Consider the following 57671-nt stretch of genomic DNA (forward strand, 5'->3'; position numbering starts at 1 on the left):
TTTGCTATTGCCGCACTTGCTGGTGGCAAGTCACGTTTCTTAATCACGTATCGCAAGCGAATTAACATGAGCGTCGCTGAAACGCTCAAGCCCGTTTGGATACCAATCCAAAAGCCTTCTTCACCCATTGCAGGAACAATGTGGTCTGTTAAGCCCAACACCATACCTAATGGTAGTGCCAAGCCCCAATATGAAGCGATGGCTAAGATCATTGGGATCTTAGTGTCTTTATAGCCACGTAATGCACCGTTAGCCGATGTTTGTAATGCATCGCTGAATTGGTACATCGCCGTAAAGGTCAACAATACCGCTGCTGTAGCGCTTATTGTAGGGTCGGTGGTGTAAAGCCTAATGATCCACTCAGGGAACAGTAAGAACATCGCTACTGAAAGAAGCGAGATTAATGCTGCAACTAAGATACCGACTTTGCTGCGTTCAATTGCGCCTAGTTCATCTTTCTCGCCTAGTGCATGCCCAACACGAATTGTAATGCCAAATGAGATACTCATTGGAATCACGTAAGTCAGGCTCGATATATTCAGAGCAATTTGCGCCGCTGCCACGTTCTCTGCACCAATACGACCAATCATCAGAGCGATTACCGCAAAGATACTGCCACATACCGCGATGTTCATCCCGATAGGTAAACCTAATCTTAGAAGGTGAAGCATCTCTTTAGCTTTTGGTTTTGCATCTGAAAAGTTGATGATGGTTTTGTAGTGGTGGTGACCTTTAATGTAGGAATACAGCATTCCCGACATTAACCAATACACCAAACTTGTTGCCCAACCACAACCTACAGCGCCCATTTCAGGGAAGCCGAACTTTCCGTAGATAAGCACGTAGTTAACAGGAATATTCACCAACAAACCAACCACAGAAATGATCATCGGCACTTTGGTGTTGTTCATACCCTCACAGAAGCCGTTCAAGGTGTAGAACAGAGCAATACCCGGCACACCAAAGGCTAGGGCAAACGCATAATCGCTGCCGATAGGGATGATCTCAGCGGCAACCCCAATCCATTCTAAGATCGGTTTAGCACTCACCAAATAAGCGATGAGTAATACACTGGCAATTAATGCCAACCAAACCATCTGGAAGAATTCAACAGAGATACTTTGAAAGTCACGTGAACCGCGGTGGTAAGCGACAACAGGCGTTAATGCCATAATCACACCACGCAGTAACAGCAACACAGGAATCCAAAGGCTAGTGCCCAGTGCAATAGCGGCGAGGTCAGCAGGGCTTACTTGGCCAGCCATTGTCGTGTCGACAAATCCCATCGCTTGGGTAGCAATTTGAGTCAAAATGATTGGAATCGAAAGATGCATAAGCGCACCCGATTCACGAGTAAAAGGACGAAATTTCGTTAGCATGGAAGTTCACAACACCAATATAAATACACGAATGATGGCAGGATGGCCGGTGTGCATTTTAGGATGTGCCCCGTTGGGCGGGCGACAATATAAACACCTTACCGTATAGGGTTAAGCTTTGGGTTTATAGAGTTTCACTTGCTTCGAGGTACGGATAGGTTCTGATGGCTACAATACGGGTTTAACGCGCGTAAGTTCATGATTTTGTGGGAATCATGCGAGTCAGTTAAATTCTATATTTGCCACGCTAATCACTAACGTTGCGGTATAAGTGATTGTTATGGAAAGACAAAGACTAGTACAATTGATGGCATAGAGAATAGATAGAAAGATTCTGGATTTAAATGCAGAATTTTTTCGGTCTAAGAACTGTTAGCCATCTCATGGAACGAGGTACTCATGATAAAATTGGTTTGGCTTTTAGTGAGATTCGCAATAGTGTGTTTACTACTAGGAGTAATTATCGGTGTTTTAATATTGACCAATAGTTCGACTCCGAGATTCTTCTCCTTAGAAGTAGATGTCATTGTTTGTATTAGCATATTCTGGTGTGTTGTTGCGTATATATTGGTTCGGTTTGAAACCACGAAAGAAGCCGGAAAGTTTTTGTTCGTAAGCATACTAGGTGCGCTGGTTCTCTTAATGTACATCAAAGAACATTTCTGGTTTCAAGATATGAGAATCCATTCTTGGACAGCATTTTTAACGGTCATATTTGCGATCTCATTATTGTTCTTCGTCTTACCTCATCGGCATTTAAAACCATTATTATTCCTTTTACCTGTATCGGCATGTTCTTGGTTTTTAGTATGGGTGGGCTATAGACCTGCTAGCTTGGTTATTGCGATACTGGGAGCTAAAGGGAAACTACCAGAAGAGAACATAAACAAAGTCATTGAGCTTATGCCAGAGATTTTTCTAAGTTGTTTAACTTCGGGTGTTTTTATGGTTTTTTTAATTATGCCTTTTTATATTTTTGCAAGGTGGGGGCATGACCCGAAAGGCACCTACCAAAGCCATACAAAGCGTTTGAGAGGAATTCGCAACGCTCGGCATTTTTAGTTTAAATCAAGTTTAGTGTTTACGGCGCAATGGGTTTAGTTCTGTAGCCTGTGTTGCTCACTACTTAACACGGCTACATGGGTTCCCCTGGTTGTCAAACAACCGCTAAACTTATGTTGATGGGTTTGACTGCTGCTCTACATTCTGCATACTTATCGACGATTCGCATACGTCGTGGCTCTGATGACTTTGCGCGACTGCGGTGTCTATTCGTTAGATGACATCTAGTGTGTCCGCCGCATTAACAGGTTTTCTGTGAGTGGCCTTAACCTATTGCCATAATTAAAATCTTTAATGACCCGGTGGGTTTAACTCTTTATGATACTTAGGTCTGTACTTAAACAGTATAGTTTTCCTATTCTGTTTGATTGTGTAAAAGCGACCCTACGGGAATGATTGGAGGATGTGTCTATGACTTGTCTTAAGTGCCGAGAAAAAAGTGTTACTGATTTTTGTGTCAAAGTGCCTAAAAAATTTCTGTGGTTTTCATGGTATGGATATCAAAGACAGGCCTTATGTCGAGAACATTTATTATTGGAATATCGAAAGTCATTCACTACGTCACAAGCGCGATTGGTTGTCTTCTACCCCGACTTTGAATACAAAAGAAAAGGTCTCTATCAATACCTTCCAACTCCATTGCGTGAATTTGAAGAGTTTGCCCTTCACGATAATAAACAAGGGGAAAGAAAAGAAGATTTAATTGCTCTGAAAGAGACCTTTCGAAAATTACGTGGGTTTTGCGAGAAATGCGGCAAACCGGCACAGGTTGCTTTTTTTTGCACTGGTTCTTTTGCATGGGAACAAAAACCTTTTTCATCATGCACGACAAGTGATCAGGTAATCATTTCTTCTATCTGTGCGCAGCCTGAAATTCTGTGTATGCAGTGCTGTTATTCGCAGGTTGAACCCTCATTATCCGCATGCGACTTAAAGCGAATTGGTGGAATTCACTCTCTTCCTCAACATGGAGAGCATTGTTTAATTGGGGTTGAAGAATGAAACATGATTATATTTTGCAGACCCGGTTAAAGATAAGGCACACAAATATTACATACTAGTTCTGTTTTTGGTTGTCTCTAAGGCACTGTCGAAAGCATCCCTTAAGGGCTCAGCTCAAATTTATTGCCACAAAGCCAGCAGAAACACCAAAAGCCCAATCCCAAGCGTGACCTTCAGAAGCAAACCCAAAGGGGCACCACCTTTTGGCGCTTTGTTGCAACATCCCATAATCGTTTCCTAATTCATCGTTGGCTTCATTTCACCTTAAACCTTTCCCTTACGGTAAGGTCAATGCTTTATTAGTCATATAATCTGGAACCCGAAAAACAAAAAAGCGAACCAAGTGGTTCGCTTTTGTTTATCTAAAATCTACAAAAATTAGTCTTCGTAGTTATCGATGCTTGGGCAAGAACAGATTAGGTTACGGTCGCCGTATACGTTGTCTACACGGTTAACTGTTGGCCAGTACTTCGAGTTCTTCGTTGCTTTCGATGGGAAGCAAGCCAGTTCGCGAGAGTAAGGGCGATCCCATTCTGCGCCTGAAAGGTCAACTTGTGTGTGCGGTGCGTTCACTAGAGGGTTGTTGTCTAGTGGCCATTCACCCGCTTTCACTGCTGCCATTTCGTGACGGATTGCGATCATCGCTTCACAGAAACGGTCTAGCTCTTCTAAATCTTCTGATTCAGTTGGCTCTACCATTAATGTGCCCGCTACTGGGAAAGACATAGTCGGCGCGTGGAAACCGAAGTCCATTAGACGCTTAGCAATATCTTCTTCGCTGATACCTGTGTCTTCTTTAAGCGGACGAATATCGATAATACATTCGTGCGCTACGCGGCCGTTAGTGCCACGGTAAAGAACAGGGTAGTGAGGACGTAGTTTTTCCATCACGTAGTTCGCGTTCAGAATCGCTACTTTCGTTGCGTCTGTTAGGCCAGGTTCGCCCATCATTGCGATGTAAGCCCAAGAGATAGGTAGGATTGAAGCACTACCTAGATCTGCTGCTGATACCGCGTAGTCTGAACCTTGTACACCGTTTTCGATGTGACCTGGTAGGAAAGGTGCTAGGTGCGATTTAACACCGATAGGACCCATACCCGGACCGCCACCACCGTGTGGGATACAGAATGTTTTGTGTAGGTTCAAGTGAGATACGTCTGAACCGATGAAGCCAGGTGAAGTTAGGCCTACTTGAGCGTTCATGTTCGCGCCGTCTAGGTAAACCTGACCGCCCGCTGCGTGTACTTGTTCACACACTTCTTTCACTTGCTCTTCGTATACGCCGTGCGTAGAAGGATAAGTGATCATGATGCTTGATAGGTTTTCTTTGTGCTTCTCGATTTTCGCTGCTAGGTCTGTCATGTCGATGTTGCCATCTTCATCACACTTAACAACCACTACCTTCATTGAAACCATTGATGCTGTTGCAGGGTTAGTACCGTGCGCAGAGCTTGGAATCAGACAAACGTTACGGTGAGCTTCACCGCGGCTTGCGTGGTAACGTTGAATTGCGATTAGACCCGCGTATTCGCCAGATGCACCAGAGTTAGGCTGTAGTGAGAAATCGTCATAACCAGTGATTTCACATAGCTTCTCTTTAAGATCTTTCGCTAGCGCTGTGTAACCCGCTGCTTGATCAAGAGGTGCGAATGGGTGAATTGAACCAAACTCAGGCCATGTTACTGGAATCATCTCAGCAGCAGCGTTCAGCTTCATCGTACAGCTGCCCAGTGGGATCATGCCGTGCGTTAGTGAGAAGTCTTTGTTCTCAAGCTGTTTTAGGTAACGCATCATTTGCGTTTCGCTGTGGTGCGTGTTGAATACTGGGTGAGTTAGGAACTCTGATTCACGACGGCAGTTTTCTGGAATTGCTGCAAACTCGTTTGATGCAATGTCAGAAGATAGTGCTTGAATGTCTTCTTTCACGTCGAAGATTGCGAACAGTGCGTTCACGTCGTCGATCGTTGTTGTTTCATCTAAGCTGATACCGATTTTACCAACAAGTCGACGAAGGTTGATGTCTGCTGCTTGCGCTTTCGCGTACAGTGCATCTGTCTTGTCTTCTGTGTTCAGCGTAATAGTATCAAAGAAGCTGTTGTTCGTTAGCTCGTAACCCGCTTTAGTCAGGCCAGCCGCTAGGATAGCTGTCATGTGGTGTGTACGACGAGCAATAGTACGTAGGCCTTCTGCACCGTGGTAAACCGCGTAGAAAGACGCCATGTTTGCTAGAAGTGCTTGAGCTGTACAGATGTTCGATGTCGCTTTCTCGCGGCGGATGTGTTGCTCACGAGTTTGCATTGCCATACGTAGCGCTTGGTTACCGTGAGTATCGATAGATACACCGATTACACGACCTGGCATTGTACGCTTATGCTTTTCACGAGTACCCATGAATGCAGCGTGTGGACCACCGTAACCCATAGGAACGCCGAAACGTTGCGCTGAACCGATTACTACGTCTGCGCCCATTTCGCCCGCAGGCTTAAGTAGAGCAGAAGCAAGTAGGTCAGTTGCAACTGTAACCAGTGTTTTGTTAGCTTGAGCTTTCGCAATGATGTCTGTTAGGTCACGAACTTCACCCGTAGTACTAGGGTATTGAAGAAGCGCACCAAATACGTCTTGCTCTGGCAGTGTTTCAAGAGCGCCAACCATTACTTCAAAACCGATGTACTCAGCACGAGTTTTAACAACTTCTAGTGTTTGAGGGTGAACATCGTCAGCAACGAAGAATACTTTGCTCTTGCTTTTACCAGCACGTTTACACAGTGTCATCGCTTCGCCAGCCGCTGTCGCTTCATCAAGAAGGGATGCGTTCGCGATTTCCATACCTGTTAGATCCATTACCATTTGTTGGTAATTGAGTAGAGCTTCAAGACGACCTTGAGAAATCTCTGGTTGGTATGGTGTGTAAGCTGTGTACCAGCCTGGGTTCTCTAAAACGTTACGTAGAATAACGTTTGGAGTGAATGTGTTGTAGTAGCCTTGGCCAATGAAAGTACGTTTCACTTGGTTTAGGTTAGCGATCTCTTTAAGAGAGGTCAGCATGTCCATTTCGCTCAGTGGCGCGGCAAGTGTCATTGGTTTTTCAAGACGGATTTGTGCAGGAACCGTTTCGTCGATCAGTGCGTCTAAGCTAGTCGCGTTGATCGCTTCAAGCATTTTTTGCTGGTCTGCTTTATTAGGGCCGTTATGACGAGCAACAAACTCGTTTTGAGTACCCAAGTCTTTCAGTAATTGGCTTTGAAGTAATTCAGTCATGATATGTTCTACTTTCTCTCTGGAGCCGTGAGCTAGCCCCTAAAATTAAGCTGCTCACAAGAGCAGCTTTATCGTAATGAGGTTACCTATTAGTCTTCTTCTACAGAGCTTAGGTATTCTTCCGCATCTTTAAGGTTGTTTAGTTCAGACGCATCAGACATCTTCACTTTAACAATCCAACCACCTTCATAAGATTCTTCGTTAATTAACTCTGGGCTATCTTCTAATTCTTCGTTGATTTCTACGATTTCGCCAGAGATTGGTGCGTAGATATCAGAAGCTGCTTTCACTGACTCAACGAGAGAGAAGCTTTCGCCAGCTTCAATTTCGTCTCCAGTGTCAGGCAGGTCAACAAACACAACGTCACCTAGTAGCTCTTGAGCGTGCTCAGAAATACCGATAGTTACAGTACCGTCACCGTTGTCTTTTACCCACTCGTGGCTGTCTGCAAACTTTAGTGTATTGTCCATTGCTTATTCTCCAAAAATTTATGAGGTTTTAATTTAAATCTTAAAAACGGTTTAACGGTAAAGAGGGAAGCGCTTGCAAAGCTCTTTAACTTGCTTGCGAACACGTTGCTCAACTTCAGCATTGCCTTCAGGGCTTTCAACTAAGCCATCAAGTACATCGCCGATCCATTCACCGATAAGTTTGAATTCTTCAGTGCCAAAACCACGAGTGGTTCCAGCTGGCGTGCCTAAACGGATACCAGAAGTAATCATAGGCTTCTCTGTATCGAATGGTATGCCATTTTTGTTACATGTGATCCCTGCACGCTCTAACGCTTCTTCTGTTACGTTACCTTTCAAGCCTTTAGGGCGAAGGTCAACCAGCATTAGGTGCGTGTCTGTTCCGCCTGTCACAATGTCACAACCGCGAGTTTGCAACACTTCAGCGAGAACTTTTGCGTTATCGATCACTGAATCAATATAAGTATTAAATTCTGGGCCAAGAGCTTCGCCAAACGCGACTGCTTTCGCTGCGATAACGTGCATTAGTGGGCCGCCTTGTAGGCCTGGGAACACTGCAGAGTTAATCTTTTTGTTGATGTCTTCGTGGTTAGTCAGAATCATGCCGCCGCGTGGGCCACGAAGTGTTTTGTGCGTTGTTGTGGTTACAACGTGTGCGTGTGGTAGTGGGCTCGGGTGAGCACCTGTCGCGATAAGACCCGCGATGTGTGCCATATCGACCATTAGGATAGCGCCAACTTCGTCAGCAATTTCGCGGAACTTAGCGAAATCAATAACGCGTGGGATAGCACTACCACCAGCAATAATCATTTTAGGTTGGCTTTCGATAGCTAAAGTACGAACTGCTTCGTAATCGATTTCTAGAGTATCGCGGTCTACGCCATATTGAACGGCATTGAACCATTTACCAGACATTGCAGGGCGTGCACCGTGTGTAAGGTGACCACCAGCGTCAAGAGACATACCCAAAATAGTGTCGCCAGGTTGAAGCAGAGCAAGTTTAACTGCACCGTTTGCTTGAGCGCCTGAGTGAGGTTGAACGTTAACGTAGCCACATTTGAATAGTTGCTTTGCGCGTTCTATAGCGATAGCTTCAACGGTATCTACGTGCTCACAGCCACCGTAGTAACGACGACCAGGGTAACCTTCTGCGTATTTGTTGGTTAGGCAAGTGCCTTGAGCTTGCATTACTGCTTTAGAAACAATGTTCTCAGAAGCAATAAGTTCGATTTGTTCGTTTTGACGAGTGTTCTCTGCTTGGATTCCAGCAAATACTGCGTCGTCAGTCGCAGATAGGTTCGTAGAGAAAAAGCTGTCTAAGCTATGGTTTTGGTAAGCGTTCATTATCGAGACCTTTCATTAAGCTAATGGTGATTGTTTTTATAGTCCATTAGGTCTTACGTTGATTTCTGCATTGGTATCGTTTGCGCTATATAGGTATAGATAAACGTGAATTGCGTTATAAATATACTCTTACAGCGTCTAAGCGATCGTTGTAGGGTCAATGCAGCACGAATTGTTTCCCAAAAGTTCGGGTAAAAAACAGCTCTTACAAATGTTAAATCTATCATTTGCTGCAAGCTGAAGTAGCATCTCTTCATCTAACAAGTCGATAACATAGCTCCGATAAAATCAATTTTCAACAAAAATTTCCAATAGGAAACAACTTTTCTTGTTTTGCTACGGGGAGCACGCTTTATTTCTGTGTGTGCTCTTTAATCAACAAAGCGCTTCATGCAACAATGAAATGAATAGACAGGATGTAAAAATATAATGAGGGACCTATGTCAGAAGACATTTATGATGAGTACCCATCTTTAACGTTAGCGAAAGAAACGTTAGACCAGAATATTGAACCTCTGAGGCTTGGCCAGCGCATTAAAGATATACGCAGCAAGCTTGGGATTACGTTAGAAGAAGCTAGCCAAAGAACAGGTTTGGCTCGCTCTACGCTCAGCAAAATTGAGAATGAGCAAATCTCGCCAACCTTTCAGGCTATGCAAAAACTAGCGATGGGCTTACAAATAAATATGCCCCAACTGTTTGAGCCACCAAGGAAAAAGGTCGCAACAGGGCGTCGTGACTTAACTAAGGCTGGCCAAGGTAAACCTCACCCAACCCCAACGTACGAGCATGAACTGCTTGCAACAGAGCTTTCTAATAAGAAGATGATGCCGTTTAAGAGCCGCGTGAGAGCGCGTACTTTTGAAGAGTATAACGATTGGGTACGTCACGACGGTGAAGAGTTTTTGATGATCATCTCTGGTGATGTGATGTTCTACTCAGAATTCTATGAACCTGTGCCAATGAGTGAAGGTGATAGCATGTATTACGATGCCAATATGGGTCACATGCTTATCTCGACCAGCGCAGAAGACGCGCTCATTTTGTGGGTGACAGCAAAATAAATTAACAAAGTTGGAATTTCTTATAGTGAATGCAACCGTTTGCTTTTGTTTCTAACGTTGTTCAAAAGACGCGATATTGATGTGATAATCATCAATATCGCGTTTTTGTATGCATCGAAAAATTGTTTTTAAATTGTTAAATGTCACATTTTGAACTGTTTTACTATTGTTAAGGGTGTAAAACTGACTCATGCTTGTTTATTATAGTGAACACGGTTTACTCATGTTGATTGAAGTTTACTGAAGTGAATTCTTAGAAAGTGACTTGTAGAGCTTTTGTACAGCTAACCTGATTTATCAAGCTAACGATATAAGCCTATATAAAAGACATCACTTTTTACTATCTACTGTTTCTAAAGTTAAGACGTCAAGGTGACTAACGCGAATACGCTGAGGTGACTAATGATGAGACTTATCGTTAGAAGCGACTCTAAATAGAGATATAAGCGGCAGACTCGATTTGAAAAGCCTGCAACGCTTCATGGAGAAGAAAATGACTCAAGAACACGCTAATCAAGACCTACTTACAACACCACTGCATGCACTTCACGTTGAAGAGGGTGCGAAAATGGTTCCTTTCGCTGGCTACGATATGCCAGTTCAGTATCCACTAGGTGTAAAGAAAGAGCACTTACACACTCGTGATGCTGCCGGTCTTTTTGATGTTTCTCACATGGGGCAACTTCGTCTTCATGGCGCAAACGCAGCAGCTGTCTTAGAATCTTTGGTTCCTGTAGATATTATTGACCTTCCTTCTGGTAAGCAGCGCTATGCGTTCTTTACTAACGAGCAGGGCGGCATTATGGATGACCTAATGGTTGCAAACCTAGGCGATCACCTGTTTGTTGTTGTAAACGCGGCTTGTAAAACACAAGATATCGACCACCTAACTGCGCACCTTCCAGCTGACGTAGAAATGGAAGTGATTGATGATCGCGCTCTATTAGCACTTCAAGGCCCTAAAGCGTCTGAAGTTTTAGCTCGTTTCCAACCAAGTGTTGCAGACATGCTGTTCATGGATGTTCAAAAAGTGGATATCGATGGTGTTGAATGCATCGTGAGCCGCAGTGGCTACACAGGTGAAGATGGCTACGAGATTTCAGTACCTAACGATCACGCTGAAGCACTTGCTCGTAAACTAACATCAGAAGCAGAAGTAGAGTGGATCGGCCTTGGTGCTCGTGACTCACTTCGTCTTGAATGTGGTCTATGTCTATACGGTCATGACCTAGACACAACGACAACACCAGTAGAAGCTAGCCTTCTATGGGGAATTCAAAAAGTTCGTCGTACTGACGGCGAACGTGCAGGTGGTTTCCCTGGCGCTGATATTATTCTTGAGCAACTTGTGACTAAAGATGTTCAACGCAAGCGTGTTGGCCTAATTGGTCAAACTAAAGCGCCAGTACGCGAAGGCGCTGAATTGTTTGATGCTGAAGATAACAAGATTGGCGTAGTAACAAGCGGTACTGCGGGTCCTAACGCTGGTAAGCCCGTTTCTATGGCTTATGTTCGTACTGACTTAGCGGTAATTGGCACTGAATTATTCGCTGAAGTTCGTGGTAAGAAATTACCTATGACAGTAGAAAAAATGCCATTCGTACCTCAACGTTACTACCGTGGCTAATCTCTCCTAAGAGAAAATACCAAACCTAACGAAAGCCTATTGTTTTTTCTCTGGATTGAGAAATTAGACAATGGGCTTTTTTGTTACCTGAGTCGTATCGATATCGTTCAACTTGGTTTCACATTCAGCTTAAATAGTGAAATCTGTGACCATTTCGTTATAAATACTTACTATACTGATGGTTATGGCATGCTATGGTGGCGAAATATCAATTTTGTGTATAAGTGGTAAGGGTTACAAGGAGTTATCTATGAATGTGAACCACACAATCAGTCCGGTTCGTAAAGCCGTTTTGGGGCTTTTAGCGCCATTAATTTATACATCAAGTGTTATGGCGACGGAAAATGCGGCCGAAAGTACTCCTGACACGGGTGTCACACCTTATATCGTGAATGGTAGTAACGCTTCAGTAACGGAATTCCCTTCAATGGCTAGCTTGTTCATCGATCGAATTGATTATGATGGCGTGTACTCGACGGGCCCATACTGCGGAGCGACAATTTTAGATCCAACGCATATTTTAACGGCTGCACACTGTATTTATGGTGATGAAAACGCTCAGCTATTTACTGTCGTAGTCCCTCAACTACAAGACACTTCTCAATTCCCAAAAGGAAGCATTGAAAAAATCCGAGTCTCAGAGGTGTTCTATCCTAGCGATTATTCTAATAGCTTGAACGATTTGTTGCGTAATGACGTAGCAATTTTAAAACTTGAAAGCGCGCTCAATATAGATTCAGTTAATGATGTTGTGAAACGCCCCGACGACGAAACTTATCGAAGTTCTTTACAGGCTTTTACGGCTGTGGGACATGGAGATACTGAATCTGGTGTCGATGCTACTACTTTATTACAAAAAGCATCGCTAAACTATGTCGATAACACGACATGTGCAGCTGCATTTTTTTCAGGTTCGAACCTAACTGATAATCAAATATGCTTTATTGGTGACTATAGCGTTTTCTCTAGCTTATATGGCGGTACTTGTCAGGGTGACTCTGGTGGGCCTGTTTACTGGAAAGATGGTACTGATTATAAACAAGTAGGTATTACAAGTTTTGGTCCTGAAACGTGTGGTGGTGGCAACATTACTGAGGGCGTTACCGTCACATCAGTATTCACTGAAATCTATAATTATGAGAGTTGGATTGATAGTGTGGTTGCTGGAAATGAAACCGCTAAGTTTGTTTCTACTGATGCCAAACGCACGGCTTACGCCGGTACTAGTTCATCAGGTTCAAGCAGCGGTGGCAGTGTGTCATTTGGTTTGCTAGGTATGCTGATGTTGTTCGCGGGTCTTAGAAAAGCCGTGTTACGTTAGAACTTCAATGTTTTGAACAAGTCGACGCTGTATCGAACGATAGCGTCGACTTTTTTATGTCTGCAGGTTTAGTTGTTTAGTCATTTACTCGCTTAGTTCTACAATTACTTTACGGCTGTACCTTTCTAGAATCTCATCCATCTCTTTTATCGCATCATTGATGCTTTTGATGCCACCTTGCGCTACCTCTTTTTCGCTTTGATTCAACGCCGAAAAAGCTTGCTTAAGTTCTTTATCTTCTAGCATGTTTCCGTGTAACAACACTTCTTTATAGGTTAGTAGCCTATGTTGTACTGCTGCTATTTCATTGCGAGTACTCTCTGATTTCAAAGCTTGTTTTATGCAAGGAAATGCCAATTTAAAATGACTCGCAATTTCCAACTTGACGTGTTTCTTATTCGCAATTTGCAATTTTTCTTATTCCTAACACTTGATGTTCAAGTTTATTAGCCTGTACGTTCATGACTGATTTATGTGTGAAGGTTTATGAAACGTAACGTTTTTTATAGGCCGGATAATATGCCGTTGGTGGCGTATGTAAAGTGTGGCGAGTCAATATGGTCTGCTTCTTGCTGAATTTAGGACATAACTGTCTAATGAGGAGAAGCTTATGTCCCAAGAACCCATCGTGATGGCGTTAATTGAGCGCAGGAAGCAAGGCAATTTATCGCAAGAAAAATTAGCTTCGAGTGCAGGAATGAGTTTGAAAACGTATCAACGTATCGAACGCGGTGAAGCCGATATCAAAATGTCGCAGTACCGCTCAATCACGAGAACGTTAAAAGTGACTGATTTGGACGTTGTTCTTGATATTGTTGGTGCATCTCAAGCGACAGCCGAAGATGTGGCTGCGGTCAGTCGATTATTAAGCAGCGAAGAAAGGATGCTCTTAATAAAGCTGATCTTGTCGGTCAAAAAGCAGCATTAGTTAGGTTTCGTCGACAATAGCAACATTAAGCAGGCTTTCGGACTCAATCTGTTTTGCGCATCACACCGACTATAAAGGGTGGGTCGTGCTTGTAGAGTTAAAGTTACAGTTGATGTTTCACGGGAGATACGTTCAAGGATCGCATGAAAGGATTAGCTGACTCTTCCACGAAGTTGTTTGGTTGTGCTTCTTTGCTTCTTGCCTTCTAAACGCCTTTTTTGAGAACCGCGTGTCGGCTTAGTTGCTCGACGCGCTTTTTGTACCTTTGTCGCTTCCAAGATCAATTCTTTCAAACGCACTAATGCATCGTCTCGGTTTTGTTCCTGATTCCTATACTGTTGAGCTTTAATGATAATTACGCCATCTTTGGTGATGCGGCTATCTTTGTGCGCTAACAGTTTTTCTTTATAGAAATCAGGTAGTGTGGAGTGGTTAATATCAAAACGTAAGTGTATCGCGCTCGATACTTTATTGACGTTTTGACCGCCAGCTCCTTGTGCTCTGATCGCAGTTAATTGGATTTCCCAGTCTTGAATTGAAACAGAGTTAGATATTTGTAACATAAACATCCATTTTGAACGGTAATATGGGGTCATGATACTGAATATTGGTTATGGTATCAGTAACTTTCTCAAAGAGTGGTAGTAGTGATGAAAATAGATTTAACGGCGTATGAAGGGTTAATCTTTGATATGGATGGTACGTTGATCGATACAATGCCAGCACATGTAAAAGCGTGGCAGCAAACGGCTGATGAATTCGGTTTTTATTTCGAGGCGTCTTGGCTGCATAGTTTAGGTGGTATGCCGAGCTATAAGATTGCCGGTGAGGTGAACAGTAAATACGGTTTATCGCTCGATCCGCAAGCTGTCTCTACGTTTAAGATGGCGTCGTTTGCGGCTATTGAAGATAAAGGGGACATTATCCCTTGTACTCATTCTCTGTTGTTAGAGCATTTAGGCAGCAAAAAGATTGCGGTTGGAACGGGCAGCCAACGTAAAAGTGCCGAACAGTTGTTAGAGAAAACCGATATCCTGAACAAGCTTGATATTTTAGTGACAGCAACGGATGTCAAAAATCACAAACCAAACCCAGATACGTTTCTTGATGCGTGTTTTGGAATGGGCTTACAGCCAAAGCAGTGCGTTGTGTTTGAAGATACCAACCTTGGCAAGCAAGCCGCGCATGCAGCGAACATGGATTGTATTCTTGTGGTCGAAGGGAACAAGTTAGAGTTTTACCCATACCCATCCCCATCTCCATCTCCAAGTTGATCGAGTGCCCAATAAAAGTGGCAGTACTATCTATTGCTAGGCAATTTCGCTCATTTCGCTGTCGAGGAATAAACACACACTGTTTCGACCTATTGCTTTTGCTTCGTATAGTGCTAAATCCGCGCATTTGTAATTGAGGGTAGGGTCGTTCGTCAGGTTGGTGATTCCACCGCTTATGGTAACTACGTTATCGAGCTCGATACTGACCGCGATTCTCAGCCTATTGAGTACGTATTCCGCTTCTTCGGTTGTGGTATGAGGCAGAATTACACCAAATTCTTCACCTCCGATGCGAGCGACAAAATCGGTTTCACGACACTCACGTTGTAATACTTGAGCCACCGTTTGAATGACACGGTCACCGTAATCGTGACCAAACCTGTCATTAATGCGTTTGAAATGATCAATATCTAAGATAGCTAAGCAAGATTGTTCTCGAGTTGGGTAACGATTGACACGAGAACACTCATCGCGAAGTTCAAGATCGAATTTACGTCGGTTCCAACACTCTGCTAACGCATCTTTCTCACTCAAGTTTCTCAGTTTTTTCTCAAGTTCTTTGTGTTTGCTGATATCAACAAATGACGCGACATAGAACTGAATAATGCCTTTCGAGTCTTTGATGGTTTGAATTCTAAGTATTTCGGTAATCAATGAACCGTCTTTGCGACGATTTATCACTTCGCCTTCCCACATGCCTTTCTTCTGGATTACGCTCCACATCTTGATGTAGAACTCCTGATTATAGCGCCCAGAGGCAAACATCGATGGTTGGCGACCTTTTACTTCTTCCAGTTCATAGCCACTGACTCGAGTAAATTCTTGGTTAACTTTAATGATTCGGTTATTTCTGTCGGTAATGACCAGTGCAGACATACCGTTCATTGCTGCTTTGGCCAGTTGGCTATCTATGCTGTTCTTTTTATGGTTACTGTTCCACAAAACAAAACCAGCAGAGATCATAGAAATTAGGAAAGATAAGGTGATGACCTGCACGAATATAGCTTGTTTTTCTTGTAGGTACTGGCTGCTGAACAGTTGGTTTTCAACATGAAGAACCAAATAAATTGGTCCTTCAAATTGCTTTATTTTAGGGCTGATATCTGAGTGGAAATACCAGTTTTTACCATCAAAGTAGCTAGAAGAGGTATTTTCTTGAATGGCTTTCCAAAGTTCCGGGTAAAGCTTCGCGTAGGTTTTATCTGAACGAGATTCAATAAGATGCCCAAACGATTCATCGATATCCGGACCCATGATGACATGTCCGGTCCTGTTAAGAATAACAGGGACGGCTGATGACGTACCGATTTGATAAAGAAGACGGTCGTAGACCTCGAGCATATTCAGGTTAGCGATAAAGTAGCCAATAATACGATCTTCTGATGCGACGGGTGTCATTATCCTTAGGGCTGGCATCAAAGGATGGACAACCTCACCATTTTCAATCTCTAAATCGATACCGTTGGAGCTTACGTCTCCAATTTTTAATTGTTGAAGCGTTTTAAAGTAACTACGAGCCGACTTATCTTGAAGCTTATTAACTGGAACTATCGTCGCGTTATTGTTGTTGTAGTTAATGCGGTAAACCTCATTACCTTCTAAGTCGAGGTAGCGAAGTTGAGAATAATATTGCTGTCCGCGCGCTAACATCACCCATAGATCTTCTAGCGCTTCTTTATGAACAATCGAAGGTTCTTCGATCGCACGCAGTAGTGTTTGAGAATTTGCAATAGAAGGCACGGAGTTGGAGATTTGCTCAACAATTATTGCGAGCTCATGAAAGCTGTATTCAATTTGATTTTGGCTGGATTGCTTAATATTTAACGTGTGTTGGGCTTCGACCCGGTCAAATTCAGAGTTGATGTAGAGGGCAGGGACTAATCCTAGGGCAAATATGGTGCATAGAAATTGGCTGATTAGTTTTTTTATACTCGTATTCATCACTGTCCTCAAAGAATCAGCGCAATACTATATATTTTATAGGGTTTTTAATGTGATCTTTACCCAGAACTTAAAACAAGATCTGCATATTATTACGGTTTTAGTGCAACTTTTTGCAATTGGAGTTGCGAAACGAGCAGTAATATCGTTATGGAATCATTGCTCGTTTAAGTACACTTAGTTCAGTTGTGGTTAATAATTTCGTTGAACAAAAGGTATTACGTTAACTTTACCTAGCTTAATCCGATAATATTGCCATTATTATCAATATCTAACGACATGAACGCCGGTTTATCGGGTAGGCCGGGCATTGTCATTACGTTGCCACACAAAGCATAAATAAAGCCCGCACCTGCACAAAGCTTTAGTTCTCTAACTGGTACATCAAATTGAGTCGGTGCGCCTTTTATATGAGCTTCGGTAGAGATAGATAATGGTGTTTTGGCCAAACATACGGATAGGCCACCGTAACCATGCTTGTTGAACTCTTTGAGTTGTTGTTTCGCAAGAGGTGATAACGAAATGCTCGACGCTCCATACCCAACTTCAGCCACCGCCATCAACTTTTCTTCCAAGCTCTGTTCCGAATGGTACAAAGGCTTAAATTCACAGGCGTGTTGACAAGCATTAACCACTGCGTGGGCGAGCTTAATCGCACCTTCACCACCTTTGCCAAACGCTTCACTTACTTCAACGCGAACGCTTGGGTCGAATTCGATGACCATCTGTTTCAATGCGTCGAGCTCTTGAGCAGAATCTTGTGGGAATTGATTAATCGCTACTACCGTTGGCACTTGGTATTGCTTAACGTTGTTGATATGCCATTTAAGGTTTTCGAAGCCAGCAGTCAGGGCGTCTTGGTCATCATTAAAAATCGAATCCGGTAACGGAGTGCCTGGTCTTAAATCGTACAATCCAGAGTTAGCCTTTAATCCGCGTAATGTAGCTACAACGACTGCGCAGTCAGGTTTTTTGTTTGATGCTTTCACTTTGATGTTACAAGCTTTCTCAAACCCCATGTCAGAGCCGAAGCCACCTTCAGTCACTACAAAGTCACTCAACTTCAACGCTATCTTGTCGGCAATAATCGAAGAGTTTCCGTGGGCTATATTCGCGAATGGTCCCGCGTGAATGAGTGTCGGCACGCCTTCAAGGGTTTGCATCAATGTTGGCTCAATCGAGTCTTTCATTGTTACTGTCATCGCGCCTGCAACGTTGAAGTCATCTGCGGTTAATGGCAAACCTTGGTGGTTATACGCGAGTACGACACGACCAATACGTTTGCGTAAATCTTGAAGGTCATCAGCAAGTGCAAGAATTGCCATCAACTCTGAGGCTGCAGCGATATCAAACCCGTCTTCGCGCTCAAAGCCATTTATTGTTTTACCAGCTTCGTTTTTGCCAACGGTGATCATGCGCAGCGCGCGGTCATTGTGGTCAAGTACACGGCGCCACACGATTCTGCTTGGATCGATGTCTAATGATTTTAAGCCAGAGCGTGTTTCAAAGGCTTGCAATCCTTCACGCTGCTCGTGATACAAACGAGCGTCGATAGCGGCAGAGGCAAGGTTGTGAGCGGCTGTTACAGCATGAATATCACCGGTGAGGTGCAAGTTCAATTGTTCCATAGGGGCGACTTGAGAGTAACCACCACCGGCTGCGCCACCTTTAATACCAAAAACTGGCCCCATCGAAGGCTGACGAATACAGGCCATTACTGATTGGTTGATCTCAGCGAGCCCTTGTGCCAAACCTATGGTGGTGACGGTTTTTCCTTCACCTAGGGGAGTTGGGGTAATCGCGGTCACGACAACTAATTTACCATCTTGCAAGCTAGCTAGGCGATCCAGTGATGTTAGGGACACTTTAGACTTGTATTGCCCTAATGGTTGGTGTTCATCATGTTGTAGGCCTGCTTGTTCAGCAACCTCACTGATGTTTTTAAGGGGAGTTGAGCGACAAATATCGATATCAGACAGCATATTTGATCCTTATATCAGAACCTAAAGGTGGTACGTAAACGTTTGCGTGGCGATAGTACTGTATAAATTTACCAAGTAAAGGCAAACCACACGAATTATGTGCTGGAAGATAACAGATCTAAAGAGTCATTGCGCGAGATCAAATCTTCAATGAGCAAGATATTCGATTTGATTACCTTCAATGGTGATTACATTGACCCTTAATACAAAAAGGGCTGCATATAGCAGCCCTTTCGAGGAATCGTTAATCTTGCTCAGGTTATTCAATCTAACTTGTTAACCGCTAATTTGTTAGCCAGCTAATTAATTCGGGTTAGATTAACGATCCCAGTATGTTTCTTCTAAGCTATCTTCGCGTTCTGGTAGTGCACGAGAAAGGCGAGGAGAGTGCTGAGTCAATACTTCGTAGCTTACGCGGTTTGCGTACTTACAAATTTGAGACAGTGACGAGTACGTTAAGCACGCGTGCTCGTGTTTCTCTGAATTCGGTACGTTCACGTGATGGTAACTGTTCGCTGCCATGTCATGTAGAAGTGCCGAAAGCGCGCCATCACCAGCGCCGTTTGTGTTTTTAATCTCAAGTGGGCCACCCAAGTAAGGGCCGATGTGAGAGTACACTTTTACTGGGTCTTTACAGTCTTGCTTACGCATCGCACGGCTGAATTCGTATTTGTTAAATTCAGGAATGTTACCCGGTAATAACGGTAGTGTTGTTTCGCGTTTCGCTGGCTCGTCTGTGTAGCCTGCCATGTATAAGCCGACAGGACCTGCAGTGCAGAGAACTAGGTCAACCCACTCAAGCGCTTTGTTCGCCGCTAGCAAAGGATCTTTTTCACCGGTTAAGGCTTCACCTTCGTCTTCGTTCATTGCAACGATAGTGACGTTTTCTTTAAGGTATTCTTGCCACCATTCTGCGTTACCTTCGATCACGTACTTAGTACCAAGCGTCAGTACAACAGGGACATTGTGCGCTTTCGCGTATTCAATCGCTTTTTGTACGGCTTTTGGCATTGGATCTTCAGGCTTACCACGCATTAGGTATGAAGACACGACCAATGCAGACGCTTTTTCGAAAATCTGTTCAGGAATGCTTTCAGGAAGCAGCTGGTTCATGTGTCCTTCGTTGATTGCAAACGTACGTTCGCCATCTTCGGTAATGAGCGTGTAACAACGACCAATAGGACCATCAACAGTTTGTAGGTGGTTTAAGTTCATACGAGAAGAGGTGCGGCATAGGTAACGGTAACCAAATGAGCCAACTTCAATTTTCTTAGACATAACGCCAAGCAGGACAGATTTACTGTCTGCGAGTACGGAATAGTTGTGCAGCGTATTGCCGATAGTATCGCCAGGGTACTGATGCGTGATCAAACCACGCTCAACTAACTCTTCATACAGCGCATCTGCTTTACTTTCTTCCAATACTAGTGAGTGACCTTTACTCAGCTCGTATTTTTCAAGGAACGCGTTGTCAACACGGGCTTCGATATCAACAATAGTTTGACCCACACCGACAATTGTTGCGCGGTGAAGCTTGGGTGTTTGTTGAATTTGGTTGACCAACGGATCACGGGCGTGAGTTGGAAAGTAGTGCTTAGATTTACGCTGTCCAGGAAATTTCATATGACAAATACAGTGAAAAAATTTTGCCGCATGATATCACATTTTGTTTCTGTTTCTTTCATTTTTATTACATTTTGAATCACCTGCGCAATGTCTGTACAGGTGATTCTGTTCGACTATTTACTGAAACTATTCTGTTGGAACTACCGTTGCGGGATCAACGTAAGCCTTTGTACCCCAAAGCGGAACGGTTGAAAGGCTGTGTTTGAAGCTGCCTTCAGTTTCTTTGGTGGTGTAAGACAAGTAGAGCAGCGATTGATTCTCAGCATCGTATATACGACGAACCTTCATTGTTTTGAAGAAGATACTTTTTGACTGCTTGAATACCACTTCGCCTGATTTACTTTTGTCTATTTTAGCAATCATTTCTGGAGTAATTTCGCCCGTTTGACGACAAGAGATAGAGCTATCGCTTGGATCAGAAAGGCTAAGATTTGCTTCGATTGATGCAATGTGACAAGTAACACCCGCGATTTTGTCATCATCTAAAGATGACATTTTAATATCTTTCATTGTGAAGAAACCCAATGAGACGTCGCCAACCTCGTTGTCCGAACAGCCAGCTAACATCGTGATGATACCTGCTGCTATTAAGGCTTTTTTCATAAGAAGTCCTTTTTATTTATATAGTTCTGTTTACTATAAGGATATTGAAAGCTTGAATACGAGTGTAGAGCTTTTCTCTGAGTTCTTAAAGGATGTTGTTAGATAATGAAAAATATGAAGCATTTAAAGTACTTGTTGGCCTTAGTTATGCTCTGTATGCTCTCTGCTTGTAGCTCGACACCTCAGTCGATCATATGTCTTCCAAATAACTGTGATATTTGGGGATACTAACCGTGGGTACTAAAAGAATGAATAACGAAATACCTGAAATTGCAAACAAGAAAAACCAATGGCTATTTAGCCAACTCGATATTGCATACCCCGCAAAAGAGAGCCTTCTCGGTCGAGACATCTATAAAAGCCAACTTCCTCAAAAGACTTACCAACTTCTCCCGCAAGACCAAACTCCTACTCAAATTGACGAACTGCACAAAGTTGATTTCCATAAGTTAACCGTTCTATTTTCATTAAACCAAGCCAGTGCGTACCCAAATGAGACAGAAAGCGCACACATGCTGGAGTTCTTAAGCCAGATAATGCTATCAGATGACCATGCTTTGTATGTCGGTACCTTAAATGGTGATGTTGTGGCCAGCGCTATCGTCACTGAGTGCGACGGTTCTCTGTTGATCTCGGATGTTGTTAACAAAAATGATCAAGATATCAATGGTTTTGCTAAACAGTTACATGATTTTTGGACACAAGATCATGCTTCTGGTGATAAAGTATGGGTCGAGAACTAAAGATTCTTTGAGAAAGCGTTAATCTGAGTACAATACCCCATCTTTTAAAAAGGGTTTTGTATGTACAAGCTATTGATATCAATCGCTGTATTGTGTGTTAGCGCTTTTTCTCCTGCTGTTTATGCTAATAACGACTGGAATATTAAACAAATTCTAGTTTTACACTCCTACGAACCTTCCTATCAATGGACCACGGATTTCCAAAAGGGAATAGAAAGTGCGTTCAAACTTTCTCAAGCTGAAATAAAACTCTCTGTAGAATACTTAGATACCAAACGTATCCACAGCTCTGAATATTACGACTCTTTAGCGAACTACTTCGAAGCCAAATATTCGGGATATGAGTTTGATGGCGTGATTGTTACCGACGATAACGCAGCGAATTTTCTCAAATCACTCGGTTCTTTGATTGATCGCTCTACACCCGTTGTTGCAGCTGGCATCAATGATATTAGTACAGATATGTATGCCGTTACGGATAGAGCGACCGTGCTTTATGAGAATGATCATATTGATATTAATATTGCGCTTATTTCTCAATTAAGACCAAACCTCAAAAACCTATATTTCGTGAATGATTACAGTGTCACGTCTGAACTGATTAGAAAAGAAGTATACGAGGTGATGGCCGATTTCCCTGATATTAATCTCGTTGAAATCAACAACCAAACGCTTGAACAAGCGAGCCAATATCTACAGACAATTTCTGCTGACGATGCTGTGTTACTCACTCACTACAACACAGAGTTAAATCAAGGTGTTTATCACTCTTATAAACAGATAGCAGAAACTCTATCAACATCGAGCGCCGCACCCGTGTTTGCACTATGGCAATTTAATATTTTAGGTGACGTACTCGGTGGGTATGTAAACCATTCTCAAAGTATGGGAGAAGAGGCGGTCGATGCTTTAGATAAGTATGTACCACTTGGTTTCTCCAGTCCGTTAGTTCCGGGTGATAACATTCGCTTTGTTTTTAATTACTTAGCAATGCAAAAATTTGGTATTGGTGAAAGTGCGCTTCCTGAGGAGGCGGTAATAATCAACGAGCCTTCTTCTTTCATACGTAAAAACTTCCAATTGTTGGTGGGGTTGGTCATGGTAATCACAGGTTTAAGCCTTATTATCGTGATGCAATTCATTACCTTACGCCAGAAAAAAGAGTTGGCGAAAAAGAATAAACGAATCTTAGCTCTGCAAAAGCAGACCTTGAATGTTCAAAAAGACATGATTCATGTATTAGGTGAAGCTATTGAGACTCGCTCTGGTGAGACCGGGAATCACGTTAAGCGTGTAGCGAAATTATCAGCATTACTTGCCAAGCATAGTGGTTTGAGCCATCGCGAGGTCGAGATGATTGAAATTATCAGTCCAATGCACGATGTTGGAAAAATTTCGGTACCAGAATCCATTTTGGACAAGCCTGGAAAGCTAACCCCACAAGAGTGGGAAGTGATGAAATTACACACCACCGCCGGCTATAATTTATTGAAGAGCGGGGCGGGTGACATTACAAACCTTGCTGCTATTATTGCTAATGAGCACCACGAACGTTGGGATGGAGCGGGTTATCCGACTGGAAAGGTCGGTGAAGAAATCCACCTGTTTGCTCGTATTACCGCAGTTGCTGATGTATTTGATGCGCTACTTAGTGCACGTTGTTACAAAGAGCCCTGGTCAATAGAAATGGTTGTGGATTTGTTTGAACGAGAATGCGGTTATCAATTCGACCCTCAACTTACCAAGATCTTATTGAACCATTTACCCGAGTTCATTGCGATAAGAGATACGTATCCAGATACTGTTGATGCTCGCCACCTTACTGATTTACAACCTAGTAGCAATTCAAAACATGCTTTTGGTTTAAAGCAAACCAGTGACTCTACAAAAGCTATTGATTCAAAACAAAGTGTCAATTCACAGCCAGTTGTCAGCTCACAGGAAACGACCGATTTACAGCAAACTGCAGCTCCAACTCCAGATCCAGAGCGAGAAGCGAGCGTTGTATAGGCTGTGTGGGTTGTATAGGTTATCGCTATGACTGAGCACCGTTCTAAACTTTTGAACCTTCTATTGAATACTCCAATTGGTTCGGTTATCTATTGTTCTGATTAAACTTACCCCATTGAAATTTATATTTTCAATGGGTTATTGTTAGCTTTTATAAACTTAGCTGTATCTGGAGTTTATTCAATTACTCTAATTTGATGAAACCTGTTGCTTACCTAAAAGGATAAGGTGATCCACTGCATATTTTGCGAAGAGAAATAAGCAGGTGTCGGTAAACTGTTACCTGAGTCATCTCTAGCTCTGAGATAACCCTATAGGATAAAGCTTGGATTCGATGTGAGTGAAATATCTATGCGGTTAGAACAGACTAAATGTGTGATTTTTGATTGTGACGGAACACTTATTGATAGTGAAAAGCTTTGCTGCCAAGCCTTAGTGAATGTATTCGCCGGCTTTGGCGCTGACTTAAACGTTAATGATTGTTATGCACACTTTCAAGGCGGAAAGTTGGCCGATATCTTAATGGATACACAAGAACGTTTAGGGTTATCTATCTCTATTGATACACTTGAGCCGTTATATCGCGCAGAATTAGAAGTACTGTTCCAACGTCATCTAAAACCAATGGATGGTGCTATCGAGCTTATTGAATTCCTCAAGCGACAAGACATCGAGTTTTGTATCGCTTCCAATGCACCTAAATCTCGAGTTGAGTCGTCATTAGCAATGACAGGCATGCTAGACGATTTTAAAGGTAAAGTGTTTTCGGCTTTTGATGCAAATAGCTGGAAGCCAGAGCCAGACCTTATTATGTACACCGCAATGAATATGGGCTTTTTACCCAATGAGTGCATCTATGTTGACGATACCTTAAAAGGAATTGAAGCAGGTCTTCGTGCAGGCATTCAGTCGTTCCGATTACGCCCAAGTATTGATGATTCAATAACAGATGATCCAGAAGCCGACTCAGCAGAGCTAGCGGCTCAGGACATATACAGTTTAGAAGAAATTTCGGTTTGGATTAATGGCAAGCACTGTTCAAGTGGTGGTATACCGAGTTCGGGAGCTTGGGTGGGTTAGAGTCGAGTTTAAGGCTGACGATTTTACTAAATTGTTTGGTATGGAAACCGCAAGATGCGCAAGTAAACTTCTCTCCACTTTCTGAAAGCAGATATTCGTCGTGTTGGCATAAAGGGCACGTGATGTCTTCGGTGTTTGGTGCATCTGTTTTATTCATTATGTGTCACCTGCAGCAAGAGGGTAAGCGAAAATAAGACCCGTACTATTAGATTACCCCTAAGCTCGATTATTAGACAGTTTTGACCGCTTATAATCTTCCCTTTGCGACTAGCTTCATGGTAATGACAATCTGGTAGTTAACGCGTATACAGGCGAGCATTTTGTTTTAGATGTGTAGTTTTGCATATTGCGTTTGTTCGTTATTTATCTCGACTAACTCGTTGCGTATCGTGAGTTGGTTTTTCTTATCCTTCTTCCTTCTTCCTTCTGGCTTACTGTACCTTCTGTTTTTGTCATACCACACGTTCTATTTCTGTCTTTTCACTGCTCTGTGACGACCAATAAAGCGTTCAATAATAATCAATTAAGTCAGACGCACATCATTAAACGTCACCATTAAAAAAGGACTCTTACGAGTCCTTTTTAGTTTAACGGCTTATCAACGCAAGTGGTTAAGAGTAGCCTGAATTATAGGTCGAGATTTTAAGTGCGGTATCTTGCCAATGTTTGAGAAAGAGACACAGAAGCTTCTGTTAGCTTAGATACGCCGTTCGAAGAATTCTGAGCTACTTCTTTAATAACGTCTGATTGGCTACGAATATCATTAAGCTCAGCTGCAATGGTATTTGCTACATTGCTTTGCTCGTCTGCCGAAGTCGCTATCTGAATACTCATGTCCATTAACGTTTGAGCTGAGTCTGCAATCGAGTTTACGTCATGGCCAATATTAGAAATGAGTTGGCTACTTGTTTGTGCTTGGTCGACAGTTTGCTCGGTAATCTTTGCAATATTCTGGCTTTCTTGCTGAAGGCGCTCAATCATTGCTTGTATTTCAACGGTAGCGGATTGAGTTCTACTAGCAAGTGTTCTTACTTCATCGGCAACAACAGCAAAGCCACGTCCTTGCTCGCCCGCACGAGCGGCTTCGATAGCAGCATTCAGTGCAAGTAAGTTAGTCTGCTCTGAAATAGCGTTGATCGTCGTAATAACTTCATTAATTTGGCTAGTATTCACATTCAAGCTGGTAACAGAAGAAGAGGTTTGCTCAATCAAAGAAGAGAGGGTAGTGATCTCTGAAATTGCTTGCTGAACCTTGGCGTGGCTGTCGTTAATTTGCTGCGCGTCTTGTTCTGTTTGTTCTGTTGAACGTGCTGAAATATTAGAAACTTCGTTCGCTGACGCTGTCATCTGATCCATTGCCGTTGCCACGGAATCTAGAGAGGCGTTTTGGCTCATAATTTGTGTTTCACTGCGCTTCATCTCTGTTTCGAAAGAAGTCGACGTTTCACTTAATGTCGCTGCGCTCTGGTTCACGTTGTCTACTAGCTCGCTTAGCGTGTCCATTGAACGGTCAAGTGCACAACCAATCGTACCAAACTCATCGCGGCCAGGGTGGAAACCAAGTCGTGATGTTAAATCACCATCACCAATCTTTTGAGTGGTTGAATAAAGGACCCAAAGCGCGCCGCCTAAGAAGGTCGCTACCCAATAGCAGAAAATACCAAAAGGCACACACCATAAGAAGCTGAATAACAAAGTGTACAGTGCTTGTTGCTTTTGACTTTGTGTGTTGATGTCCGAAACGGTAAGAGAATAGTAGTTGCCGTCTTGAGCTACTGCTGTTGCCGTAATTGCACCGTTCTTAAGAATGATGGTTTCTTGAGGGCGTGTTTGTTGACGAATAGAACGAATAGAGCCAGGGGATTCTGATGCAGACAAAATGCCTTTTAGTTGATACTCAACTTGCTGTTTAGAATTAGCGTCAATTTGTTCCATTTTGTTGACGTAGTTAAGACCAGCAAGGCTTGTTACAGAGGCCAAAAATATTAAGAAAATGACCCAAAACTTATCGTTAATAGACATTTTGATAAACAGTTTGTCTATCGTTCGAAATTGTACTTCTTTCATAAAAACTCCACGGTAAATCCTTTAGCGTGGACTCTAAATAACCGACCTCAATAAAAATGTGACTTAGTCCGTGTAATTGTGAAAGTTAATGATATAGACATATCATTTATGAGACTTAGATCAACATATTCAATCGCGTATGCCTTTATTAGCCTAATGACGGCAATAACCCTACGGATATCAGTATTTGGATAGCGATGATAAATACACCAACGCTACCTGCTAAAAATAACGCTTTGCTTCCGCCTAACACTTGGTAAGTTGCTTCTGTACTTTGGGGTTCTACAGAGAAGTCAGTGTATCGAACTTTGTAAACCATAATAGTAGGTAGAAGGATTGCTAATACAGAAAGTGCAATGGCCGCGTAACCCAATGCTGTAATGAATCCTTGAGGATAGAATAATGCAAACCCAAGTGGCGGTATGAATGTGATGGCCGCTGTTTTTACACGTTTGCCGTTGCCAAGCTTGCTGCTCAACGAATCGCCCATAAATTCAAACAGGCCCAAGCTTACACCAATAAATGAAGTAAGAAGTGCTAGATCTGCAAACACGCCAACGATCACACTTAGGTTTGATTGATGAACTGTTTGCGATAGCGACACTAACAATGCACCCAAGCTTGTGTCTGACAATAGTTGTTCTTGGCTAATAACGCCTAAAGTCACACTCTGCCAGAACACGTAGATAACTAAAGGCAGTGCCGAGCCGATAATCATCACTTTACGTAAAGAGCGAACGTCACCATCTAGGTATCGAACAATTGAAGGGATGCTGCCGTGGAAGCCAAAAGAGGTAAACACAACCGGGATCGCTGCAATAATCAGCCCTTGTTGTAAAGGCATGCTCATTAAGTATTGAGAGGTAATGTTGGGTGCTAAGAAGCTGAGTACTAAAACCATCGCAACCAATTTTAACCCAAATAATACGCGGTTAACTTTATCAACACTGTGTGTACCAATCGTCACAACGCCAGCAACTAACAGTGTGAATAGAAGGGTTGTGATTTGGCCATTGAGCTCAATGCCTGAAATATCCGAGATACGTTGATTAAACTGCGCACCACCGCCTGCGATGTAAGCTGAACACAACGCGTAAAAGAGGAACATAACGGCAAAGCTCGCGATCCACTTACCTTTAGTCCCTAAAATAGTATGAGCTAAAGTGTGTAGGGTTGCGTCAGATTCTGCGAATTGATGAAGTTCTACCATTAATAACGCTGTGAAGGCCATCAGCCCCCACAAACAAAGCATCAATAAAAGTGAAGTCGAAAAGCCGATTCCGGCAGAAGCAAGGGGAAGGGCGAGCATGCCAGCACCAACAGTGGTGCCTGCAATGATCAAAGTACTACCAAAAACCTTTGATTTATTCATTGTATATAATTCTTTACGTTAGAGTGTGTTTTCTTTGCGATTCTTCTAGTTTAAGTGAATAAACCCAAAGAATATCTCGATTTTGAAGTATTCTGATTGAGTTTAATTCCAAATGCAATCTCTATTGTAATTAAAAATATCCACTGTACATTTAAATTTACATTAAGCGATGTTCCTGGCGTTGTAATGGTAGAAGCAAACGTTTGACCGTGATCTGCTTCAAAATTGTTAGAGTAATTTGTTGTACTTGGTGTAAGGTGGCAGTACATATGTCATTCGCGTATACCCCTTTAGCGTAGATAAGCGCTAATGATCGCGAGTAGCTTTCAAGCTATAAATATGGAATGGGTAGAGTAGAGTGCGTTCATCAAAGTGACATAATATAAGTCCAAGATGGTGCACTAGTTAACAGGACATTATGTCCACACCAAGGAATAGAGGGGGCACTATGAGTGACCAATCTTTTAATGACGAAAGTCTTGAATTGTTAGATGCTATGGAAATTGGCATTGATTTATCTGACTATGAGCAGACGGTTAAACAATTAGCAGAAGAACTTTTTAACGCTACAAATTAGAGTTTTCTTTAATTAAGGTTTTTTAAGTTCAATGTTTATCCAGTTAAACAATTCTTAAACTGAGCAAACCTCATTCGCTCACACGTCATATCAAAACTATCCTCATTAAAGTTCGCGAAGATAAACGAGTACGTTTACCATGTTACTTAGTTCTCGATACTTTAATGAGGTTCAATGAACTTTCTCGCACATCTCCATATCGCTCAACACTGTAAAAGTAATCTAGCTGGTAATCTGTTAGGTGACTTCGTTAAAGGCGACCCTAATAAATACTATTCAACCTCGCTTTCAGACGGAATAAGACTTCATCGATTCGTGGATAGTTACACAGACCGCCACGAAGTTTCACGCTCAGCTAAATCTCTATTTTCAAATCAAACCCGACGCTTTGCACCTATTGCACTGGATGTATTCTGGGATCACTGCTTAGCCAATCATTGGACTCAGTTCTCGCAGCAGACGTTGGAGCATTTTTGTTTCGATAGTCATCAACAGATCTTTGAACATCAAGAGCCACACTGGCCTGAGAACTTCATTACGATTCATCAAAAGATGTCCGAACAACGTTGGCTAGAAAGCTATCAAGACATGTCCTCCATAGAATTGGTATTGCAACGTATGGCTTTGAGAAAGCCCAAGTTTGGGATGCTCAAAAATTGTTACGACGACCTCGAACGTCACTATGAGACGTTGCAGTGTCACTTTAATGAGCTGTATCCCAACGTTTTAGAAGAAGCAAAGCAGTTTAATGCACTTCAAATGAAGAAAAATCAAAACGAAAGGTAAACAGCGTAATGCAGGTTTGCTACAATCCGCGCCTATTAAATCTTTGAGCATCGAACTATGTCTGAATCTACCCAATCTTTTAACCAACTTGGATTGTCTGAGCAACTTCTTACAACGCTATCAGAGCTAAACTTTACGGCTCCGACTAGTGTTCAAGAACAAGCTATTCCATTGGTACTGGAAGGCAAAGATGTACTGGCTGGTGCGCAAACGGGTACCGGTAAAACCGCGGCATTTGGTTTGCCGATTATTCAAAGATTAATCGAGACTAAAGACAATGTTATTCCGAACCCTAAGCTCGTTCGTGCACTTGTGTTAGTGCCAACGCGTGAATTGGCACAACAGGTGTTTGATAACGTAACGAGTTATGCGAAAGGCACCGATATTAAAGTCGTGGTGGCCTACGGTGGCGTTAGCATGAAGGTTCAAACCGATAACCTACGCGGAGGCGCCGACATTCTTGTAGCGACGCCTGGTCGTCTTATTGACCATATGTTCACCAAGAACATCATGTTGAGCCAAACGGAAGTGTTGGTATTAGACGAAGCAGACCGCATGCTTGATATGGGTTTCATGCCTGATATTAAACGCATTCTTTCTCACATGAATGATGTTCGTCAGACATTATTTTTCTCTGCAACGTTTGATAATAAGATCAAAGCCTTAGCTCATCGTATGATGCAGTCACCTATTGAAATTCAAGTTACGCCAAAAAACAGCACTGCTGACACCGTTACCCAGATGGTTTATCCGGTTGATAAATCGCGTAAAAGTGAACTATTGGCCTATTTGATTGGCTCAAAAAACTGGCAACAAGTATTGGTGTTCACGAAAACTAAGCAGGGTACTGATGCTCTAGTTAAAGAGCTTAAATTAGACGGTATTAAAGCGGCCTCAATCAATGGTGATAAGAGCCAAGGTGCGCGCCAAAAAGCACTGGACGATTTTAAATCAGGTAAGGTGAGAGCGTTGATTGCAACCGACGTGGCAGCACGTGGTATCGATATCCAGCAACTAGAACAAGTTGTGAACTACGACATGCCATTCAAAGCTGAAGATTACGTTCACCGCATCGGACGAACTGGACGTGCAGGTAACAGCGGTTTAGCGATTTCTTTGATGAGTCACGATGAAGCTTACCTGCTAGGTGACATTGAACGATTACTTGATACACGTTTGCCTCAAGAATGGCTAGAGGGCTTTGAACCAAGCCTTGAAAAAGATGTGGCACCAGATCGAGGTGGTCGCAGTAAGAGTCGTTCATCAGAAAAACGTAAGATGAAAGCAAAGCTTAAGGTTCACCAAAACCGCGGTAAAGCGCGTCGCTAATCCTGTTGGTGGTTGAGGTCTATCGCCTGTTGGTGTGAAGAGATTAACCTGAGCCGTCATAAAAATGCCCCGTTACTGTTATTCAGTAATGGGGCATTTTCGTATCAAGCTACTATCAATTACAAATTATCAAATGTCGGATGATAAATATCAAGTAACGAGGATCAAGGTAATTTTAACGTTGAGTATAGGGTGCTCGATGTATATTTTACTCTTGCTCGCATTTCCATACGCAAGGTACTTCGTAAACTAACTCTTCAATAGAACTTGGATTCAGTGTCCATTCATCACTAATATTGAACGTGGCGACCATTTGTGTGTTGAACAGTTGCCAATGCTTTAACAATGCTTCTTCCGGAGTTGATTGCATGTCGCCTTCGTTCCATGTGCTTTCCATGAAAGGGGTTAGGCATACTGCTCCGTGTGCATACATGATCATTTGCCACTTAATTTCATAAATGTTGATCAAGTTATTTGGATTCGCTGCATTATATTGCTCGGCCAACATATTGATTTCTTTTTCGACATTGCCAACATTGTCGATAAAATAATCAACTAGGTTGTCTTTTTGGCGAACGGAGTCGGCGATAAGTTGCATTGGTTTTCGTGAATGAATCATGTTGCTAAAGAGGCGCATACTAAACAAGTAGATAGTAATGTTTGGCGCAACATCTTTTGGTAACTCTTCCATAATTTTAGCGATATAAGACTGAAAATAAGCGTGTAAACAATCGCTTATAGCATGCCAGATCTTTTCTTTGCTACCAAAGTGGTGACGTATAAGACTATGTGATACGCCTGCTTTTTCACTGATGTTTCGCAACGAAACGCTATCATAACCATGTTCACAGAACATATCTGCAGCAACCGTCATGATCAAAAATCGTGTTTCTTCGGCGTCTTTCGCGCTTCTTCTACCTTGCTTCTTTTCGGTCATCTCTATTTCACATGTTTACCTGATTACCACATTCTACACTGTTTTTATTGAAATAAAAAATACTGCACAGGTGGAAAGTAAAGCTTGAGAATTATCTGATTTTAAATATACTGCCCACCTGTGTAATAAATCATAATAATTAAATGGAGAAGCATCATGCAATCCAATTTGTCTATCAAAACAAGTGCAAGTAAGCGTGTAGCCTTGGCGATCGCAGCGTTCATATTTGTTGGTTCTTTAACTGGATGTAACAAAGTTCAGTCAGAAGAAAGCGTTCAAGTGATTAAACCTGTAAAGCTGTTTGAAATACCTCCGCAAAGCGATGTGGAGCTAGATAGTTTTATCGCCAAGGTTGATGCAACTGATCGAGCTGCGCTTTCTTTCCAAGTGAGTGGAGACATAGAAACGTTTTCTGTTCGAATGGGACAGGAAGTGAAAAAAGGCCAAGTACTAACGATGTTGGACGCCACGGATTACCGTATTGCGCTTGACGCGGCACAAGCGAGATTTGATTTGGCAAATAGCCAATACAAACAAGCTTCAGAGCTGTACTCGAAAAAGCTAGTAAGCACTGATTACTACGATCAAGCCTTGAACACATTTACTGCCGCTGAAGTTGAGTTGGACCAAGCAAAAACAAACCTTGGTTACACCACATTAGTTGCTCCATTCGATGGCGTGGTATCGATGGTGTTCGGTAAGCAATATCAATTAATCGCAGAAAAAGAGCCGGTACTTAACATTTTGAATCACAGCGAAATGGACGTGACGTTCTCAATCCCAGTATCCAAGCTTGAGAACCGTTCGATTGAAGACCTAACGAGTTCGAACATGTGGGTAGTGATGGATAGTCACCGAGGCATTCGTATCCCGACTCGCTTTAAAGAGATATCAACGCAACCGGATGAAGATACCAACAGCTACCAAGCGGTTGTGTCTATCGAAAAGCCTCAAGGCATTAATCTGCTTTCTGGTATGACTGCACAAGTTGAAGTTCAGAAAAATAAATCTCAACTAGGCATCGGAATCGTTGATTCTGCATGGTTAAGCAAAGAAACAGACCAAGGTGTGTTATGGCGTTATAACCCAGAATCCCAACTGATTTCTAAAGTGCAAGTATCCCTTAATCCGCAAGGCAACGTAATTGATGGCTTATCTTCAGGAGACCTTATCGTTGAAGCGGGTGTAGATGTGTTATCCGATGGCCAACAAGTAAAAGCTTGGCTACGTGAGGGGGGTATTTAATGAACCTTTCTAAACTATCACTTGTTGTTGCGTCTGCTTTGTTTCTTCAAGCGTGCAATAGTGAAGCTGATCACCGTGAGCAACCTTCTCTTTTAGTTTCAACCTTTGAAGTTGGTCCGCCACTCACTGATCAATTCAGAAGCTTTAATGGTCAAGTTATGCCTGCTGAACTAACGCCTCTAGCATTTAAGCTACCTGGCGAGATCAAGCAAGTTTTGGTTGAAGCTGGGGACCTGGTAGAAAAAGGGCAGCTACTCGCGACTCTAGATAACGATACCTACCTGCAAGATCTAACGGACGCTAAGTCTCAATTTGAACTGGCGAGCAAGCAACTCGCGCGTGGTACCGAGATGTTTGGTAGCAAGATGTTATCTCAATCTGAACACGATCAACTGACCGCTAATTATAAATTAGCATCGGCGAACTTGGCAGCAGCAAAACGTAAGCTAAGTTACACCAAGTTACTAGCACCATTTTCGGGAACGGTTTCAACAGTAGATAAACAGCGCTTTGAAAATGCGACTCCGGGTGAAACGTTATTGAGCTTGTATCAAAACGATAAGGTGTATGTACGAATTCAAGTCTCAGATTCGATTCTGGCATCAATTAGCCCAGATATGCGCTCAAACAGCTACCGCCCTGAAGCAACATTTGGTGGGCATACTGGTCATTACCCATTGACCTATCTAGAACACACCAGTGAGTTACACCCACAATCTCGTACCTACGAATTTTGGATGCAGATGCAACAACCAGAAAACGAAGTTTTGCCTGGTACAAGCGTTACGGTAAACGTAGATATGGCTAAAGCGGGCCTGAGTGATGTTCAAGGCTACCAGTTACCCATGACGACACTACAAGCTGGAGTTGAAGCGAACCAGTTTTACGTGTGGAAACTCGAAGATGGACAAGCGTTCAAAAGCGAAGTTGAAGTTGAAAAGATCAGTGGCAAAGGCGTACTTATCGCTCACGGTGTTGAGCAAGGTGACCAGCTCGTAAACTCGAATTTAAGAAAACTCCGTGACGGAATCAAATTGTCAGGAAAAGCAGAATGAACATCGCAGAATATTCAATAAAGAACAAAGTAATTAGCTGGCTGTTTCTCGTCATTTTGGCCGTTGGCGGTGTCACATCTTTCGGTAATCTGTCCCGTCTAGAAGACCCAGCTTTTACCATCAAAGATGCAATGATTATTTCAACTTACCCTGGCGCGACGTCGATGGAAGTTGAAGAAGAACTGACTTATCCGTTAGAGAAAGAGATTCGTCAGCTTCCCTATATCGACAAGATCACGTCGACATCATCTAATGGGATGTCTCAAATTATGGTGAGCATGAAGATGGATTATGGTCCAGACGAGCTACCACAGATTTGGGATGAAATGCGTCGTAAAATCAACGACCTCCAACCTATGCTTCCAAGCGGTGTTAATTCTGTTCAGATCATCGATGATTTTGGTGATGTGTTCGGGGTAATGATCATGCTAACGGGCGACGGCTATGACTCTGTTGAGTTGAAGCAATACGCCGACTATCTCACCCGTGAAATTGAACTCGTAGAAGGCGTTGGGAAAGTCAGCATTGCTGGAGATCAACAAGAACAAATGTTTGTTGAAATGTCGCTTGAACGCTTAGCGGCGCTGAACCTAGATATGTCGACAGTGACCTCTCTTTTAGCACAACAAAACAGTGTGGTATCAGCAGGTGAGGTGATGTTAAACGGTCAAAGCTTGACGATTAGACCTAATGGCACACTGAGTACAGTTGAAGAACTTGAAAACTTAATCATTCATGGTCGTGACACGGGTAATTTGATTCGCCTTAAAGATGTTGCTGACGTTACACGTGGGATTCAAGAGAAGCCCGGTAATGTACTGACTTACAACGGTAAACCAGCCATCAACCTAGGTATCTCATTTTCATCAGGCGTGAACGTAGTCGAGATTGGCCAAGCGCTTGATGCAGAGTTGGATCGTTTAGAAAGTATTAAGCCAGCGGGTGTAGACCTGAATTACTTCTACAACCAAGCACAAGAAGTCGATAAATCCGTTGCTGACTTCTTGATTAGCCTAGTAGAAGCGGTTGCGATTGTTATCATCGTATTGCTTTTCGCAATGGGTTTACGCAGTGGCTTGATCATCGGTTTGGTACTTCTTCTGACAGTCTTCGGCACGTTCATTCTTATGGACTATAACGATGTAGAGCTACACCGAATCTCACTGGGCGCGTTGATTATCGCACTAGGTATGTTGGTTGATAACGCGATCGTCGTAGTGGAAGGTATTCTTGTTGGATTGAAAAAAGGTAAAACTAAACTTCAAGCCGCAAAAGATATTGTGACACAGACACAATGGCCTTTATTAGGTGCGACTATTATCGCGATCACTGCTTTTGCACCTATCGGTCTATCAAAAGATGCAACAGGCGAGTTCATGGGCTCATTGTTCTGGGTACTTTGCTTCTCGTTATTTTTGAGTTGGGTAACCGCATTAACACTGACTCCGTTCCTTGCTGAAATGCTGCTTAAGGAAGAAGATAAGGTTGACGAAAACGAAGACCCATACAAAGGCATCCTTTTCGATATATTCGGTGCATGTTTAAAACTTGCGTTACGTTTTAGATGGTTAACCGTAGTCAGTATGGTGGCCTTGTTAGCGGTGTCGGTTGTTGGTTTTGGTATGGTAAAACAGCAGTTCTTCCCGCCATCAAACACGCCAATGTTCTACGTGGATATGTGGATGCCTGAAGGTACCGATGTTCGTGAAACGATTAAACAGACTGAGAAGGTTGAAAGTTACATTCGCAAGCAGGACGATGTGGAGTTTGTAACAACCACGGTTGGGCAAGGCATGCAACGTTTTGCGCTGACATACCAACCAGAGAAAAGTTATGAAGCGTACAGTCAACTTCAAGTCCGGACCACAGACCGTGACACGATGTTTAAGGTGCTAGCGGAGTTAGACAAGGATCTAGCGAATCAATTTGAACAACCCACGTTCCAGTTTAAGTTAATCGAATTTGGGCCGTCACCAGCTTCAAAGATTGAAGCTCGAATTATCGGTGCTGACCCACAAATACTGCGTAGTATTGCCGTAGAAGTGGAAGATATCTTGTTAGCGGATCCCGGTTCTCGAAATGTTCGTCATGATTGGCGTGAACGCACCAAAGAACTCGTGCCGCTTTTCAATGAATCAAAGGCGCGTCGTCTTGGTATTTCAAAAACCGACCTGTCTGAGACATTACAGATGGCGTTTGGCGGGTATAACATCGGGTTATTGCGTGATGGTACACATATGTTGCCGATCGTCACTCGCCTCCCTGAAGAAGAGCGCTTTGATTTTGAATCTTTGAACAACGTGAAGATCTGGAGCCCATCGCTACAAACTTACATTCCGGTAGAGCAGGTGATTGATGGTGTTGAGCTTCAATGGTCTGAGCCTTTAATTCAACGTCGTGATAGAAAGCGTACGCTAACGGTGCTTGCTGACCACGATGTGTTAGGTGATGAAACTCCAGCTAGCTTATTTGCTCGTGTAAAACCAAAGGTAGAAGCTTTAGCGCTGCCTGAAGGCTACAGCATTAGCTGGGGTGGTGAATACGAAAGCTCTAAAGACGCTCAGGAATCACTATTTGGTTCATTGCCAATGGGTTACTTGTTGATGTTTATCATCACGATGCTTTTGTTTAACTCGCTTCGCAAGCCGCTTGTGATTTGGTTTACGGTGCCACTGTCTATCATTGGTGTTTCGATTGGTTTGTTAAGTACCAATATGCCATTCAGCTTTACTGCATTCTTAGGCTTATTGAGTTTAAGTGGCATGATTTTGAAAAACGGTATCGTTTTGCTTGATCAGATCAACAGTGAGCTATCCACAGGTAAAGACCCATATTTAGCGGTTGTTGACAGTGCGATTAGTCGTGTACGACCGGTATCTATGGCGGCATTGACGACTATCTTGGGTATGATCCCCTTGGTATTCGATGCATTTTTTGGCTCGATGGCGATTACCATCATGGCAGGCTTAGGTTTTGCTACGGTACTGACTTTAATAGTAGTACCGGTGATGTTCGCTATCCTGTATAGAATCAAACCGTCCACTGCGGGTTATTAGGGATTGATATAAAACAGATTCTTTAAGCCAGCCCAGTCAATTTTGACTGGGCTTTTTTATGGGTGTGATTTGGTTTATAAGATTGGCGCTACAAAAAAGCCGCTAACCACTACCCGCTAACCAAAGGTCAAGCGGCTTCAGATAGAGTAGGGGCAGTTTTAGATGGCAATACGTAAATCAAGCTCAATGGGTTTTGGCATGGCTAAGTGATAACCTTGATACATATCGAAGCCCAAGCCTTGCATCGCCGTAAGTTGTTGTGGGGTTTCTATTCCTTCGATTACTGTTCTTGCGCCAATTTGATTGGCGAGCTCAAGCACTTGCTCCATTTCGAGGATATCGCCTTTTTCGAACTTTAGCATAACAGAGCGATCTATCTTGATGATATGAGGGTTGATATGACGGACACGTTGTTCTGTTGATGCTTGTGTTCCAAAATCATCGACTGCAATTTGAAAGCCACTCTCTGCCAGTGATTGGGCTGCATCCTTCAATCGCTCTTCACTTTCCGCGTTAAGCTCTACCAACTCCATCACGATCTGTTGACATGATAGGTTAAGTTCATTGAGTCGTTTAGCCAACAAAGAATCGTTCACTTTTCCCTCTGCAAACAGTTCACCAACATTTGGAAGAACGTTTAGAAATAGATCTAAATGACGAATCGTTGATTGCGCGAAGTTACGAATATGTATGGCGCGACTCAACCTTTCTACATTGATTTTATCGATGCAAGAAGTTTCATCTGAATGGAAGAAGTGGTCAGGTCGAATAATTTCCCCTTTACTATTTGATAGGCGAACTAACGCCTCTACCCCTATCTGAGTCATAGAACAATCAAATATAGGTTGATAGACGCTTTTTAGTGTTAGGTCTTGATATTTAGCAATAAACTGCATATCGGCATCTACCGATATACAGCTAATAAATTCGCATCTTTCTGATAAAATCATAGTCGTTAGTAAAGGTGTTTATTAAGTGACGATAATACACGTCATGGCTGTCACAATATTGACATATGTTATTAAATTGTCAATTAATAAAAATCCATTCCATTAGTCAATGGTTCAATAAATATAATTAACGATAAAATAGTATAATAATAGATGTTGATTATTATATTTCTTTGTCATTTACTTTAACTGATAGTCTATTGTGAATTTAATGGCTGAGTGATCTATCCCATATCCACCTCAACCAATATAAAGCTAGAACGCCGATACACCAGTGAAAAGTAGGGTTAAAGACTTAGATTATGGGAGAATGTCAAAGTTGCCAAATAGGGAGACTATCGGCGTTACATTAAAATGTTATCTGTATCTCAAAATTGATAAGGTAATGCGATAAGCTATTAATTATTCAAAGTTTAATTTTGAATAATTAATGAGCAGGAGAATGGTTTCTTTTATAAAATATAGAGATAAAGGCTTAAAAATTTACTTTTAATATTAAGTCAAAAAGTTGACCTATATTCTTATTGCCATTGAAGTACCGCATAAAGTTGCAGGTATTTACGAACTAATTGTTGATTCCCTGAGCGTTTTAGTGGGTGTCCAAACTTAATAAAGCACGGACTGATTCGAAAATTGTTGTTCAAGTCAGTTGCAAATTGAGACTCACTCTCTCGCAGTGTAATACCTTGTTGACTGTATTCGGAGACCTCGTCCGGTAATTCACCCATCCACCAATGTAAAAGCTCACCGCTGGTCCTACTTCGGCTTATCCAGTGGTCGGATACGATTATTAAAAGGTCATTGGGTTGGATGGCAAATCCATACTCGGATTGCCATTTATGAATGTCTAACATCAGCTTTTTGCGACAGGTTTTTCCTCCACTCACCATATGATGGCTGATCACCCAAACCGTACCCATTTCGGATGAAATCCGGAAGTAACGAGGGGTATCTCCTGAGGAAAGCATTTCGAGTGGGCTTATGTTACTGGCATGATCAAAACTAACGAAGGTATGCTCCATCCGTCGAGCAAAAGCTTTACCTATGTGATGCTCACTAATCCCTTGATTGTGTACCGTGGGGTAATGGTGTTCACAGAGCTTTAGACAATCATCCTGAAACTGATTGACGCTTTTAATCACTAGATCTAATAACAATGAAGTCCCTTATACACAGTTACTATCTTATTGATGGGCAATAGTACGGTAATTTCTGTGCCATTACCTATCAACAAAGTGTGAGTTCTTGATCCCTCTATCAAAATTAGCTATTCAAAGCCATTTTTATGGATAGCACTGGCACTCTGATGGTCTGTATTCTAAATTATGAGGAATTATAATGAGTTACCAGAATTACGTTGGTTACTTAGATTATAGTGGTGGTTACCTAAATTATAGTGGTGGGTACCCGGATTATCGGAGTTACCAAGGTTACGTGCGCTACCAGGATCACAGCTAACAAACATAATCTTAGTCAGCTAAACACAATTCTTCTACTACCAGTTTATTTGGAAATATTTATGACTATTCAATTAGATTCAAAACAAAAGTCTGAAGTCACTCATGCACTTCAAAAGTACTTGCAAGATGAGCTCGATGTAGAAATAGGCCAGTTCGATACAGAGTTCCTGGTTGACTTCATAAGTAAAAAGTTGGGTGCGATTTACTACAACAAGGGGATAGCAGATGCCCAACAAGTGATGGAGCGAAAAATGTTAGATATCTCAGATGAGCTTTATGAAATCGAACAAATCGTTGAAATTTAAAGGCAATATGCGTTTGTTCGAAAAAAGAGTGACTGGTTCAAAAAAACAACCACTTGTTCAAAAAATTTGAATAACTCGATTAGTTTGAAATGATGTAACTAATGTAAAGCTTGGTAAATAATATGTTACATAAACTTGGTGTAGGGTACGCTTTTCAAAACTACACTACTCGTTAACATTCGGAATAGATACATGGACAACAACGTTAGAAATTACAACCCATTAGCTCGAGCGATGCATTGGATTTCAGCACTCGCGATTTTTGGCTTATTTGGTGTGGGATTATGGATGGTTGATCTTTCATACTACAGCGAGTGGTACAAAACAGCGCCAGACTACCATCGTTCGGTAGGTATTATTCTGGCTAGTGTTACCGTTATTCGCTTACTTTGGAAGCTAGTTACCGCGTCACCGAAGGTGGAAGGTAAAAGCTATGAAGTAGTAGCAGCTAAGATTGCTCACGGTTTTATGTACCTCAACTTAGCCGTTTTATTTATTTCAGGTTATTTGATTTCAACATCAGATGGTCGCGGGATCGACGTATTCAATTGGTTCACTGTTCCAAGTATGGGCGAACTGTTTGAAAATCAATCCGATCTTGCAGGAACGATTCACTACTACGCTGCATGGGTACTGATCATCATGGCATCAGTACACGCTTTGGCGGCGATAAAACACCACGTTATCGACAAAGACGATACGCTACGAAAAATGATAGGAGCTTCAAAATGAAAAAGTCAATTATCGCTACAGGATTAGCATTTGCTATGGCAATGCCTTTCGCTGCGAACGCCGCTGATTACGTGATTGATACAAAAGGTGCACATGCTTCAGTTAACTTTAAAGTTAGCCACCTAGGTTACAGCTTTATCCAAGGTCGTTTTAACACATTCTCAGGTGATTTCTCATTTGATGAAAGCAATGTTGAAGCATCTAAAGTAAACGTGACTATCGATACAACAAGCCTTGATTCAAACCACGCAGAACGTGACAAGCACATCCGTAGCGGTGATTTCATCGATACAAGCAAGTTCTCTGATGCTACATTTAGCAGCACAAAAGTGGTTGATAAAGGCGATGGTAAACTTGAAGTAATGGGCGACCTTAAACTTCACGGCGTTACTAAGCCCATCGTTATCGAAGCTGAATTCATTGGTGCTGGTCAGGACCCATGGGGCGGTGAGCGTGCTGGTTTTGTTGGTACAACTCGTCTAGAGCTTGCTGACTTCAACATTCCAGTAATGGGCGCTTCAAGCTACGTAGACATGGATCTGCATGTTGAAGGTGTAAAGAAGTAATCTAGCTATCAATAATCGCTGATTGTTATCAACATTTTTAGAAACATCAAAAGTTTGGTCGATATCAACTAGCAGGTTAGTTAGAAAAAGGACAAGTAGCTAGACAGCTAGAAATAGAGAAAGGCGCAAAGTATTCACTTTGCGCCTTTTTTATTGAGGTAAATGGCCACGCGTTTAGGTTTGTTTTGTGTCAAACCTTTTATTACGTTTTAAGCCACCATTTACTTCTAGCCAGTCAACGTTGCCATGACTGATTTTCTTAAGTGAACGACTAATCCCTAATCATCCAGCTTTGTTTTAGTTAAGTTAGTATTCGTTAGCTCATCCTTCTTTAGTTAAGCTGTTTCTAGTTCAGCTTGTGGAACCACGTTTAGGCGGTCACCGTAGATAGGGCGTAGCGCTTGCATCACCTCTGTACGAGTCAACACACCGACCATTACGCCATTTTCTAGTACTGGAAGCATATGTGGCTGGCTTACTTTCATCGCTTTTGCACGCTCTTCTAGAGAAAGAGAAGTCAGGCGAGTTGCGTAGCCCATGCTTGTAGTAGGGTAAAGTTGCTCTTTGTCGATACATAGGAATTCAGCAACGTCGACCAACTTATCGCTAGCAGAGATAGCGACTACGTCACGGCTCATTAGGTCTACCACTTTCTGGCCTTTAGTCGGAATGTAGTCTTGGCACCAAAGGTCAACCATTACGTCATGAACAGAGAAGATACCTACAAGGCGGCCTTCAACATCGCAAACAGGAGCGCTAACAAGTTGAGCGTCTAAAAGTGAATCAATCGCAACGGATGTAGGCATTTCTACGCTAAGTGTAATTGGTTGAGTGTTCATGATTTGCTTGATAGTAGTTGCTGTGTTCATAGTGATTTCCTTAACTGACGTAATTTTTGTTGTTTGTGTAATAGCGGTAATTTTTGCTGCTTTAAGTTGTGGGCGACGGTAGATGCTCCAATTGGCTAAGCCGACCAATACCGAACCACCTACGATGTTGCCGATTGTCACTGGTATTAAGTTTGCGGTGACAAATTTCATGACGTTTAGGTCTGCGTACTGGGCTGGTGTCGCGCCGATTTGCATCCAAAAACTCTCTGGTGCGAATGTTTGAATCGTGATGCCTAGTGGAACCATGAACATATTTGCCACACAGTGCTCAAAGCCTGAGCTAACAAACATGGCAACTGGTAAGACAGTCATCATCGATTTAGTCATCGCATTTGCTGAGCTAAACGTTAGCCAGATAGCTAGGCACACCAATAAGTTACAAAGAACACCTAAAGCAAAAGCTTGAACAGGGCTATGATGTAGCTTGTGTTGAGCAATATTTAGAGCGTTCAACCCCCATTGTCCGCCATCAAGTTGATACAAGCCTGCTGCACTTACTAAAGCTAAAAGGAACATCGCACCAATAAAGTTGCCTACATACACCTTGCCCCAGATAGAAAGCATTTTTCCGAAAGTAATCTGTTTGTTTGCCCATGAGATGCTTGATAGCACTGAACTGGTAAACAGTTCACCACCGCAAATAACAATCAGGATTAAACCCATACTGAATGCGACGCCGCCGGCTAAACGACTTAAACCCCATCCAGCATCAGCGCTACCGGTGGTAACCGTGATGTAGAATAAAAAAGCAAGCCCGATGAATGCGCCAGCCATGATTGCCAAACTCAATGTCATGCTGCTGGTTTTATTTGCTTTGCTTAATGCAAACTTCTCTGCTTCCGCCATCATTTCTGTTGGTGAGAACAGTTGATGGTTTTCAGAAGTGCTGGTTGCCATATACCCCCCTTGAACAATCCGTCATGTTTAATTTCCTAGTGTTGATTACTTGGTTAATCCGTAATGGTTAATCAGTAATGTTTTGCAGAGCCCTTTGTGTCCTGCCATTACAGATTAGGGGGTTGAGAGGTACAGGTAAAATTGATAATTTTTAGAAACCACATCAAATTTATTGATATAGATTTGGTTACGCGTAGAATGAAATTGATTGCTCATCGGCTTAGTAAAAAACGAGCAGCAGGACATAAGTTATTAAAAGAATTAAGGATGAATTTTGCGTTATTCATTGAAGCAACTCGCGGTATTTGATGCAGTGGCAGATTCCGGGAGTGTTAGTCAAGCAGCAGACAGATTAGCGTTGACTCAATCGGCGACAAGTATGTCTCTTGCACAGTTGGAAAAAATGCTCGGCAGGCCTTTGTTTGAAAGGCAAGGCAAGCAAATGGCCCTCACTCATTGGGGCATGTGGCTAAGGCCAAAAGCGAAGCGTTTACTGCAAGATGCACAACAGATTGAGATGGGTTTCTATGAGCAGCATTTATTGAGTGGCGAACTCAAATTAGGTGCTAGCCAAACCCCAGCGGAACACCTAGTTCCAGACCTCATCAGTATTATTGATAACGACTTTCCAGAGATGCGAATCTCGCTTGGTGTGCAAAGTACGGATGCAGTTATAGATGGTGTATTAGATTACCAATATGACTTGGGCGTTATCGAAGGTCGCTGTGACGACAACCGAGTTCACCAAGAAGTGTGGTGTACAGACCATTTAACGGTAGTTGCTTCGGCTCATCACCCCTTTGCGAAGCGTGAACGAGTAAGCTTGGCGCAATTAGAACAAGCAAAATGGGTATTACGTGAACATGGTTCGGGTACTCGCAAAGTTTTTGATAGCTCTATTCACCATTTAATTGGCGATCTTGATGTTTGGCGAGAGTACGAACACGTTCCTGTTTTAAGAAGTTTGGTTGCAAACGGCCCATATTTAACGTGTTTACCTTATTTAGATGTCGAACAGTTTGTTGAATCAGGCCAACTGGTTACGTTGAATGTTCCTGAGCTAGAAATGGAAAGAACACTGTCTTTTATCTGGCGTGCTGATATGGCTGAGAACCCACTTGCTGAGTGTATTAAGCGAGAGGGGAAACGAATGATGAAAGGTAAACCATCCATTTTGTAGCTCTTAATTTACAAAATACCAAAAACTATTAACGAAATTCCGATAACTATTTGTGTTGAATAAGCGATTTCGGTCTCCATTTGATGATAAATGCACATTCGCATACATTATTAATGTGACTTAGATCGGCTAAAAAAAGGCTATCTTCCCATAATATGCTTACTTGATTTTAAGTGAGGCTAAATCCGGTTGTAGATATTCCTACAATTAGGCTTTGGAAATAGTATGAGTACATTAGTCGCGATTTCATTAACAACAGGTATTTTGTCAGGTCTATGGGGATGGATTGCTATCTCTTTCGGCTTATTTTCATGGGCAGGTTTCTTAGGTTGCACCAGTTATTTTGCTTCTCCAACAGGTGGCGTGAAAGGACTAGCGGGCAGCTTATTAACTAACATGACAGGCGTATTCTGGGCAATGGTGATTATCGAAAGTTCAACCTTTGCTGGGTTAGAGATCTTAGGCTATGTAATTACCGCTATCGTTGCTTTCTTTATGTGTATTCAAGCGAAACAAGCGTGGTTAGGTTATATCCCCGGCACCTTCATTGGTTGTTGTGCTACGTTTGCTGCAGGTGGCGATTGGCAACTTGTAGTACCATCTTTACTGCTTGGTGGTGTATTTGGATACTTAATGAAAGCTACGGGCCTGTGGCTTCACGAAAAGTCGAACCAATCTTCGGAAGCGGTTGAGCAACACGCTAAGCAAGCGAAGGCTTAATAGATCAGTGATGGTTTAATCAGTTTGCTGCGGTTTAGAAGGTCAGAAACGGCTTAATAAGCCAGCAGATGCTTAGTCAATGTGAACTCTTGCAAGATAACCCCCAATTAATTTGTATAACGATTTATACAGGCACACCGTTTGGTGTGCCTTTTTTGGTTTTAATGGTTCTGGTAAGTTAAAGACGTTGTCAGCAGAAGAACCAATAACAGATATCAGATAAATTAGGTGCTACGTTTAAGTGCTAAGTGCTAAGTGCTAAGTGCTAAGTGCTACGTTTTAAGTGGTTGGGTATTAGGCGGTTAGGTATTAAGTGTTCCCGTTCGCCATGGTGATTACGCGTTTTAACGTCCACCGCAACAACAATGGAATACATTCTTGTCCTTGATTCTCGCAATGAGAAACAATCGCTAAGGCTAAGTCGGGCTTTGCATGTTTTTTAAGAACCTTAGCGACCACCTTTTTCGCTGGGATAGGATGGTCGTAAGGGATTTTTACCATGTCGCGGAAAAAGTTTTCAAATCCGTTCATATACAAGTAATGCTCAATATCCTTGTCAGGCAGTTCAGTGAGGCGGTGTCGTTCTTGATCGTTCCCTAGCTTTGATATCACGGTAGCAGCATACTTCTTACCTGCCGCATCGCCATCAGTCACCACGTGCCAATCGATGCCAAACTCTTGTGCCACCTTGATGAGTGCTTTTAGCCCTGATTGAGCGAACTCGATAATTTGCACCCCTTCAGCAGCAAGGTTATAGCCACACTGGTTAGCTAATTCATTGAATAACCAGACTTCTGTTTCACCTTCTACGAGTAACCAACACCGAGCGAATAGAGCGCCAGAACGATGGAATCGAATGTGAAAACCAATTCGTCTCAATTCGTCTTTACTAAAGTGGTTCATGTTGAGTTGGTTTGCGATGGTTTTGTCGGAGTGGCGAACTAATCGACGAATTGACTGTAGAGGTACTGCAGCGAGGAGATCGCCACTGTTCGTGGTGAGAATTTTCTGCATTGGTAATTTCTGCATCAAACTCCAAGCTCTTGCCAAGTGAGTAGGGTGTAATCGACCTTCTGGATCTTCAAGGATCAAAAGAGGGCGCGCGCACCGTCTTAATTCGTTCGGACCTTTAGCTTGTAGGTACGCGTTAAGTAAACCCATGAATAATAACCGAGTTTGTTTGTTTTTGGTTTCTTCGACAAGCTGATGAATACTCTTATCGTTTGCTCCGGCAGAGTAAAGTAAACCATCGCGTGGTTTTCTTGGATTCTTACGAGAAGCGCTTTTAAATGAAAAGTAATGTTCTATTAAGCTTTGCATTGACTCAAGACTGCTGCGCATCTCGCCTTTGTTTACATGACCAGGAATGGCCATTAATCGTCGACAGGTATTATCAATTCGCTTTTCTATACGAGCCTGACGCCCATTGCCGTTGGTGCCGTTTCCATTGGTCGTGTGATTATGTCCGTTGCCATTTCCGTTACTTGGATTGCCGTTCCCATTCCCGTTTGCATTATTAGCGTGGCCATTAGTAGGGAGATGAGCATTGCGGTTAAGTGCATTTCCATTAAATGGGCGCTCGAAGTGTCTTGCATCTCGTAAGCGGATCACTGGATGTAACGTCATCAATTCTTGAGCGAGCTTTTCTGAATGGTGCAGTTTAAGCGGATTACCTTCTATATCTAAGAAAGCATAATGTGTCGTGGTCTCATATTGCTCTAACGTTGCACTGATTCGGTAGTAGATACGGAAGACACCGAACTCATCTTGTACCCAAATTGGTTTTAGTTTGCGATAACGGCCAGCATTGAGTTCACTCTTGTCGTTGGCTTTTAACGCTAGAACAATTTGAAGGTGTTGAGACTGTGGATGTGAAACTGAGTAATCGACATGAAAATCAGTCATTTCGAAGTGATAGGGAACGCCGTCAGAGGGAAGAACGACGGAAAGGGCATCCAATAATGAAGATTTACCCCAAGTATTTTCACCAATAAGCGTGGTTAGCTCATCAAACGCGAGTGACATGCGCTTGATACCTCGAAAGCCAGAAATCTCTATTCTTTCTAGTTGCATAGGCTTGCTCCTAACGGAAGAGTCTGCTAATTATTTGAAAGCTAACAGATATCTTTAATCATAATCGATAATTGTTTATTCGGTATGCTCATTTGTCACAAAACCCGCTCTTTATTAATACAGCGCAAAATGAGATTTTTGATCTATATAGAGAAATTTATTGCAGTGCAGTTTCATAAAATTCACGATTCTGTCATGATTCTCGACCTAGTATGAAGGGACAAAGAGAGAAGAAAATATGACTAAAAATAATAAGCCGACAAAAATAGTGTTGGCACACATCAACGACACCCACTCATACTTTGAACCAACCTCATTACAGCTATCACTTAAAATGAACAACCACATCATTGAACCTTATGTCAGTGCTGGTGGCTTTGCTCGAATCTCAACACGTTTCAAACAAATAGAACAAGATGCCCAGCGACAAAAGGTTGGAACCTTGTTTTTACACGCCGGAGACTGCTTCCAGGGCACTTTGTACTTTTCTCTGTTCAAGGGAAAAGCGAACGCCGACCTTTTAAATGCTCTGAATATAGATGCTATGACGCTCGGCAATCATGAGCTAGACATGGGTAATGAGCCCGTTGCGATTTTCGCGAAAAGAATCAAATTCCCGCTGTTGGCCGGTAACTGGAATCTATCGAATGAGGATATCAATAAAACTCATACCTTAGCGGACAACGAAATTGTTAAGCCTTATCTGACTAAAACGCGAAGTGCTTCTTTTATAACGAAAGAGTTTGATGGCGAGAAGGTAGCCATATTCGGCTTAAGCATCGACAAGATGGCAGGCATTGCTAATCCAGATATCGATACACCATTTGAAAATGCTTTAGAAACAGCAAAAGCGACCATTGAGCAGATTCATAAAGCTGGCATCAACAAGATTGTGTTACTTAGCCATCTTGGTTACGAAGCTGATTTAGAGTTAGCAGCCAACGTAACAGGTATTGGTGTCATTGTTGGTGGTCATAGTCATCGCTTACAAGGTGATTTCTCTGATATTGGCTTAGTTAAAGATGATGATTACGGTGTGAAAGTCGGTGACACCTATGTTGTGCAAGCGGGTTTCCACGCAATGAGCCTCGGACACTGCGAAATCGAGTTCGATGCTGAAGGCAAAGTGACTCACTTTAACGGTAAGAACGAACTGCTGTTAGGCCGTCGACTGTTTATAGACGCGAAACTGAGTGAAGTAGGACAAGACGACGCCCACGATATGGCATGTGAGTTCTTAAACAACCACCAGAATATTGCGGTATGTAAGAAAGATCCTGAACTACAAAGCATTCTTACCGACAAATACCAGCCTAGAGTTAGGAAGCTTCAGCAACAAGTTATCGCTCATGCCGATACAAAACTTCGCCATGTGCGTATTCCTGATGAACAAGGTCCAAGCCAACTTGCGCCGTTGGTTGCTCAGTCATTTCACTACTTGATGAATAAGAAAGGCCATGAAGTCGATTTCGCGATTCATAATTCTGGCGGCGTCAGAAATTCACTGAATAGTGGTGATGTTTCGGTTGCCGATATTGCCGGAAAACTACTACCGTTTGCCGTACCCATTGGTGTGTATGAAGTAAAAGGTGAAACGATCGCAGGCATGCTTGAAGGTGCAATCAACAATGCTTTGGATAATGGCGTTGTAGGGACAGGTTCAGGCAGTTTCCCTTATACGCATAACCTGAGGTTCTGTTATCACAAAGAAGCGCCTCTAGGGCATAGGATTCACCATTTAGAAATTCACTCTGAAGCATTGGGCTGGCAGGCTGTTTCTCGTGACCGTGTCTATCGAGGCGCGTCGTCAGCCTACACCATGAAAGGAAAAGAGGGCTATAACGCAGTCCTGGATATGATAGGTGATGGCGTGGTTACGACCGACTCAATGGCTGACTGTTTTATCGAGTTTCTACAAGACCACCCAGAGTCACTGCAACACAACGAGCCGCTGAATTGTTTGGAGTGTTTTAAATAGCCACAGGTAATGCTTATGGTTGGTATTATTAGTTTTGCCTATTTATAAATTTGGCATTGTTTATGCTTTATTCCTGCAGGTTGCCTTCTTGTGGAGATAAGCATGGATAAGAAAGATTGGTTGGATGCAGTAGCGGTGGTTGGTTGGGTGTCTGTTTGGTCAGCGTTGGTGTACTTGGTGCCTACTGCGGGTTTATAACGTAGCGTGCCTTGAAGTGAACTGTCAGACAAAGCGCGTACAAGACTCGTTCGTTATTCGTATCATTGAGTAACGGATTTGTATCACTGAGTAACGGTATTAGGGGTTAATTCTCTCAGTAGTATTCTCAGCATCAATACGAATGTCGTTTTGACAAACCTATAGAAATAAATGAGGAGCGTTTTGCTCCTTTTTTATTTATTTCCGAAAATTTTTCTAGACGAAACAAAGATAGGGGAATATTATCCACGCGTTTGGGGAGTAGTTAGCGCAAGTTTACATATCGTCATCTCGTTAGGCCAAGAGTCTATCCGGTATGTAAAGGTGAAATCCCATATTTCACTTCAACGAGACCAACGCAATCACAATCAAGATCCGTCGTGGAACTTGATATGTTTTGTTTGCGGAAGGTCTTGAACAGTTCTTCCGCCCGGAGGAATAATGAACTCAACTCAATCTCTATTATCTACAAATAGTGAATCCTTTTTTTCATCGCCAATCATGACGACTTATGCGGGCTTTTTCCTGCTGACAGTAATTCTCGTCTCTATTGATATCTATCAGACTCGTGGTGGTAGTGTCACCATCAAGAAAGCGGCAATTTGGAGCGTTTTCTGGTTTGTGCTCGCGTTTTTATTTGCTGGTTCCATTTACCTTTTTTGGGACATCTATGCGCCGAATAGTGAATACACAGCCCAAAAAGCAACCGTGTCATTTATTACCGGTTACTTGCTAGAAAAATCCCTTAGTGTAGACAACTTGTTCGTTTTCGCGATGATCTTTGCTCAATACCAAGTTCCTGAGCATCTAAGACCTCGTGCGCTTCTTTGGGGCGTAATTGGCGCATTAGTGCTTCGTGCAATTATGATCGCATTAGGTGCTCAACTGTTGGCAGAATACCACTGGGTACTTTATGTATTTGCTGCGTTCCTAATTGGTACGGGTATTAAGCTGGCGTTAGACAAGGGCGAAGAGGAGAGCGTGAATACGCTACCTGAGAAGTTACTTCGTAAAGTGATGCCTGTAACTGAAAACTTCCACGGCCCAGCGTTGATGATCAAGCAAGGCACTAAATGGGTGCTGACGCCAATGATGTTGGTGATTGGTGCAATTGCGGTCATGGATGTGATGTTCGCATTGGATTCTATTCCTGCGATTTTCGCCGTTACGCGAGAACCATTCTTAGTACTGGCTGCGAACGTATTTGCATTGCTTGGCCTTCGTTCTTTGTACTTTGTTCTTCAAGGCATGATGGATAAGTTCATCTACTTGAAGCCTGCACTGGCATTCATCATGGTGTTCATTGGTGTGAAAATGCTATTGGTTGACAGTGAGTGGGCTATCCCAACGTATTGGTCGCTAGCTGTTCTGATTTCTACTATGACGATTGCAGTTATAGCGTCGATTTATGCGAAGAAGCCAGACATTGAACAAGTAAATTAAAACAAAAATAACTTATCGAAAACTCGATAAGGATTAGGTGGTCAATGAAGACTGAAATTTATTTATGTAAATTTTTTGTGACATTGACCGCTGTTACTTGAGGGTTATTTGTACTAAATGCATGATTTAGGCGCTGTTGTGAATTTTTACTCATCAAGTGTGAATATGTATTTCAAGGTATTGTTAATGGCTTGTTTTATTAGAAAAACTAATCTGAATTTCTAATTTTAGTCATTTTTTAACCTGCAAAAGATCACCTATTATTCTTGTCATCAGAACGAACCACATAAACAAATTTATAGAGAGGCAATCATGGCTCAAGCAATGCAAATGAATACTATCGCTGTTCCTAACTCTATGGATAAGAAGACCTACTCGGTTAACATCAAAGGATTGATTGCACACATTTTCGATATTCTTTTCGTAGACAACTCTCCACGTAGTTACTACGCAAGCGACCTATCTGGTCACATGCAACGCGATATCGGTATCAACCGTTAATTCCAGCGTAAACGCATTGAATTAAAGAAATACAGAATTAGAAAACGCCAGCTTCTAAAGCTGGCGTTTTTGTATCTGAAAGAAAGCTTTATATCTGAAATAAGCTGTGTGTCTGAAATAGACTAAGCATCTGAAATAACCCCGACATCTGAAAGAAACTCATCACCTGAAAGAAAGACTTAGGCATAACGGTCTGTATTTGAGCGCCAGTAAATTCGCTTTGTACAAGGATCACGGTATGTCACACGCCAAATGCAACTCACCATTGATTAAACTCTGTTTACTTGCCTTGCCAATTGGTGCCTACTCCTCTGTGTCGTTTGCACAAACGTGGAGTAACGAAGGACAGCCTGCGCAGGTTATCGAACTTTTTACCTCTGAAGGTTGTTCGAGTTGTCCGCCTGCTGATGAATACCTCAGCACTTTTGAAGATCATCCGAAACTCTGGACACAAGTCATTCCGCTCGCTTATCACGTTGACTACTGGGATTACCTAGGTTGGGGAGACAAGTTCGCCAGCAAAGCGTTCAGTCAGAAGCAACGCTTATACAAAGCTTACGGGGTAACAAGTGGCGTTTATACTCCAGGCTTTGTTGTCGACGGTAAAGAGTGGCGCGGTTACTTCAATTGGCTCGACCGAAACTTACCGTCAATGACCGAGCAAACAAGCCCTAATTTAACCGTTGAACGAAAAAATGACTCTTTTACGGTGAGTTATGAAGGTAAAGGCACTTATGTTGCCCATATAGCCTTATTAGCGATGAACGAAGTCACTAGTGTTAAAGCCGGAGAAAACAGAGGTAAGAAACTCAAGCATGATTTTGTCGTGGTTTACGACGGCTATCAACGTGGTGAGTCTCAATGGCAATTTAATGTGAATTTCGCTCCATTGGTCGCCACGCCAGATGCCGTAGCCGTGTGGTTAACCGAGCCAAACTCATATGTTCCGACGCAAACAGTCGCTGGATGGTTAAATTGAGTGGAAGGTATGACAATCTATTGAGGCAAAGGCATAGAAGTAAAGCGGCGCGAGAATAGTTTTGGTATCACTTACTTCATCTCCGGATGTATTTTGGTTGGTCTTAATTGCTTAAACAACAGTGAAAAGGGCGATTTAGTTACGTAATACGGCTGAAATACGTTAGTATAGCGCGCTATTATTTTAGCTTTGAGTTCCTGCAATTAATGACTAACACCACAACACCAACCAACTTTTCTGATCTTGGCTTAATTTCACCATTGATGGCTCGTCTTACCGAGCTTGAATACCAACAGCCAACGCCTATCCAAGCGCAAGTTATTCCAAGTGTGTTAGCAGGACGCGACCTAATTGCAGGCGCAAATACCGGTTCAGGTAAAACCGCGGCATTTGCACTTCCACTATTACAGCAGATTCATGAAGATGCACCTTTAGACCGTCGTTCGGGCAAAGGTAACTATGTTTCTGGCCTTATCTTGGTTCCAACACGCGAGCTTGCTAAGCAAGTTGCCGATAGCGTTAAGTCTTACGCAGTGCATTTCAACGGTGCAATTAAAACCGTTTGTGTATTCGGTGGTGTGTCGGTGAACACTCAGATGCAAGCGCTACGTGGCGGTACAGATATCTTGGTGGCAACACCAGGTCGATTGCTTGACCTGATCTCAAGCAACGCTATCAAACTCGATAAAGTAAAGACGTTAGTGCTTGATGAAGCGGACCGCATGTTGAGCCTTGGCTTTACAGAAGAACTAGACGCGATCTTGAAACTTCTTCCTAGCAAAAAGCAAACCTTGCTGTTCTCTGCGACTTTCCCAGAGCAAGTTAAAACATTAACTCACGAATTACTGAACGACCCGATTGAAGTTCAACTTCAAAGTGCAAACGCGAGCACATTGGTGCAGCGTGTATTCGAAGTTGAGAAAGGACGCAAGACAGCTCTGCTAGCACATCTGATTCAACAACACCAATGGCGACAAGCTCTGATCTTCGTTAATGCGAAAAACAGTTGTGAGCACTTGGCAGACAAGCTTTACAAGCGCGGTATCATCGCAGAAGTATTCCACGGTGATAAAGGGCAGGGTTCACGTACTCGTATCCTTGAAGATTTCAAATCTGGAGAGATTGACGTTTTAATCGCGACAGACATCGCTGCTCGTGGCTTGGACATTGAAAAACTTCCAGTTGTAATCAACTTTGATTTACCAAGAAGCCCATCAGATTACATGCACCGTATCGGTCGAAGTGGCCGTGCAGGTGAGGTTGGCCTTGCGTTGTCATTGATCGATCACGAAGATTACCATCACTTCAAGATCATCGAGAAGAAGAACAAAATCCGTCTTGACCGTGAGCAAGTAGAAGGTTTTGAAGTGGATGAAGAAGCAACCGCTGAACTTGTTGCAGCGTTAAAACCTGTCGCACCACCCGAAGGGACTGGCAAAAAGAAGAAAAATAAAAAAGCTCAAACTAATCATGATATTTGGTTGAGAGATTACTGATAATCAGTAAATAGTAGGGATTTAAAAGGCGCTTATGAGCGCCTTTTTTGTTTCTGTAGTACGGGGATTTGAGTCGTAAACAAGCGACTGTTACGGTGCTAAACAACAAGATAAGTTCATTCGGAGGATAGCGTCCTCCATAAGAGATTCAGCGATTTAACGCTTTGCTCATAACCTGTTCGGGTTTTGAGCAAATTGGGTAACCGCGTGAAGACCTCGATTAAACAATTAGTGCTGGTAGCTTCATTTTTCCTGTTTACCCAACACTCTTCGAGAGCTGCTGAATTTGAGATTAAAGGGGTTAATAAAACTCTCACCGAAAATGTAGAATTATATTTAGAACCTTTAGCCGATGTTCCTGCGTCACAGCTATCTAAACGTATTCAAGATGCGCTCAATCCTTATGGTTATTATCACCCTCAGCTAGATATCGAATTCAATGATTCTGATAACGTGATCATTAACATCGATTCTGGTCCTGTCATGCGCATCGCAGAATCGATAGTAAAAGTCACAGGCGAAGCGAGTAAAAATGAAGAGTTCATCAACATACTCAATCATAGCAAGTTAGGCTCAGGTTTAACTTTGTCTCATCAAGAATACGACCAAACTAAGCGTGCGATTTTCTCTTTAGCGAAGCGGAAAGGTTATTTTGACGGTAGGTTTATCGAGTCAAAAATTGAAGTGATTCCCAGCGAGAACATCGCCAACATTTACCTGCACTTTTCAAGTGGGCCACGATACAAGTTTGGTTCTATAAGTATTCCAGATGATGGCGTTGATCCTACTCGTATCGAGAAAATACCTACCTTTAAAAAAGGTGATGACTTTGACACCATCAAGTTAGGTGAACTGCAATCTGATTTGTCTGACACTCTATGGTTTCGCAGCGTCGTTGTGCACAGTGAGTTCAACCACCTTGATAACAGTCTGGAAGTCCCAATTGAAATCATCGCGGAGCCAAGCTCACGTGATATTGTTCAAGTTGGTGGTGGTTATTCTACCGATCTCGGATTTCGAGCCTCTCTGAACTGGTTAAAACCTTGGTACAACCGAAGGGGACACAGTTTTGAAACACAGACATATTTGTCTGAACAAGAGCAGTCGCTTCAATTAGGGTATAAAATCCCGACGGAAAAGGTAACGACCGATTACTTTGGTATTCAGTTTGAATCGAAACGTATTGATCGTCGAGACACAAAAAGCTTTTCAAACGATCTTAAGTTTGAACGTTACTGGCAACTAGACAGCGATTGGCAAAGTACTATTTACGTCAAATACTTGCACGAGCAGTACCGTCAGGCCTCTGAAGAAGAGCAATCTCAATTGTTCTTACCTGGAATCAGCTTTTCTCAGGTTGATCGTAAGAATGATCAATTGGAGCTTAATCATCGACACATCTATTCTATTGAGTATTCTGACCCTAATCTGTTCTCTGATTCAAGGCTATTACGGTTGGAAGGAAACAGTGTAGTTTCTTGGGATATTAGTGATGAGCAAAAGCTTCATTTCCGTTCTAACGTCGGCATTAATATCGCAAAATCATTATCGGATGTGCCTTCCTCGCTTCGTTATTTTGCTGGTGGAGACGGCAACTTGCGGGGCTATGGTTATGAATCGATTTCTCCTAGAGACGAGAATGGCGAGTTAACGGGGGCACGTTATATGTTAACGGCTGGAATCGAGTATCAGCATCAAGTTTATCGTTCAATTTGGTTGGGTGCCTTTCTTGATGTGGGAGATGCATTTGATCAACAAGCGGATTGGAAGCGTGGCACGGGAGTGAGCTTGATTTGGAACTCACAGCTTATGCCAGTCAAACTCGATTTTGCCTATGGTCTGGATGCGCCCGAAGGTGATGAATTCCGTATCCATTTTTCTCTAGGCACTCAGTTTTAATATTTACGGGTCTCAGGGAGGGTTTGATCCATCTAATGGGATTCTAGGAAATCAAGCAAGCGTAATAACCTTTGTGCTTAAATAAACATAAAGGTAAATACGATGAAAAAAGTACGATTTGGCGTCTTTGGTAATATGGGACCTGAAGCTGATGCGTTATTCCAAGATATCGTTGCTAAGAAAGAGATCGAGCATGGTGCGCTAAAAGACCAAGATCATATGGCCATGATTGTGGTTAAAAATTCAGATATTCCGGACCGCTCTGAAGCAATTAACGAAGGCGGCACCGACCCTGTTCCAGAGCTTATTGAGTCAGCGTGCATTTTAGAACATGCCAATGTTCAATTTGGCGTAATGACCTGCAATACCGCTCATTACTTCAGACCTGAAGTTCAAAAACATACCAATGTTTATATCGTCGATATGCTTCAAACCACGGTTGATCAGATCAAAGAAGACAATCCGGAAGCAATTGTTGGTATTCTGTGTACCAATGGTACTTACAACTCGGGAATCTATGACCGTTACTTAACTGACGCCAATCTGGTGTTTGTTAAGCCAGATGCCTTTGAGCAAGAGCATAACGTACATAGCGCTATCTATGGTGAAGTGACGGGGGAGATGACAGAGTGTGGTCAAGCGATTCGTAAAACAAACGGTATTAAAGCCGGTCAGTTTGACCATAATGCAGCGCTACTTTCGATTGCTGTACAAAGTATCGTTGATAAAGGGGTAAATACCGTGATTTTAGGGTGTACTGAACTTCCTCTTGTTAGAAAACAGCTTGCAAGTGCATTTCCAACTATCAAACTTATTGACCCAATGGAAGCTGTGGCTGAGCGTGTTGTAGATATCTATCGACTAGCAGAACAGTATGTCGAACGTGACCATCTTGATTACGACATTAGTGATGTTGAATCTATTTACACAACGTTAGATATGGTTAACTACGTAGCTAAGAGAGCGATGACTCGTCGTTTATAAACTGAGATCTGCTTGCCTGAAACATAAATAAACCGCGAATCACGCGGTTTTTATGTTTTGAAGATTGATGAATTACAAAGAATTGCAGACAAATAAGGACTTTATGATTCTGACACACTCACGGGCATTAGTATTAAAGCTCAAACTCGCCGTTTATTTTGCGGAACAACCAATCCGGCAACGTATTCCATGAACTGTAATCAGGGTTCTTAGTCTGTTTTTGTTCCCCTGAAACCCAAGTAGTCTCACCTGATTGGGCACGTGACACCTCCCAGAATAACTCCTCTTTCTGACGTGTTAAGTAACGTATCACTTGCTGAGCAAACGCTTCGCTGTCGATCAGTACCCCCAGCTCGACATTCAAAAAGTCCGATCTTGGGTCAAAGTTAGAAGAACCAATGTAGGTAAAACGGTCATCTAAAATTACTGTCTTGTTGTGGTAGTAGGTATCAACATGAAAGTAGTGATCATCATTGATAGCTTGGCTTTTGTACTCATAGATACCTACGCCTTTGTCGAGTAAAGTCTCACGGTGTTTTTCGTAATACGCTGGTACAAAGCCTGAATCATTGGAAGCCGATGAGTTGGTCAGTAAAGTGACTTCGGCTTGGTTCTCTCTGAGCGCATCGACAAACACAAACTGATTATTGCTTGGCACCATATAAGGCGTAGAAATTATAGCCTTAGTTGGCGTCGCTACTTTTTGCTTCATTAAGTGCTCTGTACGTTGACGAAAGTAAGGCTTGTTGTCATTGAGCTTCTCCAGTGAGTCAAATACCGGCGTGACAGAGGCCGAAATGAACTTCGGTTGGTTTAAGCTCTTTATCTGCCTTTCGACTTCAGACGTGATCAACGCTGTATTCTTCTCGCCTTTGTTTAACGCTTTGGTGAACGCTTGGTATTGTTCGGTCTCCTGGATTTGAATGCGCTCTTGAATTGGCACTACGTATTCGCTCTCCCAAAGTGCTTGGTAGTTTCGGTCGAAAGACGCTATTACCGTACCTCGAAACAGAACGTCCATATCAAAGAAATTGGCATTTTCGCTATAACCAAAGTAATCATTACCAATATTTCTTCCGCCCAAAATCATCGATTGATGGTCAACATTGAAGTACTTCTCGTGAAGTCGATTATCCAGTTGTTTTTGGTGAGTCGAGAAGTTGAACGCGCGGCCAATCCAGCCAACTTTACGTGATTCAAAAGGGTTGAACAGTCGAATCTCAATATTGGCGTGTGAGTCCAATTCCGCTAGCCATTTATCATTAAAAACCAGTAAGTCATC

The 57671-nt window shown here is 42.5% G+C and carries 46 protein-coding genes (2 of these 46 only partly in view); 28 read left to right on the plus strand and 18 right to left on the minus strand.

The genetic code is table 11. From position 1 onward, the window contains the following. A protein-coding gene (locus tag OCV36_RS19845) for an MATE family efflux transporter (protein ID WP_135457801.1) crosses the window boundary here: on the minus strand, positions 1-1379 show its 5' portion. The gene continues 4 nt to the left of window position 1, outside the view; only the first 1379 of its 1383 coding nucleotides appear in the window; its start codon is at positions 1377-1379; its stop codon lies beyond the left edge, outside the window. A gap of 399 nt (positions 1380-1778) precedes the next feature. On the opposite strand from OCV36_RS19845, the gene OCV36_RS19850 reads away from it, so the two are divergent. Together OCV36_RS19850 and OCV36_RS19855 are read left to right on the plus strand one after the other, a co-directional pair. Next, complete coding sequence (locus OCV36_RS19850; protein ID WP_054546924.1) at positions 1779-2441, plus strand: hypothetical protein; 663 nt, start codon at positions 1779-1781, stop codon at positions 2439-2441. A gap of 411 nt (positions 2442-2852) precedes the next feature. Then, entirely contained in the window at positions 2853-3443 is a 591-nt protein-coding gene (locus tag OCV36_RS19855) for a hypothetical protein (protein WP_245300936.1), read from the plus strand. 378 nt (positions 3444-3821) lie between these two features. Here the strand turns inward: OCV36_RS19855 and gcvP are convergent, their stop codons facing one another. The 3 genes from gcvP to OCV36_RS19870 form a co-directional block, all read right to left on the minus strand. Further along, positions 3822-6701 (minus strand): aminomethyl-transferring glycine dehydrogenase, encoded by a 2880-nt coding sequence (gene gcvP / locus OCV36_RS19860; RefSeq protein ID WP_135457803.1) that lies wholly within the window; start codon positions 6699-6701, stop codon positions 3822-3824. Positions 6702-6790: 89 nt separating this feature from the next. Next, positions 6791-7171, minus strand: a complete 381-nt coding sequence (gene gcvH / locus OCV36_RS19865) for a glycine cleavage system protein GcvH (RefSeq protein ID WP_017074376.1) — start codon at positions 7169-7171, stop codon at positions 6791-6793. A 51-nt stretch (positions 7172-7222) separates the two neighbouring features. Beyond that, entirely contained in the window at positions 7223-8515 is a 1293-nt protein-coding gene (locus OCV36_RS19870; protein WP_135457805.1) for a serine hydroxymethyltransferase, read from the minus strand. Positions 8516-8955: 440 nt separating this feature from the next. On the opposite strand from OCV36_RS19870, the gene OCV36_RS19875 reads away from it, so the two are divergent. The 3 genes from OCV36_RS19875 to OCV36_RS19885 all read left to right on the plus strand — a co-directional run bounded on the left by OCV36_RS19875 (position 8956) and on the right by OCV36_RS19885 (position 12527). Further along, positions 8956-9579: a helix-turn-helix domain-containing protein gene (locus OCV36_RS19875; protein WP_017074374.1), complete on the plus strand. Its 624-nt coding sequence runs from the start codon at positions 8956-8958 to the stop codon at positions 9577-9579. Between the two features lie 493 nt (positions 9580-10072). Next, positions 10073-11206 carry a glycine cleavage system aminomethyltransferase GcvT gene (gene gcvT, locus OCV36_RS19880; RefSeq protein ID WP_029224962.1) on the plus strand — a complete coding sequence of 378 codons (1134 nt, stop codon included), beginning with the start codon at positions 10073-10075 and terminating at the stop codon, positions 11204-11206. Between the two features lie 250 nt (positions 11207-11456). Beyond that, the gene (locus tag OCV36_RS19885) at positions 11457-12527 is read left to right on the plus strand and encodes a S1 family peptidase (RefSeq protein ID WP_017074372.1); all 1071 of its coding nucleotides are present in this window, start codon (positions 11457-11459) and stop codon (positions 12525-12527) included. Between the two features lie 84 nt (positions 12528-12611). Here the strand turns inward: OCV36_RS19885 and OCV36_RS19890 are convergent, their stop codons facing one another. Next, positions 12612-12938: a hypothetical protein gene (locus tag OCV36_RS19890; protein ID WP_135457807.1), complete on the minus strand. Its 327-nt coding sequence runs from the start codon at positions 12936-12938 to the stop codon at positions 12612-12614. A gap of 199 nt (positions 12939-13137) precedes the next feature. On the opposite strand from OCV36_RS19890, the gene OCV36_RS19895 reads away from it, so the two are divergent. Beyond that, positions 13138-13455: a helix-turn-helix transcriptional regulator gene (locus tag OCV36_RS19895; protein ID WP_017074370.1), complete on the plus strand. Its 318-nt coding sequence runs from the start codon at positions 13138-13140 to the stop codon at positions 13453-13455. Positions 13456-13607: 152 nt separating this feature from the next. Here OCV36_RS19895 and arfB read toward each other — a convergent pair whose 3' ends face one another. Further along, the gene (gene arfB, locus OCV36_RS19900) at positions 13608-14018 is read right to left on the minus strand and encodes an alternative ribosome rescue aminoacyl-tRNA hydrolase ArfB (RefSeq protein WP_135457809.1); all 411 of its coding nucleotides are present in this window, start codon (positions 14016-14018) and stop codon (positions 13608-13610) included. A gap of 87 nt (positions 14019-14105) precedes the next feature. Here arfB and OCV36_RS19905 point away from each other — a divergent pair, with 87 nt between their 5' ends. Further along, a complete protein-coding gene (locus OCV36_RS19905) occupies positions 14106-14729 on the plus strand; it encodes a beta-phosphoglucomutase family hydrolase (RefSeq protein ID WP_135457921.1) in 624 nt (207 codons plus the stop codon). Positions 14730-14765: 36 nt separating this feature from the next. Here the strand turns inward: OCV36_RS19905 and OCV36_RS19910 are convergent, their stop codons facing one another. From OCV36_RS19910 to OCV36_RS19925, 4 genes are all read right to left on the minus strand, one after another. Beyond that, positions 14766-16670, minus strand: coding sequence for a sensor domain-containing diguanylate cyclase (locus OCV36_RS19910; protein WP_135457811.1), 1905 nt, complete (start codon positions 16668-16670; stop codon positions 14766-14768). A 233-nt stretch (positions 16671-16903) separates the two neighbouring features. After that, a complete protein-coding gene (locus OCV36_RS19915; RefSeq protein WP_135457813.1) occupies positions 16904-18652 on the minus strand; it encodes a formate--tetrahydrofolate ligase in 1749 nt (582 codons plus the stop codon). 318 nt (positions 18653-18970) lie between these two features. Next, positions 18971-20275 carry an inosine/guanosine kinase gene (locus OCV36_RS19920; RefSeq protein WP_017074365.1) on the minus strand — a complete coding sequence of 435 codons (1305 nt, stop codon included), beginning with the start codon at positions 20273-20275 and terminating at the stop codon, positions 18971-18973. Between the two features lie 129 nt (positions 20276-20404). Beyond that, a complete protein-coding gene (locus tag OCV36_RS19925) occupies positions 20405-20881 on the minus strand; it encodes a CreA family protein (RefSeq protein ID WP_017074364.1) in 477 nt (158 codons plus the stop codon). A 248-nt stretch (positions 20882-21129) separates the two neighbouring features. Between OCV36_RS19925 and OCV36_RS19930 the strand changes: the two genes are divergently transcribed. The 3 genes from OCV36_RS19930 to OCV36_RS19940 all read left to right on the plus strand — a co-directional run bounded on the left by OCV36_RS19930 (position 21130) and on the right by OCV36_RS19940 (position 24714). Beyond that, positions 21130-21624, plus strand: coding sequence for a hypothetical protein (locus OCV36_RS19930; protein ID WP_029224961.1), 495 nt, complete (start codon positions 21130-21132; stop codon positions 21622-21624). Positions 21625-21684: 60 nt separating this feature from the next. After that, positions 21685-23634, plus strand: a complete 1950-nt coding sequence (locus OCV36_RS19935; protein ID WP_135457815.1) for an HD domain-containing phosphohydrolase — start codon at positions 21685-21687, stop codon at positions 23632-23634. Between the two features lie 351 nt (positions 23635-23985). Continuing rightward, on the plus strand, positions 23986-24714 hold the full coding sequence (locus OCV36_RS19940; protein WP_135457922.1) for an HAD-IA family hydrolase: 729 nt from the start codon (positions 23986-23988) through the stop codon (positions 24712-24714). A 642-nt stretch (positions 24715-25356) separates the two neighbouring features. Here OCV36_RS19940 and OCV36_RS19945 read toward each other — a convergent pair. Further along, positions 25357-26781: a methyl-accepting chemotaxis protein gene (locus tag OCV36_RS19945; protein WP_135457816.1), complete on the minus strand. Its 1425-nt coding sequence runs from the start codon at positions 26779-26781 to the stop codon at positions 25357-25359. Between the two features lie 148 nt (positions 26782-26929). After that, positions 26930-28153, minus strand: coding sequence for an aromatic amino acid transport family protein (locus tag OCV36_RS19950; RefSeq protein ID WP_135457818.1), 1224 nt, complete (start codon positions 28151-28153; stop codon positions 26930-26932). 448 nt (positions 28154-28601) lie between these two features. On the opposite strand from OCV36_RS19950, the gene OCV36_RS19955 reads away from it, so the two are divergent. From OCV36_RS19955 to OCV36_RS19965, 3 genes are all read left to right on the plus strand, one after another. Further along, complete coding sequence (locus OCV36_RS19955; RefSeq protein WP_261377578.1) at positions 28602-28730, plus strand: hypothetical protein; 129 nt, start codon at positions 28602-28604, stop codon at positions 28728-28730. 174 nt (positions 28731-28904) lie between these two features. Next, complete coding sequence (locus tag OCV36_RS19960) at positions 28905-29516, plus strand: acyl carrier protein phosphodiesterase (RefSeq protein WP_135457820.1); 612 nt, start codon at positions 28905-28907, stop codon at positions 29514-29516. Positions 29517-29573: 57 nt separating this feature from the next. Next, positions 29574-30845: a DEAD/DEAH box helicase gene (locus OCV36_RS19965; RefSeq protein ID WP_135457822.1), complete on the plus strand. Its 1272-nt coding sequence runs from the start codon at positions 29574-29576 to the stop codon at positions 30843-30845. A gap of 208 nt (positions 30846-31053) precedes the next feature. On the opposite strand, the gene OCV36_RS19970 is transcribed toward OCV36_RS19965, so the two are convergent. Next, on the minus strand, positions 31054-31782 hold the full coding sequence (locus OCV36_RS19970) for a TetR/AcrR family transcriptional regulator (protein ID WP_017074355.1): 729 nt from the start codon (positions 31780-31782) through the stop codon (positions 31054-31056). Between the two features lie 156 nt (positions 31783-31938). Between OCV36_RS19970 and OCV36_RS19975 the strand changes: the two genes are divergently transcribed. The 3 genes from OCV36_RS19975 to OCV36_RS19985 are packed head-to-tail and all read left to right on the plus strand — an operon-like array spanning position 31939 to position 37138. Beyond that, positions 31939-33027, plus strand: a complete 1089-nt coding sequence (locus OCV36_RS19975; protein ID WP_135457825.1) for an efflux RND transporter periplasmic adaptor subunit — start codon at positions 31939-31941, stop codon at positions 33025-33027. Then, positions 33027-34082 carry an efflux RND transporter periplasmic adaptor subunit gene (locus OCV36_RS19980; RefSeq protein WP_135457826.1) on the plus strand — a complete coding sequence of 352 codons (1056 nt, stop codon included), beginning with the start codon at positions 33027-33029 and terminating at the stop codon, positions 34080-34082. The genes OCV36_RS19975 and OCV36_RS19980 overlap by 1 nt, the downstream gene beginning before the upstream one ends. After that, entirely contained in the window at positions 34079-37138 is a 3060-nt protein-coding gene (locus OCV36_RS19985) for an efflux RND transporter permease subunit (RefSeq protein WP_135457828.1), read from the plus strand. Before OCV36_RS19980 ends, OCV36_RS19985 begins: the two co-directional genes overlap by 4 nt. Before the next feature lie 158 nt (positions 37139-37296). Here OCV36_RS19985 and OCV36_RS19990 read toward each other — a convergent pair whose 3' ends face one another. After that, complete coding sequence (locus OCV36_RS19990; RefSeq protein WP_135457830.1) at positions 37297-38034, minus strand: EAL domain-containing protein; 738 nt, start codon at positions 38032-38034, stop codon at positions 37297-37299. Between the two features lie 575 nt (positions 38035-38609). Further along, the gene (locus OCV36_RS19995; protein WP_135457832.1) at positions 38610-39245 is read right to left on the minus strand and encodes a hypothetical protein; all 636 of its coding nucleotides are present in this window, start codon (positions 39243-39245) and stop codon (positions 38610-38612) included. A 362-nt stretch (positions 39246-39607) separates the two neighbouring features. Between OCV36_RS19995 and OCV36_RS20000 the strand changes: the two genes are divergently transcribed. From OCV36_RS20000 to OCV36_RS20010, 3 genes are all read left to right on the plus strand, one after another. Then, positions 39608-39853: a DUF2164 domain-containing protein gene (locus OCV36_RS20000; RefSeq protein ID WP_017074348.1), complete on the plus strand. Its 246-nt coding sequence runs from the start codon at positions 39608-39610 to the stop codon at positions 39851-39853. Positions 39854-40045: 192 nt separating this feature from the next. After that, positions 40046-40585, plus strand: a complete 540-nt coding sequence (locus OCV36_RS20005) for a cytochrome b (RefSeq protein ID WP_017074347.1) — start codon at positions 40046-40048, stop codon at positions 40583-40585. Then, positions 40582-41151: a YceI family protein gene (locus OCV36_RS20010; protein WP_029224957.1), complete on the plus strand. Its 570-nt coding sequence runs from the start codon at positions 40582-40584 to the stop codon at positions 41149-41151. The genes OCV36_RS20005 and OCV36_RS20010 overlap by 4 nt, the downstream gene beginning before the upstream one ends. A gap of 335 nt (positions 41152-41486) precedes the next feature. Here the strand turns inward: OCV36_RS20010 and focA are convergent, their stop codons facing one another. Further along, entirely contained in the window at positions 41487-42938 is a 1452-nt protein-coding gene (focA, locus tag OCV36_RS20015; RefSeq protein ID WP_135457835.1) for a formate transporter FocA, read from the minus strand. Between the two features lie 274 nt (positions 42939-43212). On the opposite strand from focA, the gene OCV36_RS20020 reads away from it, so the two are divergent. After that, a complete protein-coding gene (locus tag OCV36_RS20020) occupies positions 43213-44118 on the plus strand; it encodes a LysR substrate-binding domain-containing protein (protein WP_135457837.1) in 906 nt (301 codons plus the stop codon). A gap of 225 nt (positions 44119-44343) precedes the next feature. Then, positions 44344-44838: a DUF1097 domain-containing protein gene (locus OCV36_RS20025; protein WP_135457839.1), complete on the plus strand. Its 495-nt coding sequence runs from the start codon at positions 44344-44346 to the stop codon at positions 44836-44838. A 309-nt stretch (positions 44839-45147) separates the two neighbouring features. On the opposite strand, the gene OCV36_RS20030 is transcribed toward OCV36_RS20025, so the two are convergent. Further along, a complete protein-coding gene (locus OCV36_RS20030; protein ID WP_135457841.1) occupies positions 45148-46911 on the minus strand; it encodes an ATP-dependent endonuclease in 1764 nt (587 codons plus the stop codon). 238 nt (positions 46912-47149) lie between these two features. Here OCV36_RS20030 and OCV36_RS20035 point away from each other — a divergent pair, with 238 nt between their 5' ends. From OCV36_RS20035 to OCV36_RS20065, 7 genes are all read left to right on the plus strand, one after another. Further along, positions 47150-48889 carry a bifunctional metallophosphatase/5'-nucleotidase gene (locus OCV36_RS20035; protein WP_135457843.1) on the plus strand — a complete coding sequence of 580 codons (1740 nt, stop codon included), beginning with the start codon at positions 47150-47152 and terminating at the stop codon, positions 48887-48889. Between the two features lie 639 nt (positions 48890-49528). After that, positions 49529-50530 (plus strand): TerC/Alx family metal homeostasis membrane protein, encoded by a 1002-nt coding sequence (locus OCV36_RS20040; RefSeq protein WP_029224955.1) that lies wholly within the window; start codon positions 49529-49531, stop codon positions 50528-50530. Between the two features lie 312 nt (positions 50531-50842). Then, the gene (locus OCV36_RS20045; protein ID WP_017079198.1) at positions 50843-51031 is read left to right on the plus strand and encodes a hypothetical protein; all 189 of its coding nucleotides are present in this window, start codon (positions 50843-50845) and stop codon (positions 51029-51031) included. Between the two features lie 238 nt (positions 51032-51269). After that, a complete protein-coding gene (locus OCV36_RS20050) occupies positions 51270-52010 on the plus strand; it encodes a DUF1223 domain-containing protein (RefSeq protein WP_102576224.1) in 741 nt (246 codons plus the stop codon). A 206-nt stretch (positions 52011-52216) separates the two neighbouring features. Beyond that, the gene (locus OCV36_RS20055; protein WP_135457845.1) at positions 52217-53506 is read left to right on the plus strand and encodes a DEAD/DEAH box helicase; all 1290 of its coding nucleotides are present in this window, start codon (positions 52217-52219) and stop codon (positions 53504-53506) included. A 195-nt stretch (positions 53507-53701) separates the two neighbouring features. Continuing rightward, positions 53702-55405, plus strand: coding sequence for an autotransporter assembly complex protein TamA (locus OCV36_RS20060; RefSeq protein WP_135457848.1), 1704 nt, complete (start codon positions 53702-53704; stop codon positions 55403-55405). Between the two features lie 102 nt (positions 55406-55507). Beyond that, entirely contained in the window at positions 55508-56389 is an 882-nt protein-coding gene (locus OCV36_RS20065) for an aspartate/glutamate racemase family protein (RefSeq protein ID WP_017059808.1), read from the plus strand. 133 nt (positions 56390-56522) lie between these two features. Here the strand turns inward: OCV36_RS20065 and OCV36_RS20070 are convergent, their stop codons facing one another. Further along, positions 56523-57671, minus strand: the 3' portion of a protein-coding gene (locus OCV36_RS20070; RefSeq protein ID WP_135457850.1) for a phospholipase D family protein. Its footprint extends 309 nt past the window's final position; only the last 1149 of its 1458 coding nucleotides appear in the window; the start codon falls outside the window, past its right edge; its stop codon occupies positions 56523-56525.

The sequence above is a fragment of the Vibrio echinoideorum genome (assembly GCF_024347455.1).
GTDB classification, from domain to species: Bacteria; Pseudomonadota; Gammaproteobacteria; order Enterobacterales; family Vibrionaceae; genus Vibrio; species Vibrio echinoideorum.

What these genes read in the sequence shown, in the direction of transcription:
- OCV36_RS19905 (WP_135457921.1), top strand. Translation starts at nt 14,106, where the DNA reads ATGAAAATAGATTTAACGGCGTATGAAGGGTTAATCTTTGATATGGAT.
- OCV36_RS20035 (WP_135457843.1), top strand. Translation starts at nt 47,150, where the DNA reads ATGACTAAAAATAATAAGCCGACAAAAATAGTGTTGGCACACATCAAC.
- OCV36_RS19885 (WP_017074372.1), top strand. Translation starts at nt 11,457, where the DNA reads ATGAATGTGAACCACACAATCAGTCCGGTTCGTAAAGCCGTTTTGGGG.
- OCV36_RS20055 (WP_135457845.1), top strand. Translation starts at nt 52,217, where the DNA reads ATGACTAACACCACAACACCAACCAACTTTTCTGATCTTGGCTTAATT.
- OCV36_RS19875 (WP_017074374.1), top strand. Translation starts at nt 8,956, where the DNA reads ATGTCAGAAGACATTTATGATGAGTACCCATCTTTAACGTTAGCGAAA.
- arfB (WP_135457809.1), bottom strand. Translation starts at nt 14,018, where the DNA reads ATGTTACAAATATCTAACTCTGTTTCAATTCAAGACTGGGAAATCCAA.
- OCV36_RS20000 (WP_017074348.1), top strand. Translation starts at nt 39,608, where the DNA reads ATGACTATTCAATTAGATTCAAAACAAAAGTCTGAAGTCACTCATGCA.
- focA (WP_135457835.1), bottom strand. Translation starts at nt 42,938, where the DNA reads ATGGCAACCAGCACTTCTGAAAACCATCAACTGTTCTCACCAACAGAA.
- OCV36_RS19895 (WP_017074370.1), top strand. Translation starts at nt 13,138, where the DNA reads ATGTCCCAAGAACCCATCGTGATGGCGTTAATTGAGCGCAGGAAGCAA.
- OCV36_RS19970 (WP_017074355.1), bottom strand. Translation starts at nt 31,782, where the DNA reads ATGACCGAAAAGAAGCAAGGTAGAAGAAGCGCGAAAGACGCCGAAGAA.
- OCV36_RS19855 (WP_245300936.1), top strand. Translation starts at nt 2,853, where the DNA reads ATGACTTGTCTTAAGTGCCGAGAAAAAAGTGTTACTGATTTTTGTGTC.
- OCV36_RS19915 (WP_135457813.1), bottom strand. Translation starts at nt 18,652, where the DNA reads ATGCTGTCTGATATCGATATTTGTCGCTCAACTCCCCTTAAAAACATC.
- OCV36_RS20025 (WP_135457839.1), top strand. Translation starts at nt 44,344, where the DNA reads ATGAGTACATTAGTCGCGATTTCATTAACAACAGGTATTTTGTCAGGT.
- OCV36_RS19930 (WP_029224961.1), top strand. Translation starts at nt 21,130, where the DNA reads ATGAATAACGAAATACCTGAAATTGCAAACAAGAAAAACCAATGGCTA.
- OCV36_RS19940 (WP_135457922.1), top strand. Translation starts at nt 23,986, where the DNA reads ATGCGGTTAGAACAGACTAAATGTGTGATTTTTGATTGTGACGGAACA.
- gcvH (WP_017074376.1), bottom strand. Translation starts at nt 7,171, where the DNA reads ATGGACAATACACTAAAGTTTGCAGACAGCCACGAGTGGGTAAAAGAC.
- OCV36_RS20045 (WP_017079198.1), top strand. Translation starts at nt 50,843, where the DNA reads ATGGCTCAAGCAATGCAAATGAATACTATCGCTGTTCCTAACTCTATG.
- OCV36_RS19985 (WP_135457828.1), top strand. Translation starts at nt 34,079, where the DNA reads ATGAACATCGCAGAATATTCAATAAAGAACAAAGTAATTAGCTGGCTG.
- OCV36_RS19975 (WP_135457825.1), top strand. Translation starts at nt 31,939, where the DNA reads ATGCAATCCAATTTGTCTATCAAAACAAGTGCAAGTAAGCGTGTAGCC.
- OCV36_RS19960 (WP_135457820.1), top strand. Translation starts at nt 28,905, where the DNA reads ATGAACTTTCTCGCACATCTCCATATCGCTCAACACTGTAAAAGTAAT.
- OCV36_RS20030 (WP_135457841.1), bottom strand. Translation starts at nt 46,911, where the DNA reads ATGCAACTAGAAAGAATAGAGATTTCTGGCTTTCGAGGTATCAAGCGC.
- OCV36_RS19990 (WP_135457830.1), bottom strand. Translation starts at nt 38,034, where the DNA reads ATGCAGTTTATTGCTAAATATCAAGACCTAACACTAAAAAGCGTCTAT.
- OCV36_RS19935 (WP_135457815.1), top strand. Translation starts at nt 21,685, where the DNA reads ATGTACAAGCTATTGATATCAATCGCTGTATTGTGTGTTAGCGCTTTT.
- gcvP (WP_135457803.1), bottom strand. Translation starts at nt 6,701, where the DNA reads ATGACTGAATTACTTCAAAGCCAATTACTGAAAGACTTGGGTACTCAA.
- OCV36_RS19950 (WP_135457818.1), bottom strand. Translation starts at nt 28,153, where the DNA reads ATGAATAAATCAAAGGTTTTTGGTAGTACTTTGATCATTGCAGGCACC.
- OCV36_RS20040 (WP_029224955.1), top strand. Translation starts at nt 49,529, where the DNA reads ATGAACTCAACTCAATCTCTATTATCTACAAATAGTGAATCCTTTTTT.
- OCV36_RS19925 (WP_017074364.1), bottom strand. Translation starts at nt 20,881, where the DNA reads ATGAAAAAAGCCTTAATAGCAGCAGGTATCATCACGATGTTAGCTGGC.
- OCV36_RS19870 (WP_135457805.1), bottom strand. Translation starts at nt 8,515, where the DNA reads ATGAACGCTTACCAAAACCATAGCTTAGACAGCTTTTTCTCTACGAAC.
- OCV36_RS19955 (WP_261377578.1), top strand. Translation starts at nt 28,602, where the DNA reads ATGAGTGACCAATCTTTTAATGACGAAAGTCTTGAATTGTTAGATGCT.
- gcvT (WP_029224962.1), top strand. Translation starts at nt 10,073, where the DNA reads ATGACTCAAGAACACGCTAATCAAGACCTACTTACAACACCACTGCAT.
- OCV36_RS19965 (WP_135457822.1), top strand. Translation starts at nt 29,574, where the DNA reads ATGTCTGAATCTACCCAATCTTTTAACCAACTTGGATTGTCTGAGCAA.
- OCV36_RS19980 (WP_135457826.1), top strand. Translation starts at nt 33,027, where the DNA reads ATGAACCTTTCTAAACTATCACTTGTTGTTGCGTCTGCTTTGTTTCTT.
- OCV36_RS20010 (WP_029224957.1), top strand. Translation starts at nt 40,582, where the DNA reads ATGAAAAAGTCAATTATCGCTACAGGATTAGCATTTGCTATGGCAATG.
- OCV36_RS19945 (WP_135457816.1), bottom strand. Translation starts at nt 26,781, where the DNA reads ATGAAAGAAGTACAATTTCGAACGATAGACAAACTGTTTATCAAAATG.
- OCV36_RS20065 (WP_017059808.1), top strand. Translation starts at nt 55,508, where the DNA reads ATGAAAAAAGTACGATTTGGCGTCTTTGGTAATATGGGACCTGAAGCT.
- OCV36_RS20050 (WP_102576224.1), top strand. Translation starts at nt 51,270, where the DNA reads ATGTCACACGCCAAATGCAACTCACCATTGATTAAACTCTGTTTACTT.
- OCV36_RS19850 (WP_054546924.1), top strand. Translation starts at nt 1,779, where the DNA reads ATGATAAAATTGGTTTGGCTTTTAGTGAGATTCGCAATAGTGTGTTTA.
- OCV36_RS19920 (WP_017074365.1), bottom strand. Translation starts at nt 20,275, where the DNA reads ATGAAATTTCCTGGACAGCGTAAATCTAAGCACTACTTTCCAACTCAC.
- OCV36_RS19910 (WP_135457811.1), bottom strand. Translation starts at nt 16,670, where the DNA reads ATGAATACGAGTATAAAAAAACTAATCAGCCAATTTCTATGCACCATA.
- OCV36_RS20005 (WP_017074347.1), top strand. Translation starts at nt 40,046, where the DNA reads ATGGACAACAACGTTAGAAATTACAACCCATTAGCTCGAGCGATGCAT.